Origin of the sequence: Parvibaculum sp. (assembly GCF_046297875.1) — a bacterium.
Taxonomy (GTDB): Bacteria; Pseudomonadota; Alphaproteobacteria; order Parvibaculales; family Parvibaculaceae; genus Parvibaculum.
The window spans coordinates 1,117,162-1,173,619 of record NZ_JBKBHD010000001.1; the positions used below are offsets into that span (position 1 = coordinate 1,117,162).

Consider the following 56,458-nt stretch of genomic DNA (forward strand, 5'->3'; position numbering starts at 1 on the left):
AGCGCAGCGCCAGCGCCGAGGCGTTGGAGAGAATTTTTGTCCGGTCGAGATAGCGGAAGAAGGAGCGCATGCTCGACAGCATCCGCGCAACGGAGCGGCTTTGCAGTCCTTCCTTGCGGCGCCGACTGACAAAGGCACGGAAGTCGCGCAGCGCCAGCCGCTCAAGATCGGCAAGCGTTGCCGCGCCACCCAGATGATCCACGAGAAACTCGAAGAAACGCGTGATGTCGCGGTGATAATTGACGAGCGTTGCCACGCTCATCCGCTTCTCGCTCATGAGATGGGCATACCAGTTGCGGATTTCACCCTGAACGTCCGCAGCGGCGGGCACCGCTCTTGCGGCGTCCTCCGGCGCGGGCGCGCCGCTCAGCGGGCGGGCGGCAGGTCGAGCCATTGGCGCACGCAGCGCTCGACGACATGGGCGAGGAATTCGAGCAGGTCCACCGCCTGGTCGGGATGGAACTGTTCCGGGTCGAAGCCGCCAAGCGCGAGCAGGCCGGGCGGCGAACCGGGCGATACGTCGAGCCGTACCAGCGCCTCGGAGTGCACGTCCTCGGCGAGATTGCCATAGAGGCCGCGGCTGCCGCGCACATTGGCGGCAAGGCGGCAGCGTTCTCCCATGCCGAGAATCCGGTCGACGCCGCCGGGCTCGAGCACGCGCACACCGCGAATGCCGATGCCGGAAACGCCGTTCGCCGTTTCGATGCAGATGGTCGCGGCGCGAATACCGAGCATGCGGGCAAGGCCGTCCGGCGCGGTGACGTATTCGATCAGATGTTCGAAGCTCTTTGCATCGAGGAGCTTCAGCGCCGCGGCATGGACCTGTTCGCGCGCGATGCTGTTCAGCGAGGTCGCCTCGATGAGATCCGACTGGATGTCGCGCAGCATGCGCACCTGGCTCTGCAACCGGCCGATCATGAATTGCTGCATGTCGAGTACATTGCGGCCGGTAGATTGCGAGGGGGGCACAAGCGAGGCGATGAGGTCCGCATCATTGGCGAGAAGTTCGGGATGCTGGCGCAGATAGGCCTTCACCTCGTCGGCGGCGATGGCCGACCCTGCCAATGCGATGCGCTGCGCGCCGGTGCTGTCGTTCTGCTGGCTCATGCCCTCAGCATCCCCTCAATACGTTTCTAAAGTATTTTCTGGCCGGTCTTTTTCCAATCCGAAAGGAACATTTCGAGTCCCTTGTCGGTAAGCGGATGGGTGGCTAGCCCCTTCAGCACTGCGGGCGGAACAGTGGCGACATCGGCGCCGGCAAGCGCCGACTCCTTCACGTGGTTCGCATTGCGAATCGAGGCGGCAAGAATCTCGGTCTGGAGTGCGGGATAGTTATCGTAAATTTCCCTGATCTCGCGGATGAGTTCCATGCCATCGAGATTGAGGTCGTCGAGGCGGCCGATGAAGGGCGAGACGAAGGTTGCGCCCGCCTTGGCGGCGAGCAGCGCCTGGTTCGCCGAGAAGCACAGCGTCACATTTACCATTGTGCCTTCGCTTGTCAGCGCCTTGCAGGCCTTGAGCCCGTCCCAGGTCAGCGGCACCTTCACGGCGATGTTCTTTGCGAGGCCCGCGAGCTTGCGGCCTTCGGCGATCATCGTTGCCGAATCGAGCGCCGTCACTTCTGCGCTGACCGGTCCTTCGACGACGGCACAGATTTCCTTAACGACTTCGAGGAAGTCGCGCCCCGTCTTGGCGATGAGCGAGGGATTGGTGGTCACGCCGTCCAGAAGGCCGGTCTCGGCCAGTTCACGGATTTCGGCGACATCGGCAGTATCGACAAAGAATTTCATGCAGACTTTTCTTTTCGGTCTCGTTCCGGCGCATGCGCCCCCTGGGGGCAGTCTAGTCGAGAGGCGCGCCAAAGGCTCGCTTCTTTTGACGGGCGTGAAGCCATTGCGCAAGGCACGATCGTGGCGCTTGCTTTACGAGGCGTTACGTTGTCGTTTCGGATTAACGCAATGCGGCGGGTGAGCCGCATGAAACGGCCCGGAATAGAATGGCTTCCGAAATATCCACAGCCCGGCCTGAAGATGACGCAGTCCTATCGGGGACTGTCAGCGTCCTGATCCCGCTCGCCCTGCCGAAACCCTATGACTACAAGGTGCCGCCGGGCGTGGCGGTCCATGCCGGTTCCTATGTGGTGGTGCCGCTCGGCACACAGGAAATCGTCGGCGTCGTCTGGGGGGAGGGCTCGGGCGAGGTCCGACATAACCGGCTGAAGGCGATCACCGAGGTCATCGATGCACCGCCCATGGCGGGTGTGCTGCGCCGCTTCATCGACTGGGTGGCGCAATATACGGTGTCGCCTGCAGGCTCCGTGCTGCGGCTTGCGATCCGGGCGCCCGGTGCGCTCGAGCCGCCGCGGATGCGCACTGCCTATCGGCTTGGCAGCACGCGGCCTTCACGCATGACACCGGCCCGCCAGCGGGTGATTAAAGTGGCGGGAGACGGCTTTGCCCGCACGGTGCGCGAACTTGCCGAAGAAGCAGGCGTCTCGGACGCTGTCGTGCGCGGGCTTGTCGAGGCGCAGGCGCTTGTCGCGGTCGATATACCGACCGAGGCGCCGTTTCCCGATCCGCTTGCCGAGATAAAGAGTGTTTCGCTGTCGGCGGAGCAGCAGGAAGCGGCCACGCATCTCGTGGCCGCCGTCGAGGCACAAAAGTTCTCGGCAACGCTGCTCGATGGTGTGACGGGCTCCGGCAAGACGGAAGTCTATTTCGAGGCGGTTGCTGCCGCGCTCGTGCAGGGCAGGCAGGTGCTGATCCTGCTGCCCGAGATTGCGCTCACAAGCCAGTTCATGGAGCGGTTCGAGCGCCGCTTCGGCTGCCGCCCGGCGGAGTGGCATTCCGATCTCCCCTCGCGCGCGCGCCGCCGCATCTGGCGCGGCGTGGCGGAGGGGCGCGCCCGCGTCGTTGCCGGTGCGCGTTCGGCGCTCTTTCTGCCCTTTTGCGATCTCGGTCTCATTGTCGTCGATGAAGAACATGATGCTGCCTTCAAGCAGGAAGATGGCGTCACCTATCATGCGCGCGACATGGGCGTCGTGCGGGCCTCGCTCGGCCAGTTCCCGATCGTGCTGAGTTCGGCAACGCCTTCGCTCGAAACATCGGTGAATGTGCAGCAGGGCAAATATGATGTGGTGCGGCTCGCGGCGCGGCATGGCGAGGCATTGCTGCCGCAGGTGACATCCATCGACATGCGCAGCGATCCGCCTGAGCGCGGACGCTGGCTCTCGCCTTTGCTTGTGAAGGAAATGATGAAGGCGCTCGAGGCGGGCGAGCAGGTCATGCTCTTTCTCAACCGCCGCGGCTATGCGCCGCTCACGCTCTGCCGCACCTGCGGGCATCGTATCGAATGTCCGCAATGTTCGGCCTGGCTCGTCGAACACAGGTTCCGGCGCGAGCTTGCCTGCCATCACTGCGGATATTCGGCGCCGGTGCCGAAGGCTTGTCCTTCCTGCGGCGCGGAAGATGCGCTCATCGCCTGCGGGCCGGGCGTCGAACGTATCGCGGAAGAAGTCGCCGAGATTTTCCCCGAAGCACGCACCGTCATCGTCTCGTCGGACAATCTGCGCGGCCCCGCGGCACATGAGGAAATCTTCGCCGCCATCGAGGCGCGCGAGGCCGATATCATCATCGGTACACAGATTGTTGCCAAGGGCCATCACTTTCCCTGGTTGACGCTGGTCGGCGTGGTCGATGCCGATCTCGGGCTCGAGAATGGCGATCTCAGGGCAGGCGAGCGGACCTATCAGCTCTTGCAGCAGGTGGCGGGGCGGGCGGGCCGGGCCGAGCGGCCGGGCCGCGTCTTTCTCCAGTCCTTCATGCCGGAGCATGGCGTGATGCGCGCGCTCGTCTCGGGCAGGCGCGATGAATTTCTTGCCCGCGAGGCGCAGGCGCGCGAAAGGGTGAGCCTGCCGCCCTTCGGGCGGTTGGCCGGGATCGTCGTTTCCTCGCCCGATGCGGGGCTAGCGCAGCGCGTTGCCCGGGACATGGCCCGCATTGCGCCCCGCGCCGAGGATGTGACGGTGCTTGGCCCCGCGCCCGCGCCGATGGCGCTGCTGCGCGGCCGCACCCGGATCCGCTTCCTTGTGAAGGCAGGGCGGCAGGTCAATATCCAGGCTTTCCTCCATGCCTGGCTCGACGATTTCAAGGTGCCGAACGCGGTCCGCATCTCGGTCGATGTGGACCCCTACAGCTTCATGTGAGCCAACGGGCCGCCGCCTGCTCGTTGACGCTGCGGCAAGGGCCTTTCCGGGCCTTGCGGCATGCCCAAAATGCCGCAGGCTTGCCCATTTTCCGGGCCAGCATGTTGCGCATGCGCGGACCATGTGTTACCTAACGCCCGGCCTTCAGGGGGCTCGATTTTTGCCCTTTCGGCGGCCAAAATTAGCTAATGAATTCAAATGGTTGGCGCGAGGCTTCTGGCCGCCGCGCCGATTTCCACGAAAAAGCACAGGCGAGCGCCGCACGTGTCATCAGATCATCCCGTCTCTGGCGTGGCCGGCCGTTATGCGACGGCCCTCTTCGAACTGGCGGAAGCGCAGGGCGCGCTCGATGCCGTGGCGGCCGATCTCGGGAAGATTTCGGCCATGCTTGCGGCGAGCGAAGACCTGACCCGTCTGGTTCGCAGCCCGCTTTTCAGCGCCGACGAGCAGGGCCGCGCCTTCGCCGCCGTGCTCGACAAAGCAGGCATTTCCGGGCTGGTGAAGAATTTCGCCGGTCTCGTCATCAAGAATCGCCGTCTCTTCGTGCTTCCGGCCATGATTTTGGCCTATGGTGCCATTCTCGCCCATAAGCGCGGCGAAGTGACGGCTCAGGTCACCTCTGCCCATGCGCTCGGCGATGCCCAGGTCGAAGGCCTCAAGGCTGCGCTGAAAACCGCTACCGGACGCGACGTCAAGATCGATACCAAGGTCGATGCCGGGCTCCTCGGCGGACTAATCGTGAAGGTCGGCAGCCGGATGATCGATTCATCCCTGCGGACCAAGCTCAATTCTCTCAAGATTGCCATGAAAGAGGCCTCCTGATGGACATTCAGGCTGCGGAAATTTCCGCCATCCTCAAGCAGCAGATCCAGGATTTCGGCGCGGAAGCGCAGGTTTCCGAAATCGGCCAGGTGCTTTCCGTCGGTGACGGTATCGCCCGCGTCTACGGCCTCGACAATGTCGAAGCCGGCGAAATGGTCGAGTTCCCGGGCGGCGTGCGCGGCATGGCGCTCAACCTCGAACAGGACAATGTCGGCGTCGTTATTTTCGGCTCCGACCAGAACATCAAGGAAGGCGACACGGTAAAGCGCACGGGCGCGATCGTGGACGTCCCCGTCGGCAAGGGCCTCCTTGGCCGCGTCGTCGATCCGCTCGGCAATCCGATCGACGGCAAGGGCCCGATCGTTTCGTCTGAACGCCGCCGCGTGGACGTGAAGGCGCCGGGCATCATTCCCCGGAAATCGGTGCATGAGCCGATGCAGACCGGCCTCAAGGCGATCGACGCACTGATCCCGATCGGCCGCGGCCAGCGCGAACTGATCATCGGCGACCGTCAGACCGGCAAGACCGCCATCGCCGTCGACGCGATCCTGAACCAGAAGCCGCTCAATCAGGGCAACGACGAAAACCAGAAGCTCTATTGCATCTATGTCGCCATCGGCCAGAAGCGCTCGACGGTTGCCCAGATCGTGAAGACGCTGGAAGAAAACGGTGCGCTCGAATATTCGATCATCGTCGCCGCCACCGCGTCGGACCCCGCGCCGCTGCAGTTCCTGGCGCCGTTCGCCGGCTGCACGATGGGCGAGTTCTTCCGCGACAACGGCATGCATGCACTCGTCGTCTATGACGATCTCTCCAAGCAGGCCGTCGCCTATCGCCAGATGTCGCTGCTGCTGCGCCGTCCGCCGGGACGCGAAGCCTATCCGGGCGACGTTTTCTATCTTCATTCGCGCCTGCTCGAGCGCGCCGCGAAGCTCAATGACGACAATGGCAACGGTTCGCTGACCGCGCTGCCCGTCATCGAGACGCAGGCAAACGACGTGTCGGCCTACATCCCGACCAACGTGATCTCGATCACCGACGGTCAGATCTTCCTCGAAACGGACCTCTTCTATCAGGGCATCCGTCCGGCGGTGAACGTCGGCCTATCGGTGTCGCGCGTGGGTTCGTCGGCGCAGATCAAGGCGATGAAGCAGGTTGCCGGCAAGATCAAGGGCGAGCTTGCGCAGTACCGCGAAATGGCGGCCTTCGCACAGTTCGGTTCGGACCTCGACGCCGCCACGCAGCGTCTGCTCAACCGCGGTGCGCGCCTGACGGAGCTCCTGAAGCAGGGCCAGTTCTCGCCGCTCAAGGTCGAAGAGCAGGTCGTCGTGATCTATGCCGGTGTGAACGGCTATCTCGACAAGCTGCCGGTTTCGGAAGTGGGCCGCTTCGAGCAGGAATTCCTGCGCAACATCCGTTCGAGCCATGCCGACATTCTCGATGCGATCCGCAACGAGAAGCAGATCTCGAACGACACGGAAGCGAAGCTCAAATCCGCCGTCGAAAGCTTCTCCAAGGCGTTCGCCTGATTTCAGGCTAAAGGGTAAGGGCGTATGGCCAGCCTCAAGGACCTAAGAAATCGCATCGCCAGCGTGAAGGCGACGCAGAAGATCACGAAGGCGATGCAGATGGTCGCCGCCGCGAAACTGCGCCGCGCGCAGGAAGCGGCGGAAGCCGCGCGTCCTTATGCCGAACGCATGGACCGCGTGATGGCCAATCTCGCAACCGGCATGGCCGGCCGCGACGATGCGCCGAAGCTGCTTGCGGGCACGGGCTCGGACAAGGTGCAGCTGGTGATCGTGGCAACCGCCGACCGCGGCCTTTGCGGCGGTTTCAACTCGTCGATCGCGCGTCTTGCCCGTCAGCACATCAACCGGCTGACCGGCGAAGGCAAGGAAGTGAAGATCCTTACCGTGGGCCGCAAGGGCCGCGATATCCTGAAACGTGATTTTGCGAACCGCATCGTGAAGTCCTACGAGTTCACGGGCGTCCGTCAGATCGGTTTCGCGCAGGCCGAAGACATTTCGAAGACCGTGCTCGACATGTTCGAAGCCGGCGAGTTCGATGTCGCGACGCTCTTCTATTCGAAGTTCGTGAACGTGGTCAGCCAGGTGCCGACCGCCCAGCAGATCATTCCGGCGAGCCTGCCGGAAGGTGCGGGGGGCGCCGATCTCGGCGGCGCGGTTTACGAGTATGAACCCGAAGAAACCGAAATCCTGAAAGACCTCCTGCCGCGCAATCTGTCGGTGCAGATTTTCCGCGCGCTGCTCGAGAATGTCGCGGGCGAGTTCGGTGCCAAGATGTCGGCGATGGACAACGCCACGCGCAATGCGGGCGACATGATCAAGAAGCTGAACATCACCTATAACCGTTCGCGCCAGGCGCAGATCACGAAAGAACTGATCGAAATCATCTCGGGCGCAGAAGCGCTCTAAGACGAAAGTCGAGAGGGACGATCAGGGGGAACGCCCCGGAAGAGACGAAGACCTGTTGGAGGCCATTCGGATCGGAAGGGACGGGGAAGATGGGTAAGGGCGATGGGCAGGGCTGGCAGAGCCGCCTGCTCGGCTATGTGAGACGGCTTCTTCATCGCGTCCTGCCGGGACGCGGCGCGGGGCCGAAGGCGCTTCCGGCGCCTTCTGCGGGCAAGGCTGTGCTGCTTGAAGGCAGGGCCGAGCCGGTGGAACCCGGAAACGAGATTTTGGAACCGCAGGGCGGGGCAGAGGCCACGCCGCAAACAGACAGATGGGAAGCGTCATTTCGCTTTCCGGCACGTGAAGCAGGGATAGACAGTATGAGCAAGGCAGTCGGAACGATCGCTCAGGTGATTGGCGCCGTTGTGGACGTGAAGTTCACGGGCGACCTCCCCGCCATTCTGAACGCGCTTGAGACGGACAATGGCGGCAACCGCCTCGTCCTCGAGGTCGCGCAGCATCTCGGCGAGAATACGGTGCGCACCATCGCGATGGACACGACCGAAGGCCTCGTTCGCGGTCAGGAAGTGCGCGACACGGGCGCGCCGATCTCGGTGCCGGTGGGCGAAGGTACGCTCGGCCGCATCATCAACGTCATCGGCGAGCCGATCGACGAAGCAGGCCCGGTGAAGTCCGAAGGCACCCGCCCGATCCACCAGGAAGCCCCCGCCTTTGTCGAGCAGTCGACGGAAGCGCAGATGCTCGTCACGGGCATCAAGGTCGTGGACCTGCTCGCGCCTTATGCGCGCGGCGGCAAGATCGGCCTGTTCGGCGGCGCCGGCGTCGGCAAGACGGTTCTCATTCAGGAACTCATCAACAACATCGCCAAGGCGCATGGCGGCTACTCGGTGTTCGCCGGTGTGGGCGAGCGTACGCGCGAAGGCAACGACCTCTATCATGAAATGATCGAGTCGGGCGTGAACAAGGACCCGCGCGAGAACAACGGCGATACGTCCGGTTCGAAATGCGCCCTCGTGTTCGGCCAGATGAACGAGCCGCCGGGAGCCCGCGCCCGCGTCGCGCTGACGGGTCTTTCCGTCGCCGAGCATTTCCGCGACAAGGGCCAGGACGTGCTGTTCTTCGTCGACAACATCTTCCGCTTCACGCAGGCGGGTTCGGAAGTGTCGGCGCTTCTCGGCCGTATTCCGAGCGCCGTGGGCTATCAGCCGACGCTCGCGACCGACATGGGCGCGCTGCAGGAGCGCATCACGACGACGACCAAGGGCTCGATCACGTCCGTGCAGGCCATTTACGTGCCCGCCGACGACTTGACCGATCCGGCGCCCGCGACCTCCTTCGCTCACCTTGACGCGACGACGGTTCTCAACCGCGCGATCTCGGAAAAGGGCATCTATCCGGCGGTGGACCCGCTCGACTCGACGAGCCGTATTCTCGAGCCGCGCGTTGTCGGCCAGGAGCATTACGACACGGCGCGCCGCGTGCAGGAAATCCTGCAGCGCTACAAGTCTCTCCAGGACATCATTGCCATTCTCGGCATGGACGAACTGTCGGAAGAAGACAAGCTCGTCGTCGCCCGCGCGCGCAAGATCGAGCGCTTCCTGTCGCAGCCTTTCTTCGTCGCCGAAGTGTTCACCGGCTCGCCGGGCGTGCTTGTCGACATCAAGGACACGATCAAGGGCTTCAAGGGCCTCTGCAATGGCGATTACGACCATCTGCCGGAAGCGGCCTTCTACATGGTAGGCACGATCGAGGATGCGATCGCGAAGGCCGAGCGTCTTGCGAAGGAAGCTGCGTAAGACATCGACCGGACCAAGGTGAAAGCGAATGGCTGAGAAGCTGAATTTCGATCTCGTGTCGCCCGAACGCCTTCTCCTCTCGGAGCAGGTGGACATGGTGACCGTGCCCGGCGCCGAGGGCGACATGGGCATCATGGGAGGCCATGCGCCTGTCATGTCGACGCTGCGTCCCGGCGTGATCGGTGTGCAGGTCGAAGGCCAGCCGGAGCGCCGCTATTTCGTGCGCGGCGGTTTTGCCGAAGTGACGCCGGCCGGTCTTACCGTGCTTGCTGAACATACGGTGCCGCTCGCTGAACTCGATGCCGCAGCGCTGGCCCGCGAGATCGCCAATGCCGAGGAAGACCTTGCGGACGCAAAGTCGGACGAGGCACGGCAACGGGCGCAGGAAAAGCTCGACCAGCTGAAATCGCTTCGCGAAGTGGCCTAGGCAAAGAGTCGACGGAAATTCAGGGGCGGCCTTCGGAAACGGAGTGCCGCCCCTTTGATTTCAGGCGATTTTCAGGGTGCCTTTCCGGCAACAGGCGGCGCGTCTGCGCCGAGGCGACGCTCTTAAACCCGCCCGATTTCGAATTATATTGCTATTGTGACGACGGTCGAGACGATCGGAAAAAGCCATGAGCCGCCACTGGACGCTTGAGGATATCAGATGGGAAGACTTCGATGCATCGAAGGTCGACCCCGATATTCTGCGCGCCGTAAAGGCGGCGGCGATGGTCGAGTTCAATGCGCCCGATTACGTTACCTATCTCTGCAATGTGTTTTCCGACCGCCCGGATGTGAAGGAAGCCATCCAGAAATGGGGCGCGGAGGAAGTGCAGCACGGTCAGGCGCTGGCGCGCTGGGCGGAGATTGCCGATCCCTCTTTCAGTTTCGATGAGGCCTTCAAGCGGTTCCGCGAGGGCTATTCCATTCCGGTCGACGCGATCGAGAGCGTGCGCGGCAGCCGCGGCGGCGAGCTCATCGCGCGCTGCGTGGTCGAAAGCGGCACCTCTTCCTATTACACCGCGATCAAGGATGCGACGGACGAGCCGGTGCTGAAGCAGATCGCAGCGAATATCGCGGCAGACGAGTTCCGCCACTACAAGCTCTTCTACGATCAGTTCAACGATCTCGGCGAGGCGCCGCCCTCGATCCTCGATCGGATTCGCGTGGCTGTGGGCCGCGTATCGGAAGCCGATGATGACGAGCTTGCCTGCGCCTATTACGCAGCGAACACGCCTGCCGATGGCAGTGTGCCTTACGAGCGTGTCCGTTTCGCCAAGGCCTATGAAAAGCGTGCGCTCGGCCTCTATCGCCGTCAGCATGTCGAGCGGCTGATTTCGATGGTCGGCAAGGCGGCGGGCCTGAAGCCGCATGGGGTGTTGATGCGCCTGGTCGGATCGATCGCCTGGCGCTACTGGCGCTTCCGCAACTGGCGGCTGTCGCGCGCGGCGGTCTGACGGTTCACGACGCCGGGGCGATCCCGCCGTCATTCATCAGAACAAGCAGGGATGGCGTCTCGCCCTCCGCTGCATCGGCAAGCGCAGGCGCCGTCTTTGCGGGCGCTGCGCCAAGCGTGTCACCCGCTGCAACTCTTGCTCCCCGCCTTGCGGTGATATTGCCGAGGCCGGCAATCGTCAGCCGCTCGCCCGTTTCCGTCTCGATGATGACGACGCCGAGATAGCCCTTGAACGCGTCGGCATAGAGGATGGTCCCTGCCGCGGGGCTTGCCGCACGGCAGCCGCCCGCGACGGGTGAAAGCCCGTTCGTGCGGGCAAGCAAACAGGAAGCGGCGCCGGGCGCGGGCTTGGCGGATGGCGGCGGCTTCACGCCGAGGCCAGCAAGATCGGTGCAATAGGCGGCATAGGCATCGTCGCCTTCGATGCTGCCCGTGCCGCGCAGGCAATCGCCAAGCGCGGCAAGCGCCAGATGCGGCGGCCGGGCGAGCGGCAGGGGCGCCGCAGAGCCCGCGACGTAGGCATAGGCCTTGCTGACCGCATGGCCGGTCAGGTCACGCCGCTCCTCATCGAACAGGAACAGGCCTGCGGCGGCGGCAAGGCCCATCATGAAAAGGCGGTCGATGAAGGACATGACATCCTCCCTCTTGCAGAAAACCACGGATTTAGGCCGTGGGTGCTGCCATGTACCCCGCAAGGGCGATTCAAATCACCAATCGGAGCGGCGCGCCATTAAAACCTGTTCACGTTGACAAACACGAACGAATCATCTCTTCCATAACCACCCTGATCGGCTATAGGATTTGGTGTGGTGCTGATCGGGGTACGGCAGGGACAGGTGCGTCATGCCGTTTTCAGCCAAGAGCGATGCGGAAAATTACTGGCGGACCCGTTACGGGCGGCCGCTTGCAACGAAAGTCAGGGCCCTGCCGGACGGGATGCCCGAGGCTTACGGCGTCTTGCCGCGCGACGAGACGCCGGGCATTTATGCCGGCGGCGGCGCGCCGCTTTCCGGCACATCACTGCGCGATGCCGTACCGCTCGAAAAATCGGCCCGCCGCAAGAACCGTCTCACAAAAAACAGCTTTCCCTCCGCCCGTCCGCGCCGGTTGCGATACTGGTTCGTCATTCCGTTCGGCGGGCTGACGGCCGTTGCCTTCATCACCTTGCCGCCTTCTAAAAGTGGTGTGCCGCCGGAGCGGCCGGAAATTTCCTCGACGGTGCAAGGCAGCATCGCAGGCAGTCCCGCGCCCGCGCTCCAGTTCGATGCGGCGCTGCGCCAGTTTCTCGACGCGCATGAGGCAAGCCTTGTTGCGCTGCGCGGCTTCCTGCTGACCGACGGCGAGGGCTTCCGCACCGAGTGGCTCGACGCGACACTCAGAATGCAGTCGGCAATGAATGTGCTCGATGCTCATTCGGCAAACTGGACGGACGGGCAACGCCTCGTTGAACTGGTGGAAGCAAAACGGATCGTCGCGCGGCTGCTGGCCGAAGAACGCGCGGTCGCCGCCATCGTCGGTACGCCGAACCGCTATCCGGGCCTGCAGATATTCAGGGCGGACATAAGGCCGGCGCTTGCCGAAGCGCAGGACATCGCAGCCGCCGTGATGAGCGCCATGCTTGCCGTTTCCTCACCCGACAGCGTCGGGCCGGTCGGTCCCTTTGCCGCTTTCCGCGGCGAGCTTGAGACGCTGCGCGAGGATCTCGCGCGATATGTGGCAGCGCCAGCGAATGCCGGCCCTCCCGCCTCGGCGCGGGCGGAGAAGTTTGAGGTGCATCGCGAAACGCTGACGGCAATTCGTGCGGAAGCGCCTGCCGATGTCCGGCCCCGGATCGACAGGCTGATTGCCCTGATTTCCTTCACGGAGGAAAAGCTCTCGCGCATTCTCGTCCTCGAAGAAGGCGAGCGATGGGACTATGCGTCCTTTGCTTTCCGAACGAGGGTGATGCCGCTTGCATCGCGCCTCGAAGAAATTGCGGCGCGGTGGAAGGCGCCCATGTGACGCAAAATCCAAGGAGACTTTCTATGCGCCGGGCTTTGCGAGGGGGCCGAGTTCCCGCACCAGTTCCTCGTACACGCTGCGCTTGAACGGTACGATCAGATTCACCAGTTCATCGACCGGCACCCATGCCCATTCGCTGAACTCCTGATGATCGTCGGCAGCAATGTCGATGTCGCTGTCTTCACCGGTAAAGCGCATCGCGAACCATTTCTGTTTCTGCCCGCGATACTTGCCCTTGAGTGCAACACCAACGAGATGGGGCGGAAGATCATAGGTGAGCCAGTCCTTCGTCTCGCCGATGATGCGCGCCTTGTCCGTGCCTACCTCTTCCTTCATCTCGCGGAAGGCGGCCTCGGTGGCGTCCTCGCCCTCGTCGATGCCGCCTTGCGGCATCTGCCAGGTGAGGCTGGCACCCGTCAGTTCCTGTGCGCCGCCTGCACCATTGATCCGGTTGCCGGCCCAGACGAGCCCGTCACGATTGATCAGCATGATGCCGACGCAGGGCCGGTAGGGCAGGGTCTCGGGATCGACGGGCCTGCCGTCCTTCAGATGTTCGGGCATCGCCTCACTCCGCAAGTGCCGTCACCGGCACCAGCACATAACCTTCGTCCTTCAGCTTCATCGCCCATTGCGCCAGCGCATCGACCGTGACGGGGAAACCGGAAGCGACGCCGATCGCGCTGCCGCTTTCGCCGGATACTTCCGCCAGAATGTCGAGGGCGGTTGCAATGACTTCAGGGTTCTGCACCGGATCGACGATGCGCGTCGCCTGAACGGCGGGCAGGCCCGCCTCGCGCGCGAGCGCCGGTGCCAGGCTGCGCGCGGAGGCGCCATTGTCGACATAGAGAAGGCCGCGTGCGCCGAGTGCGGCAAGCACCGGCTTCATCGCCGAGGATGACGCGGTGAAGCGCGCGCCCTGATAATTCATCACGCCAGCATAGCCGGTAAAACGGCTCATCAGCCATTCGAGGCGTGAAATATTTTCGGCCGTGTTGCCGCCTGTCAGCAGCGTGTGCGGGCCGGGGTCGTTCTGCGGATAGCCGAAGGGTTCCATCGGCAGCTCCAGCAGCACTTCGTGACCGGCGGCGCGCGCCTTGTCGATCCATTCCTGCAGGCGCGCACCATAGGGCGCAAAGGACAGCGTCACCTCCGGCGGCAGCGTCGCGATCGCATGGGCGGTGGCGCTTTCGCTGATACCCATGCCGCTGACGACAAGCGCGATGCGGCGGCCCGTCTGGGTGCCTGCGGGCACGGGCCTCGCATAGACCTGCCAGGGCTTGCGGCCGTCGCGCGCGATTTTAGGCAAGGGACCGTCCGCCGTCGTCTCGACAAGGGCGGGGTCGGGCGCGGGCACGAGGGAGACGATGGCGGGCGCCCGAGATGTTGGAGCGCCGCCGCCATCCAGTGTCTCGGCGCCGACGATGCGAACCTCGCCGGAGACGTCGTGCTCCGGCTCGACATCGAGGCTGCGTGCGGCGTCGAGAAGCGCCTGCTCATCCTCGCTCAGCCCGTCCGCAACGCTCTCGGCGGTCAGGGGATCGGCCGGCGCGTCGGGCACGTCCGCCACATCCATCGCGGTCTCGTCGCCGGTATTTGCAGCCGCGGGATCTTCGAGCGCCGCAAGCGCAAGATGGACCACGGGCTCGCCCGCGAACTTGTTGTCGGAGAGAAGAAGCCAGGCCAGTGTGCCGCCATAGATCAGCGCAACGGCAGCGGCTGCGGCTGCGAGAATGCGGCCGCCGCGGAGGCCGTTTGCGTCCTCCGGTTGTCCGTATTGACCGGGGCCGGAGCCGCTCGCCGCCATTCTCGCCACCATGTTCGACATTCGTCTCCGGCCGGTTCAGCGGAGCGCGTCAGTTCGCCATTGCGCTTGATGTGCGCCCGCCGAGGAAAGCCGCGTCCTGCCTGACGCCGTTCAGAAGGTCGATCGCATAAAGAAGCTGTTTGTCGTCGGCCTTGTCCTTCGGGACAAAATTGTCGGAGCCGGCCACTTCCTCGCCATCATCGGAAGACAGGTGTCCCGGCAGCGAGCTTTCGCCGATGGCAGCAGCCTTCTTCGCCTTGTCCGGATCGGTCTGGTTCACGACGATATCGGGGTCGATGCCCTTCGCCTGGATCGAACGGCCGGACGGTGTGTAGTAGCGCGCGGTCGTGAGGCGCAGCGCGCCGTCCGAGCCCAGCGGAATGATCGTCTGGACCGACCCCTTGCCGAAGGAGCGCGTGCCGAGAATGGTTGCCCGGCGATGATCCTGCAGCGCGCCGGCCACGATTTCAGAGGCGCTGGCCGAACCGCCGTTCAGGAGCACGATGATCGGCTTGCCCTTGGTCACGTCGCCGCGACGCGCATTGTAGCGCTGCGTGTCTTCGGCGTGGCGGCCGCGCGTCGAAACAATCTCGCCGCCATCCATGAACTCATCGCTGACGGAAATCGCCTGATCGAGAAGACCGCCCGGATTGTTCCGGAGGTCGATGATGAAGCCGCGCAGCTTCGCCGCGCCGATCTCTTTCGTAAGGCTGCTGATCGCATTGTCGAGCAGGTCGGAGGTCTGCTCGTTGAACGAGGTGACGCGGATATAGCCGATATCGCCCTCGCGGTTGAACCGGACGGATTTGATGGTGATGATCGCACGGGTGAGCTTCACCTCGAAGGGCTCCTCGATACCCTTGCGCATGACGGTCAGCGAGACGGCGGAATTGGCCGGCCCGCGCATCTTGTCGACGGCGTCGCTGAGCGTCATGCCGAGGATCTGGGTGCCGTCGATATGGGTGATGTAGTCGTTCGGGCGCAGTCCCGCGCGGCTTGCCGGTGTGTCGTCGATCGGCGTCACGACTTTCACGACGCCGTTTTCCATCGTCACTTCGATGCCGAGGCCGCCGAATTCGCCCCGCGTCTGCACCTGCATGTCGCGGAAGGTCTTGGGATTCATGTAGCTCGAATGGGGATCGAGCGAGGTCAGCATGCCGTTGATGGCGTTTTCGACGAGCTTGGCATCGTCGGTCGGCTCGACATAGGCCGCCCGGACACGTTCGAAAACATCGCCGAACAGGTTGAGCTGACGGTAGGTATTCGACTCATTCGCGAATGCCCGCCCGTCCGTCACACCATTATTCATGCCGGTGATAACGGCGAAGGAAAGCAGTGTGCCGACGGCAAAGCCAGCCAGGACGGATTTATTCATTTAACCACGTACCTTTTCGTCACTCATCAACAGCCACGGACGGGGATCGACCGGGTTGCCTTCCTTCCGGAATTCAATATAGAGCGCCGGACCCGTGCCGGCCTGCTCACCCGCGTTTCTTTCGGAGGACATGTCGCGACCGGCAGGCGCAGCGCCCATCTTGCCGATCGGTTCACCGGCAAGAACATTTTGGCCTACGTCGCAATCGATCCGGTTCATGCCTGCCAGAAGTATATGGTAGCCCTCTCCCACAGATATTATCAAGAGTTGGCCATATTGGCGGAAAGGTCCCGCATAGGAGATTCTCCCGTCAAATGGGGCAACAATTTGAGCATCAGGACGTGTCGAAAGAGTTATTCCCTGCGTCTTTCCGCCGCCGGGGGCTTCGCTGCCATAAGTTTTGATGATGGCGCCGGCGGCCGGCGGCCGGATTAACCCCTTTGCGTCGGAGAAAAGCCGCGAGGAGGGCATGGCGGGGGCCGCCGCCGGGGGGCGCAGCATGGCGTATTCCCGGGAGGCGGGTTCTTGCGCGACGGGCGTGGATATCGCGGGTTCCGGCGCCGGCAGGCGCGCCGGGTCGGGCCGGGCCGCAGGCAGCCGGCTCGCTGCGCCGGCCTCAAGCCGGGCGATGAGATCGGAAAGATCGGTCGCCTGGCGGGAAAGGGCCTCTGCGCGGGCCTGTTCCGACTGCGCTTGCCTGGTCAGCCTGTTCTGGATCTCGACCTGACGGTTCAGGAGCGCCTGCAGTTCATGCCGCTCGGCGTCGAGCGAGGCCTGGGTGGCGTCGAGTGTCACGCGTTCGTCAAGTATGCCTTGCCTCAGTGCTGCGAGCTGCTCCAGCCGCTCGCGAAGTTCCCTGGCATCGGCTTGAAGTTCGGGCACGATCGCACCAAGCAGCAGCGCCGAGCGCACGGAGGCCAGTGCATCGTCGGGCCGGACGGCAAGGGCAGGCGGCGGGTGCCGGTCGAGGCGCGACAGGGCGGCCAGAAGATCGGCCATTTCGCCGCGGCGTCTTTCAAGCTGGGCGGTCAGCACCGCTTCTGCGCCCGTCAGCCCCTGAAGTCTTGCCTCGGAGTCCGATACATCGGCTTCGAATGACTGGACGCGGGCGGCAGCGCCAATCAGCTTGCGGCGCAATTCCTCCGCTTCGGCACGGGCAGCAGCGGCCTGCGCCTCAAGCTCAAGCTGGCGCTCGCGCGTCGTGTCGATCTCGCGTTGCAGGGTGTCGAGATCGCCGGGTTCCATCGTTTCCGGCCAGGCGGGGAACGGGGCAACCGAAAGCAGCCCAGCAAGGGCAATCGCGGCGATATGCTTTCGCTCAGGCACCGACCGCATCGTGCAGATCGGCCGGCAGGAGAAGCGATTGCCCGTTCATCTGGGCCGGCGCCCCGATGCCGAAAAGGTCGAGCAGCGTCGGCGCGACATCGGCCAGCGTTCCACGGGCGAGCGCGGCATGTCTGTCGCCGCCGATCATCACGAACGGAACGGGTGCGGAGGTCGTGCGGCGGAGCGGCAACCCCGTGTCCGGATCGGTCATCCGTTCCGCCTTCCCGTAGGTGCCGCAAAGAACCAGCATGCCGCCCTTCTTGTCGATCTGCGCTGCGATCTTGCCGAGGTATTTGTCGATTGCCTCGACGGCGTTCACCGTCGCCTTCAGATTGCCAGTGCTGCCGAGGACCGCCGCATTCGGAAAGCCGACCGTTATCACGTCATGCTCGCCTTTCTTGAGGGCGGCGAGCAATTCATTTGTGAGTGTTGCGGCGGCAAGCTCGGGCTTGCGCTCGATCTGCGATGCGGGCGGCGTATCGGTCACGAGTATGGTCTCGCCCGGAAAGAGAGCGGGGGCGCCGCCGCGCAGGAAGTTCGACATGGCCGCTTCGGCAATGGTTTCCGCGAGCGTGAGGTGGCGCAGCCCTGCCTCCGCGAAATGGCCGGCAAGGCTCGGGCCGAAGGATATAGCCTCGAAAAGCGGTTGTGCTTCGACGGGCAGCGGATGTGCATGCCTGACGAGCGTGTAGACGCCGGCAAGCGCGGGCGCCGTGCCGGGAAGGCCCTGGGAGGCCGGGTCGGTCAGCGCCGAGACGAGCGCATGTCCGTGATCCGGCTGCAGGTTGACGAGAAGCACGGCGTCGTCCTGGCGAATGCCGCGATAGGCGCTGCCGAGCCGGGGCGGCACGCGGTCATCGTCCAGTCCCTTGCGGTAGCATTCGTCGAGATAGGCAGTCGGGTATTCCGTATACGGCGCATCTGCCTGCGATATCGCGCGCCATACGGCGGCGAGCGCCGAGGCTTCGCCGCCTTCGTCGAAGCCGTGGGCCCGGCCGAAGACGCTGCCAAGTTCCGCGTTCTCTGCGCCCGAAATATCGTCGAGAAATTCCTGCAGATGGAAGATGCCGCCTTGCGGATTTGTGTCCTGCCCGTCCATGACGGCATGAACCCAGACCTTGACGCCCTCATGGCTGAGAAGCGCCGCAAGCACGGCCATGTAGTGCTGGTAGCCGGCAATCCGGGACGGCGTGACCATGCCGATGAGATGGACCGCGCCGCCGAGCGGCCGCACGCACGATATGATTTCGCGCAGCACAGGGTGACTGGCGATGCTGTCTGCGCCGTCGCCGGAAAAGGCCCGGGCGATCCGTGACGCAGGCGTTTCGACCGCACGCCCCGCGCCGAGCGCCGCATAGGCAGCCTGCGCATGGCCGGGCTGGCCTGCGGGCAGTCCCAGGGCTTCGCCGGAGGCGGCAAGCTCTGTGCGCGGCCAAGTTGCGGCAAGGCGGTCATAAATCGGCGTGCGCGCGAGAGCGATGGCATTGCCCTCGCGTTCTCCGCGGATTCCCCAGCCGTCCAGCAGGGCAAGGACAAGGGGTCTGACGCCGGATTTTGTGCTCATGATTGAATTGAATGTCCGCCTGGCCTTTGGGCGCGCGAATCGCGGCGACCTCTATGCGCCACGCAAACTAGTGCAAGGCTCGAAAGGTGTCTACTTGATGACGAACCATAATCAGGGGCGATGATAGGGGTGTCCCGCAAGGATCGTGACGGCGCGGTAGAGCTGTTCTGCGAGCATCGTGCGGGCGAGCATGTGGGGCCAGGTCATTGCGCCGAAAGACACGATGTGGACGGCCTTCTCGCGGATCGCAGGCGCCAGCCCGTTTGCGCCGCCGATGACGAAGGCAAGATCGGAGGTCGCATTGTCGCGCCATTCGCCAAGGCGTCTTGCGAAAACTTCGCTTGTCTCGTTCTTGCCGCGTTCATCCAGCGCGACGATGGTGGCGCCCTTCGCGGCAGCCAGCAGAAGTTCCGCCTCGCGCGCCATGAGCTGTGGCGCATCGAGCTTGCGCTTCTCCTCGACCTCGATCACCGGCCCGGCGGAAATGCCGATGGGGCGGCCAGCCGCATCGAGGCGGGAAATGTAGTCGTCAATGAGGAGCTTTTCGGGACCGGCTTTCAGCCGTCCGACGGCGCAGATGTGAACGCGCATAAATGGCCTCTCCGGCGAGGCCGGACATTTTCAGCGGAGACGGGGAGAAGCCGCGGGCGCGCCTTGAGGGAGCTATAGCCTCAGACTGCCAGCTGGTCGGCCGGAATATCGGCAGACCACATCTTCTCCAGCTTGTAGAAGTCGCGCACTTCGGGGCGGAAGACATGGACCACCACGTCGCCACCATCGATGAGCACCCAGTCGCCCTGTTTCATTCCCTCGACCTGCGCATTGCCGAAACCCGCTTCCTTCAGGCGGCGCAGCAGGTGATCGGCCACGGCGCCGACATGGCGCTGCGACCGACCGCTTGCGACCACCATATGGTCGGCAATCGGCGTCTTTCCCGTGAGGTCAATGGAAACAACATCCTCGGCCTTGTCTTCTTCCAGGCTCTCGAGCACGAGAGCGAGCATCTCAGAAGACTTGCCGGTATCGGCCGCCTTGCCCTTGCGGGGGGCGGGGGCCTTTTTCACGGCGCCGTCGGCTTTCGCCGCGGGCCTGGTCTGGACCTTCCGGTCCGTCGATTGTCTGCTCAGGAATACGCTCCTTTTTGGCAAACCGTTACTTGGGTTGGCAGGTGTGGCGCTTGGCCGCCGCTACCGTTTGAAGGATAAGCGCCACAGGGCGTCAATTCAATGACGCTGTCCCGGCGCATTCCGGCATCAGGCGCGGCTCCAGTCCGATTTCTTGCGGATTTCCGTTGCCGAATGCGGGCTTTCGGGGCCCGAAAGAAATATCAGCGCAGGCGGCGCCATGAGGGGCAGGAGCGCCGCATCGGTGCTGTCGAGTATCGCGGGGGCAAGCGCCTGCGCCGCCGGGGACAACCGCGCTTTCAGTGTGTAGCCGGGGCGCGGATAAATGGCGATCGGCACCGTCATGGCGATTTCGCGCCAGTTCCGCCAGCGCGGGAACTGCAGCATGTTGTCGGCGCCCATCAGCCAGACGAAGCGGACATCGGGATGGCGCCCGGTGAGTTCGGCCAGCGTATCCGCCGTGAAGCGGGTGCCGAGTTTCGCCTCGATGCCGCTCACCACGATCCGCGGGTCGCGCGCCAGTGTTCGCGCCGAGGCGAGGCGCTTCGCGAAGGGAGCCATGCCCGTTTCGGGCTTCAGCGGATTGCCGGGCGAGACGAGCCACCAGATGCGGTCGAGCCCGAGCGCCTTCAGGCACATCAGCGAGATGTGGAGATGGCCCTCATGCGCGGGATTGAAGGAACCGCCGAGCAGCCCGACCTTCAGTCCCGGCGTCAGCAGTTCGCGGCGCATCTCAGGGACGGACCTGGCCGCTGCCGCGCACCAGATACTTGAAGCTTGTCAGCTGTTCGACGCCGACCGGACCGCGCGCATGGAACTTGCCGGTGGCGATACCGATTTCCGCGCCCATGCCGAATTCGCCGCCATCGGCAAATTGCGTCGAGGCATTGTGCAGCAGGATCGCGCTGTCGACTTCGGCGAAGAAGCGCTCCGCCGTCTTCTGGTTGCTGGTCACGATGGCTTCGGTGTGGCTCGAGCCATATTTGCGGATATGGGCGATGGCGGTGCCAACACCGTTCACCACGCGCACGGCGATGATCGCGTCGAGATATTCGGTGTACCAGTCCTCTTCCGTCGCGGGCTTCACGCGGGCATCCGCTCTCTGCGCCGCCTCGTCGCCGCGCACTTCGCAGCCCGCATCGAGAAGTGCCTTCACAAGCGGCGCCAGATGCGTTGCCGCGCAGGCTTCATCCACCAGCAGCGTTTCCGCCGAGCCGCAAATGCCGGTGCGGCGTAGCTTGGCGTTCAGCGCGATGTTCCTTGCCATCTCGAGATCGGCCTCGCCATCGACATAGACATGGCAGACGCCTTCCAGATGCGCAAACACGGGCACGCGCGCTTCTTCCTGCACGCGGGCAACGAGGCTCTTGCCGCCGCGCGGCACGATGACATCGAGATTGCCGCCAAGGCCCTTCAGCATTTCGCCGACCGCGACGCGATCCGTCACGGGTACGAGCTGGATCGAGGCTTCGGGAAGGTTCGATGCAATGATGCCTTCGACAAGCGAGGCATGGATGGCCTTGTTGGAGCGGGACGCTTCCGAGCCGCCGCGCAGCACGGCGGCATTCCCCGCCTTCAGGCAGAGCGCGCCCGCATCCGCCGTCACGTTGGGGCGGCTCTCATAGATGATGCCGATGACGCCCAAGGGCACGCGCACACGCTCGATATGAAGTCCGTTCGGGCGGTCCCATTCGGCGATCTTCGAGCCGACAGGATCGGCCAGCGCCGCGATCTCTTCCAGCGCTTTCGCAATCGCCTCGACGCGCTTCGTGTCGAGCGCGAGGCGGTCGATCATGGCGGGCGTGAGGCCGTTCTTCTTCGCGTCGGCGACATCGAGTTCATTCGCGGCCAGAATGTCGTCAACATTGGCGCGGATGCACATGGCGGCGGCGAGGAGGGCGGCATCCTTCTGCTTCGTGGGCGCGGTCGCAAGCACGGTTGCGGCATCGCGCGCCTTCGCGCCGATGCCCTGCATCAGGGCTGCTATGTCGGTATCGCCGGTGTTGAGTTTCACGATGCTCACGGGGCTCACCCAGTCCTTGTCCTGTCGGCCGCAAAAGTATTTCAGGCGGCGTCTCTTCTTACAACTTCGCTCATTCCCTCATATGGGGCTGCATGCGGGACGTTTCACGGCTTTTTCAGCACGAGGTCGTCGCGGTGGATCATTTCGGCGCGGCCCGAATAGCCGAGCAATTCCTCGATTTCGTGGCTCGAATGGCCCTTGATGATACGGGCATCGTCGCTTGCATAGGCCGTCAGGCCGCGCGCGACTTCATGGCCTTCTGCGTCGCGCACGGTCACGGCATCGCCGCGCCCGAACTCGCCTTCGACCGCGGTGACGCCGGCGGGCAGGAGGCTGCGGCCCTGGATGAGCGCCTTCACGGCGCCATCGTCGATGGTGATCGTTCCCGCGCTCTTCAGCGAACCCGAGATCCAGCGCTTGCGCGCGGCAAAGGGCGTCGAATGGGCGGCGAACCAGGTGACGCGCGCGCCATCCTCCACGGCCTGCAGCGGTCGGAGCGTGCGGCCATTCGCGATCGCCATGCGCGCGCCGCCTTCGGTGGCGATGCGGGCGGCGGCGATTTTCGTCTTCATGCCGCCGCGCGAATAGATGCTCGCAGCATCGCCCGCCATCGCCTCGATCTCCGGCGTGATCTCGGCGACTTCCGCAATATGTTTCGCGCCGGGCAGATGCGGTGGTGCCGTGTAGAGCCCGTCGACATCGGAGAGCAGCACGAGGCAATCGGCAGAGACCATGCTTGCGACGCGCGCAGCCAGCCGGTCATTGTCGCCATAGCGGATTTCCGTCGTCGCCACCGTGTCGTTCTCGTTGATGACGGGCACGGCACCCAGCTTCAGCAGCGTGTTGATGGTCGAGCGCGCATTGAGATAGCGGCGGCGCTCTTCGGTGTCTTCGAGTGTCAGCAGGATCTGCGCGCAGGAAAAACCATAAGCCGAGAGAATTTCCTGAAAGGCATGCGCAAGGCCGATCTGGCCGACGGCGGCGGCGGCCTGGCTTTCTTCCAGTTTCAGTTTTCCGGCAGGCAGTTTCAGCGCGCGGCGGCCGAGCGAGATCGCGCCCGACGATACGATCAGCATGTCCTGTCCGCGGGCGCGCATGCGGGCAATGTCTTCCACCATGGCCTGCAGCCAGGTGCGGTTGAGCTTGCCCGTGTCTGCGTCGGTCAGGAGTGCCGAGCCGATCTTCACGACGACGCGCTGCGCTTTTTCGAGATGGTTGCTCAAGGCTGCCAGCCCTCATCTTGGTCTGTTTCTTCGGCGCGTTCTTCTGCGCGCCTTGCGCCGATCTCGTCTGCCGCAAGCCGCAATACGCTCTGTATGCCTTCGCCCGAGACGCCGGAAATCGCGAAGACCCTGGCGCCGCTTTCGTCTTCGAGGATCGCGGCCTTCTCCTCGCGCTCTTCCTCTGTCAGCGCGTCCGCCTTGTTGAGGCAGAGAATTTCGGGCTTGGCTTCAAGTCCCGCGCCATAGGCCTCGATCTCGCCGCGGATCACGTGATAGGCGTCTGCCACATCGTCCGACGTGCCGTCGATCAGATGGATCAGGATGCGGCAGCGTTCGAGATGGCCGAGAAAGCGGTCGCCAAGCCCCGCGCCTTCATGCGCGCCTTCGATGAGGCCGGGAATATCGGCAAGCACGAATGTGCGCGTGTCGACGCTGACGACGCCGAGGCCGGGGGTGAGCGTCGTGAAGGGATAGTCGGCGATCTTGGGCTTTGCCGCGCTCACCGCCGCGAGGAAGGTCGACTTGCCTGCATTGGGCAGGCCCACAAGCCCGGCATCGGCAATGAGCTTCAGCCGCAGCACGATCGTCTTTTCCTCGCCTTCAAGGCCGGGGTTCGCGCGGCGCGGCGCCTGATTGGTCGAGGATTTGAAATAGGCATTGCCGAAGCCGCCATTGCCGCCCTTGGCGAGCACGATCTTCTGACCGACTTCCGTCATGTCGGCGATCAGCGTTTCCTCGTCTTCCTCGAAGATCTGCGTGCCGACGGGCACTTTCAGAATCATGTCGGCGCCGTTCGCGCCCGACCGGTTCTTGCCCATGCCGTGCATGCCGGTCTTCGCCTTGAAGTGCTGCTGGAAGCGATAGTCGATCAGCGTGTTCAGCCCTTCGACGCATTCGGCAATGACGTCGCCGCCCTTGCCGCCATCGCCGCCATCGGGGCCGCCGAACTCGATGAACTTCTCGCGGCGGAAGCTGACGCAGCCCGCTCCCCCGTTTCCTGAACGGATATGGATTTTCGCTTGGTCGAGAAACTTCATCTCACTTCATCCGTCCGCTCGTCTGTTCCATGGCCGCGCCATGAAAAAAGGGAGATGGCGGCCCATCTCCCTTTGAATTCCCGATGGCCGCCACCTTTTGCGAGGCGGCGTTCAGCCCCTCGTTCAGTCCGCCGCTTCCGGCAGGCTGGCGGTCACGACCGACACGAAGGCGCGTTCGTTCTTGCCCTTGTGGAAGGAGACCACGCCTTCGGCCTTCGCGAAGATCGTGTGATCCTTGCCGATGCCGACATTGGCGCCGGGGTGCCACTTGGTGCCGCGCTGGCGGATGATGATGTTGCCCGGAATGACGGCTTCGCCACCGAACTTCTTCACGCCGAGACGGCGGCCGGCGCTGTCGCGACCGTTGCGGGAGGAACCGCCTGCCTTTTTATGAGCCATGTTTCTACTCCTGCCTGCCGCTTAGCCGGCGATGTCGAGGATCTTGACGAGCATCAGATCCTGGCGATGGCCGTTCTTGCGGCGGAAATTCTGGCGGCGGCGCTTCTTGAAGATCGTGAGCTTCGGCCCGCGGGTGTGTTCGACGATCTCTGCGCTGACCTTGGCGCCTTCAACGAGAGGTGCGCCGACCTTGAGCGTACCGCCTTCGCCGCCCAGCATCAGGACTTCAAGATCGATCTTGTCGCCGGCGGCGCCACCATTGCGCTCAACCTCGAGAAGATCGTCTTTCGCGACCCTGTATTGCTTGCCGCCGGTCCGGATGACTGCGAACATTTTTGATACCACCATGTAACGAAAAAGGCCCTGCGGCCGCCGGTGACAGCGGCACGGGCCGAATTGGCGCGCAATATACAGGGGGAGGCCTCGCTGTCAAGCCGCGAAGGGCCCGGAAAACCCCGGAAAAAGCCCGGAAATGCAATTGAAATCGCGGCTTTCTCAGCGCGTCCCGGCGGTTTCCTCGCCGCGCCATGTGCGCCAGACGCAAAGCCCCAGAAAATAGAGCGAAGCCGCCAGAAACGCCCAGAAGGCCAGCGGCGCGGCCTCCAGCGGCGGGCGGCCCGGCCCGCTTGCCAGCACCAGCCAGAAGGTCGAGAGCGCCCAAAGGGCCGTGATCGTGAGGGTGAGGGGCCGCCACATGCGGACCCGGAAGGGGTGGATATATTTGAAGGGCACGAAGGTCAGCACGCCGAGTACGGCAATCGCCGCCAGGTTCGCCCAAGGGCCCGTCTCCAGCACATAGATATAGAGCACCACCACGTTCCAGACGGCCGGAAAGCCCGAGAAATAAAGGTCCCCGGTCTTCATCTCCCGGTTTCCGAAGCAATAGAGCGAGGTCAGCATGATGAAGGCGGCGGCGGGGATTTCGAGGCCCGCCGGCACCAGCCCGAAGCGATAGATGAGAAGGGCCGGGATCACCGTATATGTCAGATAGTCGATCACGAGGTCGAGGACTGCCCCGTCGAAGCGCGGCGCATAGCGGCTCACATCGACCTTGCGGGCCATGGGCCCGTCCAGCCCGTCTATGATGAGGGCGGCGCCCAGCCAGAGGAGCGCCAGCCGGAGATCCCCCGCAATCAGGGCCGCAATGGCAAGAAGCGCCGTCACCACGCCCGATGCCGTGAAGGCATGGACGGCCCAGGCCGCCGCCACGCGCGCCTTCGGCGCCGCTTCGGCCCCTCCCTCTCCCTTGGTCCCCATTCCGTTCATGGGACGGGAGTCTAGCAGGCGGACGCGGCTTCACCTATGGGTGAGAAAGAGGGCGAAAGGTGGCATCTCAAGTCTTGTGCCGCGCGCGCGCGGCGTCTACATTCCGCGCCGTTTCGACCATGCGGGCGGCCTTGACGGGCCGGACGTCCTCTGCGGAGAGGTGGCTGAGTGGTTGAAAGTACCGCACTCGAAATGCGGCGTACTCGCAAGGGTACCGTGGGTTCGAATCCCACCCTCTCCGCCAGTACGCAGAAGTTCGCGACGTTTCTCCGTCCTTCGCGAGAATTCGCTGGAGCCTTCCGCAGAGCTGCGCCCACCACAATTTCCGGTGCCGGCGGTCCTCCGGCCAAGATTGGAAACCCTCAGACTCCCATCACCATCAGGATTCCCGAGGCGGCCAGCAGGACCTCAACCGTACGGATGAAGGCGGGCGTATCGAGGCGCATGACGATCCGCTTTCCAAGCCAGGAACCCGCGATGAGGGCGAGCCCGATTACGAGGCCATAAGTGAGCGTTTCGAGATCGAGCGCGGCAAGCCGGCCATAGACGGCAGACTTGGTGAGATGGACGGCAGCGGCGCCAAGCGCTTCCGTCGCCAGATAGGCGCCCTTCACCAGCCCATAGGCCAGGAAGAAGGGCGCGTTGATCGGCCCGACCGTTCCCACCACACCCGACAGCAGCCCCATGACCGCGCCGAGCGGCAACAGGTGCCATCTCTGGATGGCCATGTCATGGCGTGCGGCCAAGCGCCGCGCGGGGATCATGAGCAGGATGAAAGCGCCGAGCAGCCGATGGATGAGTGCCGCGTCCAGCCCGACGAAAATGAATGCGCCGATCGCCGCGAACGGCACCGCCCCCAGGACATACATGCGCACAGCAGCCCAGTCGGTCTCGCGCCACGAAAAGGCAGCGCGGGACAGGTTCCCGATCAGCGCTGCGACAGTGAGGATCGGTACGGCCTGGGCCGCTCCGAAGGCATAGGCGCAGATCGGCAGGAGGATGACGGCGCTGCCAAACCCGACGACGCCGCCGATCGTTCCGGCGCCAAGCGCCACAACCAGCAGCGGCAGCCAAAGCAGCGGCTCGATCATCGCGATGCCTCGGAAGGTCCCGGAGATGGGAACCGTGGCACGAGCCAGAGGTAAGCGACCATCCCGAACAGCTCGACGAGCGACTGGAACACGATCACGACCGTCGCCGTCTGCCATTGCGGCGCGAGCGCCAGCGCCAGCGGCAGCACGACGAACGAATTGCGGGTGCCGAGGCTGAAGATGAGCGCGCTGCCGGACGCGGCCGGCAGGCTGAACATCCACTTCAAAAGCAGGCCGATCAGTGCTGCGACCACCAGAAAGGCCAGGAACACCCCGGTAACCTCGCCGAGCACCGGCAGCGCGCCGACCACCGCCTGAACCTGCGACGCCGCGATCAGGAAGACGACGATGGCGAGCAGCGGCACGGGGAGCCAGCCGATCTTCCCCACCAGCTTCTGTCCGTGCGGCCGCCGCTCGGCCCAACGCTCGGTTGCCCAGGCGGCAAGCAAGGGCAGCATGATCAGCGTGGCGAATACGAGCGCGATGCGATCGGCCGCCAGCAGTTCAAGGAAGGCATTGCCCATGAAGAGCCAGAGATAGACGGGCAGCAGGCATAGCTGGACCAGCAGATTCACCGGAGTGGCAGCGATAGCCCGCCGCGTGTCGCCGCCAGCAAGATGGGTGAAGGTGATGTACCAGTCTGTGCAGGGGACCAGCAGGACGAGCAACACACCGAGCCGGATGGCCGGGTCGTCGGGCAGAAAAATCAGAAGGCCCCATACCGCCAGCGGGATCAGGATGAAATTCCCGATAAGGACGGCACACATGAAACGGCGGTCACGGAAGGCTTCAGGCAGGTGCGTCAGCGGCACCTGCGTGAACGTGGTGTAGAGCAGCAGCCCAAGTACGGGCCAAAGCACGGCTTCAAACGGGCCCGACAGGCCCTGCGCATGGCTGCCAAGTGTAAGCCCTGCAAGGATTGCGGCGAGGTAGATCCAGACCTGATGTTGTTCCAACTGTTGTCGTTTCATGTGATCAAATTCGCCTATACATTTCCGAAAGCCAATCAGAATTCTCGTCACGCGCCCGCGATGCAGCAATTTCGTTTCAGCTGGATCGATGCGACGGTCGGCCAGTGAAATCTCAAGGGGCTGACGCCGCAATGAACCAAAAGACCTTGCCGCCCAATGCAATCTGGATGGCGCTTCTGACCGGCATCCCGGTGGGCCTGCTGGCGGGCCTGATCGGGCTGGGCGGTGGCGAGTTTCGGCTGCCCATCTTGGTTCTGCTGTTCGGTATCGTTGCGAAGGCGGCGGTCCCGCTCAATCTGGTCATCAGCCTGATCACACTCGCCGGCGCGCTGGCGATCCGCTCGGCCACCCTTTCGATTTCTCCGGTCATTGACTTCAGTCACGCGGTTCTCGGCTTGAGCATCGGAGGTCTCATCGGGGCGTTCCTCGCTCCTGGACTGCTGAAGCATCTTTCCGACGATCGGTTTGGGCAGGTCCTGGCGGGTCTGCTCATGCTGATTGGCGTGATCCTGCTGGTCGAGGCCTTCGTGCCGGTACTGCCGTTGGGGCTTCTGGACCCGCGCGGGCTCGAGGGGCTCCTCGCTGGCATGGCTTTGGGCCTGATGATCGGCGTCATCGCCGCGCTGCTGGGGGTTGCCGGCGGCGAGTTTCTGATACCAACCTTCATCATCGTCTATGGAACCAGCGCCGCAGATGCGGGCACCGCCAGCCTGGTGATCTCCATCGTTGCCGTGATCGCCGGCCTCATCCGTTACCGGCGCCTGCGCATGCTGCCCGGCAGGCCGGCGATGCGTGGTATCGGATGGCCGATGGGTCTGGGGTCAATCCTCGGCGCTGTGTTGGGCGGCATCCTCGTTCCCTACACATCGGAGCCAGTCCTGAAGTTGATACTGGGACTGGTTCTCGTCGCTGCCGCCTTGAAGACCTTGTACGATCACAGTGGCTGACGCTTGAACGCAGCTTCGGCCGGCGCAATTGCGCGCAATCGCTGCGGGTCCTAGGTGTCGTCGGCCGGGCGGAGAGAAACGTCGTCCGACCTGCCGTTCATGGCGGCATCCGTAAAATGAAAAACGCCGCTCCCGGACGATCCGGGAGCGGCGCGTGTTTGTGAGCCTCGGCGTGAGCGTCAGGCTGCGAGGTCGAAGCGGTCGGCGTTCATGACCTTCGTCCAGGCCGCCACGAAGTCTTTCACGAACTTCTCCTTCGCGTCGTCCTGTGCGTAGACTTCGGCATAGGCACGCAGGATCGAGTTCGAACCGAAGACGAGGTCGGCGCGCGTCGCCGTCCATTTCGTCGCGCCGGACTTGCGGTCTACGATGTCATAGAGGTTCTTGCCCTTCGGCACCCACTTGTATGCCATGTCCGTCAGGTTGACGAAGAAGTCCGTCGTTAGCGCGCCTTCGCGGTCGGTGAAGACGCCGTGCTTCGCGCCGCCGTGGTTGGTGCCGATCACACGCATGCCGCCGACAAGCACCGTCATTTCCGCGGCAGTGAGGCCGAGAAGCTGGGTGTGGTCGAGCATCAGCTCTTCCGCCGTCACCGCGTAGTCCTTCTTCAGGAAGTTGCGGTAGCCGTCGGCCGCCGGTTCCATCACGTCGAAGGATTCGGCATCCGTCTGCGCGTCGGTCGCGTCGCCGCGGCCGGGTGCGAAGGGCACCGTCACATTGACGCCGGCCGCCTTCGCCGCCTGTTCGACGCCGAGATTGCCGGCGAGAACGATCACGTCGGCAAGGCTAGCGCCCGTTTCCTTGGCGATCGGCTCGAGGGCGGCCAGCACCTTCTTGAGACGGGCAGGCTCGTTTGCCTCCCAGTCCTTCTGCGGTGCGAGGCGGATGCGTGCGCCGTTCGCGCCGCCGCGCATGTCGGAGCCGCGATAGGTGCGGGCGCTGTCCCATGCAGTGGCGACGAGTTCGCCGGTGGAAAGGCCGGCGGCTGCGATCTTCGCCTTCACGGCGGCGACATCGTAGTCCTTGCGGCCGGCGGGAATCGGGTCCTGCCAGACGAGATCTTCCTTCGGCACTTCCGGGCCGACATAGCGAACCTTCGGGCCCATGTCACGGTGGGTCAGCTTGAACCAGGCGCGGGCGAAGGTCTGTGCGAAATACTCAGGGTCCGCCATGAACTTCTGGCAGATCTGGTTGTAGATCGGGTCCATCTTCATCGCCATGTCCGCATCCGTCATGATCGGGTTGTGACGGATGGAGGGGTTTTCGGCGTCAACGGGCTTGTCTTCTTCCTTGATGCCGATCGGTTCCCACTGCTGGGCGCCTGCGGGAGACTTCTTCAGCTCCCACTCATAGCCGAAGAGCAGCTTGAAATAGCCCATGTCCCATTTGGTCGGATTGGTCGTCCAGGCGCCTTCGAGGCCGCTCGTCACCGACTGGTTGCCGACGCCGCGCGTCTTCTTGTTGAGCCAGCCGAAGCCCTGATCTTCAAGCTCGCCGCCTTCCGGTGCCGGGCCGAGGTTGGCCGCATCGCCATTGCCATGCGCCTTGCCGACGGTGTGGCCGCCGCAGGTCAGCGCCGCGGTTTCCTCGTCGTCCATCGCCATGCGCTTGAAGGTTTCGCGCACTTCCTGCGCGGTCTTCAGCGGATCAGGCTTGCCGCCCACGCCTTCCGGGTTCACATAGATGAGGCCCATCTGCACAGCAGCGAGCGGGTTTTCCAGCGAGGCAGGCTTGTTGTCGCTTTCATAGCGGCCGCGGCCGAGCCATTCCTTTTCCGAGCCCCAATAGGTGTCCTTTTCGGGGTGCCAGATGTCCTCGCGGCCAAAGCCGAAGCCATAGGTCTTGAGCCCCATGGATTCATAGGCGACGGTGCCGGCGAAGAGGATGAGGTCGGCCCAGCTGACCTTGTTGCCGTACTTCTTCTTCAGCGGCCAGAGCAGGCGGCGCGCCTTGTCGAGGTTGCCGTTATCCGGCCAGGAGTTGAGGGGCGCAAAGCGGATATTGCCCGCGCCGCCGCCGCCACGACCGTCAGCGAGGCGGTAGGAGCCGGCGGAGTGCCAGGCGAGACGGATCATCAACCCGCCGTAATGGCCCCAGTCGGCCGGCCACCAGTCCTGGCTGTCCGTCATCAGGGCGATCATGTCCTTCTTCAACGCGGCGAAGTCGAGCTTCTTCAGCTCCTCGCGGTAGTTGAAATCCGGCCCCAGGGGGTTGGTCTTCGTGTCGTGCTGGTGGAGAATGTCGAGATTGAGGGCATTGGGCCACCAGTCTTCATTCGTGGTGCCCTTGCTCACGGTCGTGGCGCCGCCATGCATGACCGGGCATTTACCTTCGGTGCTCATCTGCCTTGTTCCTCCTTGTGCCTTGAGGGGTCCGGTCCCTTGAAGGGATCAGTTTAGAATTATTCCAATTAAAAAATACACGGTTCCACGGCGATTGCAAGCCCATCCGCGGGCATGAAGGCGCCAAGAAAAAGCCCCCGGTTCGCGGGGGCTTCCTCGCGGCGGGCCGGCATGGCGCGGGCGTCAGATGTCCTTGCGCCGGAAGCCCATATTGAAGCTGATCGAGACGCGGAAATCGTTGCTCCGGTTCGGCTGCACGGAATGCTGCAGCCAGCCGGGGAATATGAGCAGCAGTCCTTCCTTGCCGCGGTATTCCATTGCCTGGGTGTTGATCCGCGTCCGCGCTTTTACCGGGAAGGTCGCCATCACGCGCTCGCGCACGGGATCGTAGAATTCGATGTTGCCGCTCCCTTCCGGCACTTTCGCGTAGTAGGCGCCTGAGAGGATCGAATTTGGGTGGACATGGGCCTTGTTGAAATCGCCGGGCCCGTTCTTGTTCAGCCACATTTCCTGAAAGAAGAGTTCGAAGCGGTCGAAGTCGAAGGCGAGGTAATTCGCGCAGCCCGCACAGGCATTGCCGATGATGCGGCGGATCTCTGCAAGATCGTTCGAGAGGTGGAGATTGGCCGCCGAGTGCCAGCCGCCGACATTGGACCGCGTGATGGCGCCGCCATTTCTCTCCAGTTCCTCCAGAACGGACAGAATATGTGCGTTGATGCGCTGATGGTCCGGCACCTGGCGCGACCAGACAGGCGAGGGAAACCAGGTTTCGGGCATGAAGCCCGGCCGCTTCGCCTGTGCGGGCGCCGGTGATTCCTGCGGCGCCGGCACTTCCGCCAGCGCGGGCTTTGCTTCCATCTTCGCCTTCTTCTTCGATGCCGTGCTCATGCGCAGCCCCCGGAAATACAAGCGGGAATGGAGATAGTTCGTGTCGAGAATCGTGTCGGGCCCATGATGCAATCGATCTCCGTTGTATGCGGTTGTGGCCGGATCGGCCCCGGTCATCGCCTCAGACGGGAATCCTAGCGAAGCCCTTCGCCGCGCGAGGCGCTATCGCATCCGAATGGAAGGAGATCGACCTCGCCATGACCGACAAGACAAAACCCGGGAAGAAGAAGTCCGGCGCGCCGAAAGCCGCGCCCGCCGCGAAGGCGGCGTCGCCCGCCGCCGGCACACCGCCGCAATCGGCCGTGCAAAAGAACGGCACGCAGATTTCCTGTTCGCGCGGCCTGCACAATTTCATGGAGAGCAACAGGCTCAGTTTCGGCTTCACTTCTTATCAGAGCGGACGGCTCTATCTCGTCGGGCGGATGCCGCGCGGGCGCGTCAGCTTCCACGAGCGTCACTTCATGCATGCGATGGGTGTCGCCGCCACGCCGCAGCGTCTCTATCTCGGCACGCAATACCAGGTCTGGCGGCTTGAGAATGTGCTCGCTCCGGGCCAGACGCTTGATGGCTTCGACCGAAATTATGTGCCACGCAATGCGCAGACGACCGGCGATGTCGATGTGCATGAGCTTGGCGTCGACCGCAACGGCCGCGTCATCTTCGTCAATACGAAATTCTCCTGCCTTGCGAGTTTCAGCCTGACGCACAGTTTCCGGCCCTTGTGGCAGCCGCCCTTCATTTCGCGGCTTGCGCCGGAAGACCGATGCCATCTGAACGGTCTGGCGATGGAGGACGGCGAGGCGCGCTATGTGACCGCCGTCTGCCGCAGCGACGTGGTGACGGGCTGGCGCGACAGGCGGGCGTCGGGCGGCCTCATCATGGATGTGCAGAGCGACCGGATGGTGACGGAAGACATGTCGATGCCGCATTCGCCGCGGCTACACGAGGGCGGGCTCTTCGTGCTCGATTCCGGCCGCGGAAAGCTTTGCCGCGTCGATGTACAGAGCGGGAAGCGCGAGGATATTGCCTTCCTTCCGGGCTTTGCGCGCGGGCTTGGCTTTCACGGGCCTTATGCCTTTGTCGGATTGTCGCTGCCGCGCGATGGTAGCTTCTCCGGGCTCGAACTCGATGGCGAACTCGAAAAGCGCGATGCCGATCCCTGGTGCGGTGTGCAGATCATTGATACGCGCAACGGCGATGTCGTGGAATGGATCAGGCTGAAGGGCGAGGTGCGCGAACTCTTCGACGTCTTCGTGCTGCCCGGCGTCACATGCCCCAAGGCGACGGGGCTTCTCGACGGCGCGATCCGCAATGAAATCTCGATCGAGACACCGCCGAAGACATCAGCGCGGCCCGAAATGCTGCCGGAATTGCGGGAAGCCGTCGCCTGACGCGCCGCGGGACGGTGATCGCGCACCTGTCATCGTCCCGTTTCGCATCCATTTCACGTGCCGAAATGAATCGATCTCAATCTTCCGGTAACGCGCGCAATGATGCGACTTCAAGGCTATCCGCGCATTTCCGCCGAAAATTCGCTTAATGTGCGATGCGTATTCGTTAAGCCGGACAGTCTCTCCGGAATGGAGGAAAAGCATCCACCTAATTGGCTGCAACTTGAGTGGAGTGGCCCCCGTCGCTCGCGCAGTCTCTCTGCCGAATTGACTCTTTTGGGGGCCTCCAATGACGAAGCGTATCCGCCGCAGCAACTCCGACAAGACACGGCGTATCGACGACAGGCTGATCGGCTCGGCCTATTCCTATTATGGCGGTGTCGTGCGGACGTCCGGCGAGGCGAAAACGCCCCACGGGCTCAAGCGCGTTTTCGCGGCAGCGCTTCTTTCCGGCGCGTCGGTTCTCGCGGTCGGCCTCGCCGGCACAGGCGCGGCAAAGGCAGGGTCGTGCAATACGATCGGCACCCAGGTGATCTGTACGGGCGCATTCGATGAGTCGGTGCAATATACCGGCGTCGAGGATCTGACCGTCACGCTCGGCGCCGGCTCGGTGATCGATACGACGGACGAAACATCCGAAAACGATTTCGACAATGCCGGCATTCTGGTGACGGGCGACGGCACTGTCGCCGTCGTCAATAACGGCTCCATCCTCACCGGCGACAATCTCTTCTACAACGAAGAGGTCTCGTACTTCGGCGGCTATCGCCATCACGGCATCGCCGCCTATTCCGACGACGGCAATGCCTCGGTCCAGAATTCCGCCCAGGGCACAATCGTCACGACATCGAACTATTCGCATGGTGCGGTCGCAGCTGCAGGCTTCGAAGGAATCTGGGGTGGCAATGCCTCGGCTGTGAACCACGGCCTCATCGGCACGGAAGGCAGCGAATCATTCGGTCTTGCCGCGATCGCGAAATACACCGCCTCGGCCACCAATTCCGAGACCGGCGCCATTTTCACCGATGGCGAGGGAAGCATCGGCATCTACGCCTATTCGAAATATGAATCGATCGTCGTGAATAATGGCAGCATCGAGACCTGGGGCGAATATGCCGATGGCATCGTTGCCGTTTCCGGTGGTTCGGTCACGGTCACGAACAGAGGCTCGATCGAAACTGCCGGCGAGAGCGCAAGCGGCATTGTTGCCGCTATCGACTGGGTGTTGGGGGAATATTCCGAAAGCAGCACGGTCACGGTTGCGAATAGCGGTTCCATCGACACGGAAGGCGATTACGCAGACGGCATCAGGGTACACGCCGCCGACGGCTCCGCGACCATCACCAATAGCGGCTCGATCACGACGGATGGCGATGAGGCCCATGGCATTTCGGCGGAGGGCTATTCGGTTTCAGTCGTCAATGATGCGGATGGCGTGATCGAGACATATGGCGACGATTCCCACGGTGTCGATCTCTGGGGGCATTCCGTGTCGCTCGACAATGCGGGCAATATCGTCACCTGGGGTGAGGATTCGCACGCCGTCGTCGCGCATTCGAATGGCGACCTGACGACCACGATCAGCAATTCGGGGTTCATTGGCGCCTATGGCGACGAAGCGGATGCAATCCGCGCCTCCGGCCCGACGGTGCGCATTCACAACAATTTCGTTGAAGGCGACGAGGGCGAAGACGATGTGACCGGGATCATCTTCTCGGAAGACGGGGCGGCCATTCGTATCGATGAATCGGACGATGCGCGCATCTACAACGCCGGAAACATCTACGGAAACATCACGGTCGACGCGGAGAAGTATGGCTACCTCCTCAATGACGGATTGATCGAATCGGACAGGAAGTGGAAAGCGGCCGTCTCCATCGATGTCGATGAGGGCGATGCCATCGTCGAGAATAACGGAACGATTCGCGCAGACAGGCGGAACGCCAAGGGCGTCGAGCTGGAGGGCGACTCTGTCAGCCTCACCAATACAGGCACGATCGAGACGTCGGGCGAGAACGGTCATGCCGTCGATCTCGAGGCCGAGGGTGAGTTCGGCGAGGTCACTCTGACCAATTCGGGCCTCATCGAGGCGTCGGGCGAAAGCGCCGATGCGATCCGCGCCGAAGGCCACAAGGTCACCATCACCAACCAGGCTTTCGTCATTCCGGGCGACGAGGAAGGCGATGAGGACGAGACGGTCCTTGGCATTATCCGTTCGAGCGAGCGGGCGGCAATCCGGGTGGATGAATCCGATTATGTCTATGTGGTCAATGACGGTCTCATCTATGGCTATGTGACCATCGACGCCGGAAAATATGCCTCGGTCGTCACCGGCGAGGGCTCCCTTATCCTGTCCGAACGCCGCAACGTCGCGGCTGTCGGCATCGAGGTCCATGAAGGCGATGCCTATGTCCTTAATGATGGTGCCATTGTCACGACGAGGTCGCGCGCCAGGGGCATCGAGGTCGATGTCTGGGAGGGCGATGCCTATGTACGCAACAATGGCTCGGTCACAACCGGCTCGCTCGATGAGGAAGGCAACCCCGACAAGGGCTGGCGCTCGCATGGCATCGACGTCTATGCCGAGAATGACGCGGCGGTGGTCAATACCGGCGATGTGACCGTCTATGGCGAGAAGGCGCGCGGTATCCGGGTGCAAAGCGATGAAGGCGACGCATTCGGCTTCAACAGTGGCAATATCGATGCCTGGGGCGAAAAAGGCACAGGCCTTTACGTGCGAAGCATCGAGGGCGGATCGAGCTATTCCTACGAATACGGATTCACCTATTACAGCGGCGATGCGCTCGCAGGAAACTCCGGCGATGTAACCACGCGCGGCGACTATGCTTTCGGCGTTGCCGCTGTCTCGGGATATGGCGATGCCGCAGCCTTCAACATTCTGGGCGGTACGATTGCCACGTCAGGCGACGGCGCAGTCGGTCTGGTCGCGGCGGCCGGATATGAAAGCCTGAATGACGGGCATGGAGGTGCCTATTCCAACGAATTCGGCGGCACCGCCATTGCGGTCAACGGCTTGCCGCCAAGCATCGGAGAATTCGGTTATTTCGGCATGTATGGCGGTTTCGAAGGCGCCTGGGAGGCCATCGCCGGTCTTCACGATGTCGAGGAAATGGAGCGGGAGGACTTCCGCTCCACCATCGTCACCACCGGCGATTTCGCGCATGGCGTTGCCGCCATGTCCGCGCATGGCCAGGCGATGGCGGCCAACTTCTACGGCACGGTAACGACCGGCAGCCTCGATGAGGAAGGCGATCCTGCATCGGGCTATGGCGCGCTGGGCGTGGCGGCATGGTCGGGCGAGGGCGGCGATGCCTGGGCCATGAACAAGTATGACGGCCACATCACCACCTATGGCCACAATGCGCCGGCACTGGTCGCACATGGCGATGAAGATGCCTGGGCGATGAACATGCTTCGTTCGACCATCGTCACGCATGGCGACCATTCGTCGGGCATTCGCGCAAGCGCCGGATCGGGAGGCGCCATTGCCTCCAACAAATATGAATCGAGCATCGTTACCCATGGCGACTATTCGCACGGCATGGCTGCTCATGCCGAGGGCGGCTACTACTACGATGGCCAGGACTGGGTGTGGTACGGGGGAGATGCCGTCGCCATCAATGCCGGTTCGACTATCGTTACGCATGGCGTCTATTCGGACGGTATTTCGTCCATGTCAGGCCGGGGCGACGCCCGGGCCTATAATGTGAACTGGACGAATGAGGAAGACGAAATTGTCTCCGGCTCTGTCATCACACATGGCGACGGCGCCGCGGGCATCTATGTCCGCGCGTGGGAAGGCACGGCTACCGCTGTCAATGCCGGATCGGTCTCGACGCACGGCAAATATGCAGGCGGCATCGTGGCTGTCGGCGAAAGCGTCCATGTCGAGAATGCCGGGACGATTGCGACGGAAGGCAAGTATTCGCATGGCGTCGAGGCGTCGTCGAACAGCATCGCCACAACCACGGTCGTCAACAGCGGCACGATAGAGGTCACGGGCGACGGTGCCGACGGCATCCGCGCCAGCGGTCCGACGGTGAACATCACCAATACGGAAGATGGCAGCATCTCCTCGGCCAGTGGCGATGCGATCCATGTCTACGACTCGAAATATGTCTCGATCGTCAACCATGGCGATATTTACGGCGATGTGGTCGTGGCGGGCTTCACCTATCATGCGGAATACGCGCCCGAGGTCCATGTTCTTCATACCGGCTATATCGACGGCAATATCATCACCGTGGAGGCCGGCAGCGACGATACGATCATTGTCGATGGCGGCCGGATCACGGGTGCGATCTTCACCGGCAACGGCACCGACGAAGTGACCGTCCAGGGCGAAGGTGTCGAACTCGGCAAGGGCATCCATGCCGGTGGCGAGGGCACGGCGCATCTCGCCTTCGCGCATGACGACGAAATCCTGCTCGATGACGGTATCGAGGGATGGGCGATCTCCGGCTTCGATCTGGTCGACTTCGACAGCGGTCGTGTGGAGCTTGACGGTTTCGGCATTCATACCGCCGGCGAGGACGGCACAGTCAATGTCGCGGAAGGCGCGGTACTGGCGACGACGGGCGAGGGCGCCCATGTCGCGGCAGCGGAAGTCAATATCGGCGGCACGCTCGATATTGGTCTCGGCGGCTTCTTCGATGTGACGGGCGAAGTCTCCTTCGGTGGCGACAGCCTCTTCTTCACCCGCATCCAGAACACGACGGCGGGCGTCGTCAGCGGCAACACGGTGACTTTCGCCGAAGGTGCCACCATCTTTGCGGATGTGACCGGCGGCCTCGACGCAGTGGTTGGCGAGGATATCCTGATCGCCTCCGCGGCTCAGGAGAACGGCGTCACCGATCATGGCGCGGTGGTGGAGGACAATATCTTCCTCTTCTACTTCGCCAAGGTGATGAATGGCGACATCATCGACACGGGCTCGGCGGATCAGCTCTTCCTGCGCGTCCAGATCGAGGAAACGGCCTTCGACACGGCAGACGATGCCAACTACACGAAGAACCAGCTTTCGATAGCGGATGCGCTCGACGTCTATCTCAGGACACAGCCGCTTTCGAGCCCGCTTGTTCAGTGGCTGGCGCAGTTCGAGACGGAAGAGGAGCAGCGTGCGGAGCTTCTCAAGGTCATCAAGGACACGCTGCCGGAAGAGAGCAACGGCTCCGGCACGGCGACCATCGTCTCGACGGATCTCATCTATGACATGATCATGGACAGGTTGTCGGGCGGCGGCTTCACCGTGGCGCAAGCCGGCGAGACAGGCATGTCCGCAGGCGACGCCGTGCTTGGCGGTGACGGCAAATGGGCCATATGGGGCCGGGCCGGTGCCTCGCGGGCGAAGTTCACGCCCGGTAGCGTCAACGGCTTCGATGCCGATAGCTGGGGCATCACGGTCGGCATCGACGGCGAGGTTGCGGCGAATACGAGGATCGGTTTCGGCGGCTTCTACATCGCCTCCGATGTGGAGGAGAACGGCGCGGGCGCCAATGCCACGAACGACATCACCGGCTATGGCGTTACGGCCTATCTCAGCTACCGGCCCGGCGCCTGGTATGTGAACGGTGCGCTCGGCTTCGGCACCAACGAGTATGACAGCCGCCGCCTGTCGCTGGGCGGCGTGAATGTGGCGAGCTATGAGGGCACGCAGTTCGTGGCGCGCGCCGAGGTTGGTCACATGTTCACCTTCGGCCAGTGGGACATCACGCCCAATGCCGGCCTGCGCTACAACCGGGTCGATATCGATGCCTACACGGAAACGGGTCCGCTTCCGATCAGCGTTGACAGCCAGACGGTCGAGTCACTTCGCGCGGTCGCCGGTGTCAATCTGCGCTACAGCATGCCGCTTGAAAATGGCGGCAAGCTGATCCCCGAACTCGGCGTGAAGGTGCTTGGCGAACTTGCCGACCCGGATCAGGCGATCACGGGCAGTGTGGTTGGCGGCGGCGCCTTCTCGGTCCAGAGCGTGGCGCGGGACGATGTCTCGTTCGGGCTCGGCGCCGGCATCACCTGGGAAGTCTCGGACCGCTTCAGCCTCCGCGTCACCTATGATGGCGAGCTGCAGAGCGACTACAAGGAACATGCCCTTGCAGCAGCGGTCCGCTTCGCCTTCTGATCGCGACGAGCGGGCAAGGAAGAAGGCGCCTCGGATTTCTCCGGGGCGCCCTTTTCATTGGAGAGGACGTCAGCGGCCGATATCGCCGAAGGCGACGACGGCGCCATCCGCCAGATTGACACAGGCGCCCGGTGCCTGCTGCCTCGCCCGGCAGAGATAGAGCGTGCCGCTCCGTTCCACCCAGATGCCGCCCTGCGGATTGGCGATGAGGCGCGGGCTCTTGCCGGGGCCGAGCAGGGCCGTCACGACGATGGCGATGGAGACGAGCGTTGCGGCGGCGACGACCGCATAGGCGAAGTTGAGATCGGGGCGCGGCGCGCGCGGCTGTGTGGCGTTGTTCATACGCGGTATTCCTTCTTGGTGAGAATGCGCCCTCAAAAGAGGGGCAGGTGGTTGAACCAGGCAATGCGGAGCTGGTGGCCTTCCGGCGTGAAGCCGGCAAGCGTCAGGCCGGATTTGCCGACGGGATAGCGGCCGAGCTTGGGAGACTGATAGACGGCGGCCATGCCGAAAAGCTGTTCCTCAGGATTGGCGATGGACCATTCCTCGAGAATCCGGCGGCCTTCCACGGCGAGGCCGATGGCAATCTCCTGCTGTTCGAATTCCGGTGCCGTGAACACGCGCAGGAAGCCGAAGCGCTTGTTGAGAAGTGGACGATAGGGCTGGATGTCGACAGTCGATATGCCGGCCAGCCTGTTGCCGTCATAAGCGAGGCAGCAGATTTCGCGCGCGCGGCTTTCAGGGGTCACGCCGGCGGGCAGAACGCCATGCTCCTTCCAGAGCGCGATGGCATCCCGCTCCAGCTTTCCATCGCGCTTTCGCCAGCCGGAAACATATTTGATCTTGCCCATTGCCCGCCTCCCGGTTGCGGCCGGCGCCGGAGGGTCCGGTACCGGCCGTTGCAGCGGGTTGCATTATCGAGTTGGGCGGGTGGGCTCTGCGAGCGGAGATCGAACCTCTTTGGAGGAATCAGCTTCGGTCTGACGGCTTCAGAGCTCCGAGAAAATCGACCGGCAGCGGGAAGACGATGGTGTTCGTCTTATCGCCGGCGATGTCGTGCAGCGCCGCGAAATAGCGAAGCTGCATGGCGCGCGAGTCGCCCGCAAGAATCTTGCCGGCTTCCACCAGCTTTTCGGCGGCCTGCTGCTCGCCCTCCGCATTGATGATCTTGGCGCGGCGCAGGCGCTCGGCCTCTGCTTGTTTGGCAATGGCGCGGATCATGCTCTCATCGATATCGACATGCTTGATCTCGACATTCGCCACCTTGATGCCCCAGGCATCGGTCTGCTCATCGAGAATGGTCTGAATATCGGCATTCAGCTTGTCGCGCTCGGTCAGCATTTCGTCGAGTTCATGCTTGCCGAGAACGGAACGGAGCGTAGTCTGCGCAAGCTGGCTTGTCGCCTCTATGTAATTCTCAACATTGAGGATCGCCTTTTGCGGATCGACGATGCGGAAATAGAGCACCGCGTTCACCTTCACTGACACATTGTCGCGGGAGATCACATCCTGTGTCGGGACGTCATCGACAAAGGTGCGCAGATCCACCCGCACCATCTGCTGGATGAAGGGGATGATGATGATGAAGCCGGGTCCCGCCACGCGGGTAAAGCGGCCGAGCGTGAATACAACGCCCCTCTCATATTCGCGTAGGATGTTGATTGCGGAAATGAGGAACGCGACGGTGAGAACCGCCAGAAAAATATAGAGTGCAAAGCCGCCCATTGGAGCCTTCCTTCCTGATGATGCGTGGTCTGCCGGTGGCGGCTTACCTTACGACGAGGGTCAAGCCATCCAGTTTTTCAATTCGAACGGTCGAATGCGGCGCAAGTTCGGCGGGTCCGCGCGCGTGCCAGCGCTCGCCATGGATATGGACATAGCCCTCGCCATGGGACCATTCGAGGACGCGGGCTTCGGCACCCGTCATTTCTTCCGCACCGGTCGCGACGGGCCTTCGCATCGCGCGCAGCGTGTAGCCGAGAAGCAGGATCAGCACGGCGGCGCTTGCGACGGCGGTGCCCATGATCGTCCACCAGGAAATCTGGAAGTCCGGGTTGTCGCTGTCGACAAGCATGGCCGCGCCGAAGATGAAGGCGACAAGCCCGCCAAAGCCTGCCACGCCGAAGGTGGGTGTGAAGGCTTCCACCGCCATCAGCGTGAGCCCCAGTACGATGAGCGCAATGCCTGTATAGTCGAGCGGCAGCTGGTTGAGCGCATAGAGCCCGAGCAGCAGGCAGATCGCACCGAGAATGCCGGGACCGAACGTGCCGGGGTTAGACAGTTCGAAGATGATGCCATAGACGCCGATCATCATCAGCAGGAAGGCGACATTCGGATTGCTGATGAGCGCGAGGAGTTCGACCATGAAGCCGGGCTCGACATGCTCGACTTCGGCGCCTGCCGTTTGAAGAGTCTTCTTGCCTGAAGCGGTCACAACCTCGCGGCCATCCATCTGCGCGAGCAGGCTGTCGATGTCGCTTGCGACGATTTCCACCACGCCCTGTTCCAGCGCCTCGCGGGCAGAAAGGCTTGCGCCTTCGCGCACCGCTTCCTCCGCCCATTCGGCGTTGCGGCCATGCGTCTCGGCAAGCGACTTGATGAGCGCGGCGGCGTCGTTCGTCGCCTTCTTCGAAAGGGCTTCCTCGTTCGAGGGCGTGCTGCGTTCGGCTTCGGTTTCGCCCGGCCGTGCGGGCGGCTGTTTCGGTGTGCCGGGCATGCCGCCACCGCCCATCATCACGGGCGTTGCCGCGCCGATATTTGTGCCGGGCGCCATCGCGGCAATGCCCGTCGAATAGATGATGAAGGTACCGGCACTTGCCGCATGGCCGCCCGACGGCCAGACATAGCCGGCAATGGGCACGTCGGACGCCAGGATCGCACTCACAATGTCGCGGGTCGAGGTGACAAGGCCGCCCGGCGTGTCGATGCGCAGCACCAGCGCCTCGGCGTTCCGCTCTTCCGCCTTCGCGATTGCATCCTCGATCTGCTTCGATGTGGCAGGCCCGATCGCGCCCTTGATGGTCGAGACGAGGACGAGGCCCGGCTCGCGCTCTTCCTCCTCCGCCAGCAGCCCGGCAAGCGGCATGAGCGCGCCCATGAGGGCGAGACCCATGAAGAAGAGAAGACGCGATGGAAATGTCATTGAAGCTTTCCTCCGGCGCTTTTCCCCATTCTGCCAAACATCGGCGTACATAGCCATGTTTTCCGGCCGCGCAGGACGGGAAGGGCTGATTCACTTCGCCTGCAGCAGATCCGTCACCATGCGCGTCGTCAGGGAGAGTTCGGTTTCTTCGTCGCATTCGGTTTCGGGCGCGAGCAGCAGCCTCGCGGCCACAAAGCCGAGATTGAGGGAGATGATCGCGCGCGCCGCCGTTTCGGGGGGCAGGTCGTCGCGCACCAGGCCACGCGCCTGAAAACCGGCGACAGCGGCAACCGCGCTTTCCCAAACCCGGCCGCGCCAGTTGTCGACGAACCAGCGGCGTACCGCATCGTCGGTCAGGATCGTCACCAGCAGCATCTTGACCTCGGGTGCCGTGGCGCGGGTCTTCTCGAACCGGGTGCGCAGCAGCCCGTCCTGCCACTCCGCGAAGGAGGGTGTGCCTTGCGCAAAGAGCGCCTCGGTCTCGCTGAAACCTGCCTCGATCGTGACATTCATGAGCGCCGGCAGCATCGCGCGGCCAAAAAGTTCGGCCTTGCTCGGGAAATATTTGAAGAGCGTCCGCTCGGTGGTGCGGGCGGCACGGGCGATATCCGCCGTGCGGGCGGCATGAAATCCCCTGGCGCCGAAAATACGGGCGGCGGCGGCAAGGATCGCGGCCTCGCGCTCGCTGGCCTCGGCGGTTCGGTGCCGCGCCGCCGATTTGACGGTCTTGAGATCGATGCGCTTGCCGGCCATGCCGCCCCCTTTTTGTATAGTCACCACTATACAAGGCTGGAGCTCTGATGTATAGGAAGTATAGTCACGACTATACAAGGGAGCGCCGTCATGGCCCGGCTTGCGAAAAGGCTTAATCCACCCCATGAATTCGGCTGGTCGCTGCGGCAGCCTGAAAGCGCCGACGTCGTCCAGACGCAGCTCGGCGACGGGCGCCGCGAAATCCGCATCGATCATGCCCCGCTTCCCGGCATCACAACCGAAATGCTCGGCTGGTGGTTCCAGCATTTCGACGGTGTCGCCGGGTATCGCGGCAAGAAGCTGCCGGCCTACCACCTGTGGCACCTGCGCGATCATCTTTCCGTCAGTCCATCGCGCAATCGTGAGGGCCGCATCGCGCCGGGCTCGCGCCTGCATATCCGTGAAGTCTTCAATCGCGATCCGCGCTTCGAAACCGACGCCCATGTCGTCATTCACCGCTGGGACAATCGCGGCATCGGCTTTCACAAGCATGTGCTCGGCCATCGCGTGTTCGAGCTGGACCACGTCTTTACCGACGATGCGGCGGGGCTCATCTATCGCAGTTGCCTTCGCGTCGGCGCCGCCTCCGGTCCCCTGGCCGGTCTCATCAATCGCCGTATCGTGCCGCGTCATTTTGGCGGCGCGACGGCGGAAGCATGGATCAGGCACAATGTCGAAGAGGTCGGCTGCTTCCCCGAATTCCTGCCCGAGCTCTTTGCCGCCAAGGCCATCGCTCCCCGCTAGGGTTGGCGTGCCGCATTTGCTAGTCTCCCCGCCAACAAACAATTCCAGGGGAGGGAGAGAGAATGGAACCGGTCGTGAAACTCAGCCGTTCGATAGCGGGCAAGGTGGCGCTCGTCACCGGCGCGGCAAGCGGCATGGGCCGCGCCACCGCGCATGTCTTTGCGGGAGAGGGCGCCAAGGTCGCCGTCATCGATCTGAAGCAGGAGCGGGTCGATGCTGTCGTCGCCGAAATCAAGGCGGAAGGCGGCGAGGCGCATGGCTGGGCGCTTAATGTGGCGGATGGGGAAGGCATCATCCGCGTGGTGAAAGAAGTCGAGGCGCGTTTCGGCGGGCTCGACATTCTTGTCAACAATGCAGGACTCGCGACCTTTCATGGCATCGGCGATGAGGGTTACGAGAAAACCTGGACGCTGGCGCTCGATGTCATGCTGACGGCGCATATGCGCTTCGTGCGCGCGGCGCTTCCCTCGCTCAGGAAATCGGGCGAGGGCCGCATCGTCAATATCGCCTCGACGGAAGGATTCGGCGCAACGCCGGGGAACTCGCCCTATGTCGCCGCAAAGCATGGCGTGATCGGTCTCACGCGCGCGCTCGCCGTCGAGCTTGGCCGCGAGGGTATCACTGTGAACTGCATCTGCCCCGGTCCTATTCGCACCGGCATCACGTCGGACATACCCGACGAGCACAAGGAAATCTTCGCCAAGCGCCGCGTGCCGCTCCGCCGCTATGGTTTCCCGGAGGAAGTCGCGCATGTGACCTTGAGCGTTGCGCTCCCCGCCTCGTCCTACCTCAATGGCGTCGCCATTCCGGTCGATGGCGGCATGCTCGTCAAGAACGCGTGAGATAGCGTACCGCACCGTCGCCGGCGGCGCGGCCTGTGGCGAGGCAGGCGGTCAGCAGATAACCGCCTGTCGGCGCTTCCCAGTCGAGCATTTCGCCTGCTGCGAAAGTGCCGGGCAATTTTCTCAGCATGAAGTCCACTTCGAGTTCGTTGAGCGCAATGCCACCTGCGCTGCTGATCGCCTCCGCGATCGGCCGCGGGCGGAGAAGCCTCAGTTCCAGATGCTTGACTGCATGGGCGAGCGCAGCCGGATCGGCGAAAACGTCGGGCGATGCACACTCGCGCAGCAGCGCCGCTTTCACGCCGTCGATGCCCGCCTTCTTTCGCAGATGGTTTGCGAGCGATGCCTTGCCGCGCGGGATTGAAATCTCGCGGGCAAGCCGTTCCTCGCTGCGGTCCGGCGCGAGGTCAAGCGTCAGCCGCGCCTCGCCTTGCATTTCAATCTCGTCGCGCAGGCTCGCCGACAGCGCATATATGGCGCTGCCCTCGACGCCGCTTTCCGTCACCACGAAATCGCCTTTCACGCTGTCGCCGCCATGCGTCAGCGCGACGGACTTTACCGGCGCGCCGGCGAAGCGTTCCTTCATCAGCGCGCTCCAGCCGGCGTCGAAGCCGCAATTCGCCGCGCGGAGCGGCGTAATCTCGATGCCGCGCGCTTCAAGCAATGGCACCCAGCCGCCATCTGAACCAAGCCGCGGCCAGCTCGCGCCGCCAAGGGCGAGGATCGTTGCCGCCGCCTCAATTCTCCGTTCGCCGTCGGGCGTGTCGAACCAGAGCGCGCCGCCTTCCGTCCAGCCGGTCCAATTGTGGCGCGGATGAAAAACAACGCCGCCTCCCCGCAGCCTTGCGAGCCAAGCGCGCAACAAGGGCGATGCCTTCATCGCGCGGGGGAAGATGCGGCCGGAGCTTCCCTCGAATGTCTCGATGCCGAGTTCCGCCGCCCATTGGCGGATCGCCTCCGGCGTAAAGCCTCGCAGCGTGGGTTCCAGCCGCGCCCGCGCCGCGCCGAAGCGCGTCAGGAATGTCTCAATGGCTTCGCCATGCGTGATGTTGAGGCCGCTTTTTCCCGCCAGCAGGAATTTCCGGCCAAGCGAGGGCATGGCGTCGAAGACATGAACTTCCGCCACGGTGCAAAGCCGCTCCGCCGCCGCAAGGCCTGCCGGGCCGCCGCCGATGATGGCGGCGATGGGCCGCGCTGCCGATTTTTCCGAAGCGATGTTCACGCCGCGAAGCTATCATCGCGGCCGTGCGAAAGCAGCAAACGAGTCGAAAAACCCGATGACCGAAATCTATGTCGATGCCGACGCCTGCCCCGTGAAGGAGGAGGCGATCCGTGTTGCCGAGCGGCATCAGCTCGTCATTCACATCGTCAGCAATGGGGGGCTCCGCCCGTCCCGCCATCCGCTTGTCCGCATGGTCACGGTTGCCGAAGGGGCGGATGCGGCGGATGACTGGATTGCGGAACGCGCCGGTGCGGGCGACATCGTCATCACGGGCGACATTCCGCTCGCCTCGCGCGTGCTGCCGAACGGCGCTGCCGCGCTCGGTCACGATGGGCGGCCCTTCACGAAAGACAGTATCGGCATGGCGCTTGCCATGCGCGACCTGATGCGGGAACTGCGCGAGACGGGTCAGTCAAAGGGCGGCGGGCCTGCCTTCTCCAAGGCGGATCGCTCGCGTTTCCTCAGCGCGCTCGAGGCGGCGGTGCAGGCCGCGCTCAGGCTGGACCGTGAGCCTTGAAGGTCAACGCCACGCCATTCATGCAGTAGCGCAGGCCCGTCGGTGGCGGACCATCCTCGAAGACGTGCCCGAGATGCCCGCCGCAGCGCCGGCAATGAACTTCCGTGCGGACCATGAAGAAGTTGCGGTCCTCGCGCGTGCCGACCGTGTCTGGAATGACGTCCCAGAAACTCGGCCAGCCGGTGCGGCTGTCGTATTTCATATGCGAGGTGAAAAGCGGCAGGTCGCAGCCCGCACAGTGATACATGCCCATGCGCTTTTCGCGGTCGAGCGGGCTGGAGCGTGGCCGCTCCGTGCCGTGCTGGCGCAGCACATAATATTGCTCGGGCGTGAGCAATGCTTTCCATTCGGCATCGCTTTTCACGATCTCGAAGGCATCCTCCGCCGCGTCCGCCTTGCCGCCGCGCAGCGTCAGGCCCGCCGAAGCAAGAAGTCCCGCAAGTGCAGCACTACCCAGAAATCTCCGCCGTGACATCATGTGGTCCTCCTCAGAGCCCGCCTGCCTCGTCGCCCCAGATCTGCTTGAGCCGCGCATCCCGGCCGCAGCTCCAGCGGTAATAGGCATAGCGGTTCGGGTTCTTCAGATAATAGTCCTGATGATATTCCTCCGCCGCATAGAAGGGCGCGGCGTCGAGAATTTCGGTCACGATCGGCCTCGTGAAGCGGCCCGTTGCCTCCAGATCGGCCTTCGATTTTTCCGCCGCCTGGCGCTGCGCCTCGTCCTGCGGAAAGATGGCGCTGCGATATTGCGCGCCCTCGTCGCAGAACTGCGCGTTCCTGCGGATCGGGTCGATGTTCCGCCAGAAGACGTAGAGCAGCTTCTCGTAGGAAACCTTTTCCGGATCATAGACGATCTTTACGGCCTCGATATGGCCGGTCGTTCCCGCCGAAACGTCCTTGTAGCTCGGGTTCGGCACATGCCCGCCCGTATAGCCCGAGGTGGTGCTGATCACGCCTTCGGTCTTGTCATAGGGCGGTTCCATGCACCAGAAGCAGCCGCCCGCAAAAATCGCAACGGCTTCGTCCGCTCGCGCCGGTGCCGCGGCGAGGATTGCCGAAAGTGTCATGCCGATCATGGCGGCGAGGATGGTCTGCTTCACGTTGCTGCTCCCTGACTATTCCACCTCCTAATCTAGGGCGGCGCGTTCCCGATTTCCCATCACTTCGCCTTCACGGTTCCGAGACCGGACGGTTGCCATTCCCACATGGACGTCATGGTCTTTGAGGTCTAGCATCGTGCTGCATGGCGGGCTCTGGGAGGAGCGGGTATGAGCGTATCGGCGGAAAACGGCGAAGCGGACGGCAGGGCGCAGGGCATGCCGGTGATCCGCAAGATCAGGGCGGACCAGCCCTGGCGGTGGCTCGAGGCGGGCTGGGCGGATTTCCGCCGTATCCCTGCAATCAGCCTCACCTATGGCATTGCCTTTCTGGCCGCCTCGCTCGCACTTGCCGCCGTTCTCTTCCTGACGGGTTTCAGCGCGCTGCTGCCGGTTTTCGGCGCGGGCTTCCTGCTGGTCGGGCCGCTGCTCGCGGTCGGTCTCTACGAAGCGAGCCGGCGGCTCGAAGCCGGGCTCCCGGTTCACCTCAAGGATGTGGTTTTCGTTTCGAGCCGCAATCTCTCGCAGCTCGCGCTGGTCGGCGGGATGCTCGCAGGTGCCTTCATCATCTGGCTCAGGCTTGCGGGCTGGATTTCGGCGGCGTTTTTCGGCCCGGTCGGCATTCCACCGCTCTCCGAATTCGTGCCGACGCTGCTGCTCACGCCGCGCGGCCTCGCCATGCTCGCCATCGGTACGGCGGTCGGTGGCGTCATCGCCTTTGCGGTCTTTGCGATTTCGGCGATTTCGGTGCCGCTTCTTCTTGCCCGCGATATCGACGCGGTAACGGCCGTCATCGCCAGTGTGCGTGCCGTGCGGGAAAATTTCTGGGCCATGCTGCTCTGGGGCTGGATCGTCGCGCTGCTCACCGCGCTTGGCATCGCAACCTGGTTTCTGGGCCTTGCGGTCATCTTCCCGCTGCTCGGCCATGCGACATGGCATGCGCAGCGCGCGCTGGTGGGCGACGCCTAGTCTTATGTGCGGTCCGGCGCGCTATCCGGCGTATCGCTTTCCGGCTTCTCGTCATCATAGAGAATGCGCTCTGCCGCACCTTCGAGGTCGTCATACTGGCCGCTCCGGAGCGACCACATGAAAGCGGCGAGCCCAAGCCCGCCAAGCAAAAGCGCTGCGGGCACGAGATAGACGAGGATGCTCATTGCGCCTCCTTTGCCTTCCGGTTGAGCCGCAGGGAATTCACGATCACGATGATCGACGATGACGACATGGCAATGGCGGCAACAAGCGGCGTCACATAGCCCGCCACGGCAAGCGGCACCGCGAACATGTTGTAGCCGATGGCAAGCGCGAAATTCTGGAACACGAGGCGCTGCGACTGGCGCGCCACATCCACCGTCTCGACCACCGGATCGAGTTTCGCCCCCTGGAAAATGAAATCGGCCGCCGTCTGGCTCACATCCGCCGCATCCGCCGGCGAGATCGAGACATGCGCCGCGCGAAGCGCCGGGGCATCGTTCAGCCCGTCGCCGATCATCACGACCTTGCGGCCTTTTGCCGCCAGTTCTTCGAGCCGCGCAATCTTCGCGTCGGGCCGCGCTGCTGCGCGCCATTCATCGAGGCCAAGTTCGCCTGCGAGTTTCCGCACTGCGGGTTCGCGGTCGCCGGAGAGAAGTTCGACGGCAAAGCCCCGCGCCTTCAGGGCCGCAATCGCACCCCGCGCGCCGGGCCTGACCGTGTCCTCGAAGCGGAAGCAGACAGGCGCCGCGCCGCCGCGCCTCAGCCAGAGTTCCGAGCCGCCATGCGCTGCACTTGCCTCCGCATCGGCAAAGCCTGCATTGCCGAGGCGCACTGGCTCGCCTTCGAGCATGGCCTCCATGCCCATGCCCGGCACTTCCCGAATGTCGTCCAGCTTCGGCAGTGCATGGCCCTTGCCCTTCGCCGCGAGTGCCAGCGCCAGCGGGTGGCGGCTCGCCGCGGCGAGTGCTGCGCCCAGGCCCATATCGGCGCCTGCAATCTCATCACCGTTCACCAGATGCGGGCGGCCAAGTGTCAGCGTGCCCGTCTTGTCGAAGACGATGGTGTCGGCCTGGGCGAGCCTTTCAAGTCCGTCCGCTGCCTTCACGAGCACGCCCTGCCGCGTCAGGCGCCCTGTGGCGACGACCTGCACCACAGGCACGGCAAGGCCGAGCGCGCAGGGGCAGGTGATGATGAGAACGGCAATGGCGTTGGTCAGCGCCGTTTCCCAATGGGCGCCAAGCGCAAACCAGAGCGCGAGCGTCGCCGCCGCCATGACATGAACGGCAGGCGAATAGAAGCGCGCCGCGCGGTCGGCGATGCGGACATAGCGCGCGCGGCCCTGTTCGGCTGCTTCCATCAGACGGACGATTTCCGAGAGCAGCGATTCATCGTCGCGCTTCGTCACGCGCACGGTCAGCGGTGCGCCGATATTGAGCGTGCCGGCAAAGACGTTCATCCCCGGTTCCACGCGCTCGGGCGTACTTTCGCCGGTGACGAGGCTCGTGTCGATGTCGCTCAGGCCGGACATGACTTCGCCGTCGGCCGGCACGCGGGCCCCCGCCGCCACCAGCACTTTCATGCCGGGCTCGAGGCTTTCCACCGCGACGGAGCGTTGTGTGCCATCCGGTGCGATCAGCGTTGCCGCCGTCGCGCGCAGCCCGAGCAGGTTTTCCGCCGCCGAACAGGCTTTCGCGCGCGCCTGCACGTCGAGATAACGGCCGATCAGCAGGAAGAAGAGCAGCGTCACGCTGGCATCGAAATAGACATGCCGCGCATTCACGATCGTCTGCACAAGGCTCATCGTGGTGGCGAGGATGACCGCAAGTGCGATCGGCACATCCATGTTCATCTGCTTGGAGCGAAGTGCCTTCAGCGCCGAGCGGAAGAAGGGCTGGCCGGCATAGGCGACGGCGGGCAGCGCGATCAGCGCCGACACCCAATGGAAAAAGGCGCGCGTCGTCTCGTCCATATCGGTGACGAGGCCCCACCAGACCGACACCGAGACGAGCATGACATTGGCGGCGGCAAATCCCGCGACGCCGAGCGAGCGCAAGAGAAAGCGGGTTTCGTTCTCGTCGAAAGTGCCGACGAGTTTCGGATCGAAGGGAACGGCTGTGAAGCCGGTGTCGGCGAGCACGCGTACAACGCGCGCAGCGCGCAGCCGCGCCGGGTCCCAGCGAACAGCAACGCGCTTCGTGGAGAGGTTCGCGCGGGCATGGGTCACGCCTTCGAGTTTGTTCAGTGCCCCTTCGACCTTGCGGAGGCAGCCCGCGCAATGCATGCCAGCGACCACAAGGTCGAGCCGCGCTTCGCCGCTTGCCGTCTTGCGCACGAAAAGGTCGGGGTCTATGCCTGCGCGTTCCTGCAAGCCTGCCGCAAGCTCGGTCATGGTGCCTCAGTCGCGCAAGACGATGCGCTGTTCCTGCACGAAAGTTTCGCCGTTCGCGCCTTCGGCGGCAATGCGAACGAGCCAGTTGCCGGGATGGGCAAGGTCGAAATCGGCTTCATAGATGCCGGGAGACACTTCACGCAGCATCGCGTCCTGATCGGCGCCCGCCGCGACGGGCCGCCAGAAAGTGCCATGCACGGAAAGGTCCTGAACGGGCTTGCCGTCCGCATCGCGGAAGTCGATGGCGAGCCTTGTGCGGTGGCCTTCGCCCGGCAGCGCCGTGGTGGAGAGCGCCGTTCGCCAGCCAAGCTCGCGCTGCTCGTCCATGCGCTCAAGCAGATGGTTGTAGGCGCGGCCCTTCTGATAGGCGCCTTCGGTCTCGATGCCGTCGAAGGTCGAGAGCGCGCCATAAACCATATAGCCGTTCACGGCAAAGACGATGCCGAAGAACAGCACGAAACCTGCCAGCACATGCCGTCCCGTGATCGGCCCGAAGCGAGTGGACGGGCGGAAGTCGCTATTGTTGGCGGTCATTGCACGGGCCCCCTGAAGTTTGTCTGTCGGGCGGCAGTCTTGCCGCTGGCGATGTCCGTCACGATGAAGGCGAAATCCGCTTCGCCGGCGTCCAGCCTGTCGAGACGGTTCGCAGGCAAGCTCACGAAAAGGCGGACATTGGCGAGCGAATCCGCTTCGACATGAACGATCGTTTCATCTTCTCCCGCATGGCCGGAGCGCGTCAGCGTGGCACCTTCGAGGCCGGAAATCGAGACGCGATAGTCATGCGCCTGATGTTCCTTGTTGAGGATCTTCAGCTGATAGCCATTGCGGATGCCGCCATCGGACAGTACGACGAAAAGCGGGTTGCGGTCGGCAAGTACGCTCACATCGAGCGTCGAACGGGTGCTGAGCCCGAACAGCATGATCGCCGAGACGAGAACGAGCAGCACCGAATAGAGAATGGTGCGCGGGCGCCAGATGCTCAGACGCGGCGTCTCGCCCGCCTTGCGGCGCTCCTGGTTGCGGAACGTATCATAGGTGATGAGGCCGCGAGGGCGTTCCACCTTGTCCATGATGTCGTCGCAGGCGTCGATGCAGAGCGCGCACTGGATACATTCGAGCTGCATCCCGTCGCGAATGTCGATGCCCATGGGGCAGGCCGCCACGCATTGTCCGCAATCGATGCAGTCGCCGCGGCCTTCCCAGCTTGTCCCCTTCTTGTGGGGGCCGCGCTGCTCGCCCCGGTCCTCGCGATAGGAGACGAGGAGCGATTCCTCGTCGAACATCGCGCCCTGAATGCGCGGCCAGGGGCACATATAGATGCAGACCTGTTCGCGGGCGATGGCGCCCAGCGTATAGGTCGTCATCGTGAAGATTGCGATGAAAAGATAGGCGATGGGCGGCGCCTCGAAACTCAGAAGCTGACGGCCAAGCGTCGGCGCGTCGGCAAAATAGAAGACCCAGGCGCCGCCCGTCGCCAGCGCGATCAGCAGCCAGACAATATGCTTGCCGGTCTTGCGTGCGATCTTCGTCCCGCTCAGTGGCGATTTGTCGAGACGGATGCGTGCGGCGCGATCGCCCTCGAAGAAGCGTTCGACATGGATGAAGAGATCGGTCCAGACCGTTTGCGGGCAGGCATAGCCGCACCAGACGCGGCCTGCCACGCTCGTTACCAGAAAGAGGCCGAACGAGGCGAGAATGAGCAGGCCGGTGACGTAATAGAATTCCTGCGGCCAGATTTCGAGAAAGAAGAAATAGAAGCGCCGCGCCGGAAAATCGAGCAGCACCGCCTGATCCGGCAGACCCGGCCCCCGGTCCCAGCGCAGCCAAGGCGTGATGTAGTAGATCGCCAGCGTCACCACCATCACGAGCCATTTCAGGCGGCGGAAATTGCCATGCACGAGTTTCGGATAGACCTTCACCCGGCTTGCATAAAGCGGCCGGTTCTTTTCCGAATTGACGGCGGTGTAGCGTTCGCCCTCCACCCCGTGCGGGTTCGCGCCCGCAGCTGCCGCAGCTTCGGCGGCGAGGCGTTCAAGGGACATGGCAGTCTCGGTCATCGGCGTACTCGAGGATTGCTCCCCGGCGGTGCCGGACGGTTTACCGTCTGGCCGTGACGGGCGGGCGAAATCTCGTTATTCGCCGCCGCCGAGGGAGTGCACAAAAAGCGTGAGCGACTTGATAGTTGCCTCGTCGAGACGTCCGCCCCAAGCGGGCATAGTGCCTCTGCGTCCGTTTGACACGGATTCGATGATGCTCGCACGGTCGCCGCCATAGAGCCAGACGGCGGTGTTGAGCGCGGGTGCGCCAAGCTCGCGGCTGCCCACGCCGCCTTCGCCGTGGCAGGCGACGCACTGGCTTGCGAAAACCTCCTCGCCGCGGGCTGCCGCTTCGGCATTTTCGGCGCGGTCGGTCAGCGACAGCACATACTCCGCCACATCGGCAATCTCGGCCCGTGTCAGCAAGCCGTCGCGGCCATAGGCCATCATGATGTTGTTGCGCGTGTCGGCATCGGCTTCCCAGCGGATGCCGTGGACCAGCGTGTAGTGAATATCGTCGAGCGTGCCGCCCCAGATCCAGTTGTCGTCATTGAGATTGGGGAACCCCTTGGAGCCCTGTGCGCCGGAGCCGTGGCAGGGGGCGCAATTGTCGCCGAAGGCGGCCTTGCCCGCGCCCAGTGCCAGTTCCATCAGTGCCGGATCGGCTGCGACTTCCGTCAGCGGCAGTTCGGCAATCTGCTGCATGGCGCCGGCGCGGCTTTCATTGACGGCGGCAAGTTCGCGCATCACGACATTGCGCTGTTCATAGCCGATCACGCCTTTCGTGTAGGTCCAGCCTTCGGTGGTGAGATAGGGCCAGGCCGGCATCACCACCCAATAGGCGAAACACCAGACGATGGTCGCATAGAAGGTGTAGATCCACCATTTCGGTAGCGGGTTGTTGAGCTCGCGGATGCCGTCCCATTCATGGCCGGTCGTCTCGACGCCGGTGACATCGTCCTTGTGCTTCTCGCTCATGCTCCGCTCTCCGTGTCCTTCTTGCCGTTCTTCGGCTTGCCGGCCTCTCCGGGCTCTCCTTCCTCCAGGGGAAGGGCGGCCAGATGGTCGAATTTCTGCTTGTTCGAGGGGCGGAGCGCATAGACGAGCACAATGGCGAACAGCACCACCATGAGTATCAGTCCGCCCGTGCCGAACCAGGTTCTCGCAAGGTCATATGTCGTTGCGCTATCCACCACGTACTCCTACTGCCGGAAGTCGGCATTCTCGTAGGCGTTGAAGTCCACGAGCGTCCCAAGCATCTGCATGTAGGCGATCAGCGCGTCGAGCTCGGAAATCATTTTCGGATTGCCGTCGAAGTCCCGTGCCTGCGCCTTTGGATAGCGCTGCATCAGCCCGTCGATATCGGCGTCGGGCGTTGCCTGCGCCTCGAGGTCCGCGCGCGCATTCTCGATATGCTCGTCCGTATAGGGCACGCCCGCACGGGCAAGTGCGCGCAAGCCGTTCTCGATATTGCGGTAGTCGAGCGGGCGGCGTTCGAGAAAGGGATAGCCCGGCATCACCGATTCCGGCACCACGGCGCGGGGATCGGCCATGTGCAGGCGGTGCCACTCGTCGGAATATTTGCCGCCGACACGGGCGAGATCCGGCCCCGTGCGCTTCGAGCCCCACTGGAAGGGATGATCGTACTTGCTCTCGGCGGCCAGCGAATAATGGCCGTAGCGTTCCACTTCCGAGCGGAGCGAGCGGATCATCTGGCTGTGGCAGTTGTAACAGCCCTCGCGGATATAGATGTTGCGGCCGGCAAGTTCGAGCGGGCTGTAGGGACGAACGCCCTTCACATCCTCGATCGTGCTCTTGATGAGGAATGTCGGCACGATTTCGACAAGCCCGCCGATTGCAACCGTAATCAGCGTGAGAACGAGGAGGAGAATCGAGTTCTTCTCGATCTTTTCATGCGAGAATTTCTTGAACATGACCTTGCTCCTCACTCGGCGGGTTGCGCTGTTGCGCGCGCGGGCGCCGGAACGGACAGGGGCTCGCCTTCGCGTACGCGGCCCTTGATGGTCATCCAGCAATTGTAGACCATGATCAGTGCACCGGCGAGGAACAGCACGCCGCCCAGCGCACGGATGACATAGAAGGGATGCATGGCGGCGACGGTTTCCGCGAAGGAATATTCGAGGAAGCCCTGCGCATCATAGGCGCGCCACATCAGGCCCTGCAGGATGCCCGACACCCACATAGCGGTGATGTAGAGAACGATGCCGATGGTGGCGATCCAGAAGTGCCAGCTCACCAGGGCGAGCGAGTAAAGGCGCTCGCGTTTCCACAGCCAGGGAATGAGGCAGTAGATGGCGCCGAAGGAAATGAAGCCGACCCAGCCGAGCGCGCCGGAGTGAACATGGCCGATGGTCCAGTCGGTGTAATGCGAGAGCGAGTTCACCGCCTTGATCGACATGACCGGGCCTTCGAAGGTCGACATGCCGTAGAAGGCGACGGAGACGACGAGCATGCGGATCACGGGGTCCGTGCGCAGCTTGTCCCAGGCGCCCGACAGCGTCATGAGGCCGTTGATCATGCCGCCCCATGACGGCATCCACAGCATGATCGAGAAGGTCATGCCGAGCGTCTGCGCCCAGTCCGGCAGCGCCGTAAAGTGCAGATGGTGCGGGCCCGCCCAGATATAGATGAAGATCAGCGACCAGAAGTGGACGATGGAAAGCCGGTAGGAATAGACCGGCCGCTCGGCGCGCTTCGGCACGAAGTAGTACATCATGCCGAGGAAGCCGGCGGTCAGGAAGAAGCCCACCGCATTGTGCCCGTACCACCACTGGATGAGCGCATCCTGCACGCCGGGGAAGAGCGCATAGCTCTTGGACGAGGTCAGCGTCTCTGGGATCGCGAGATTGTTGCCGATATGCAGCATCGCGATCGTCACGATGAAGGCGAGGTAGAACCAGTTGGCGACATAGATGTGCGGTTCCTTGCGCTTTGCGAGCGTGGCAAGGAAGACCAGCAGATAGACGACCCAGACGATGGTGAGCCAGATATCGGCATACCATTCGGGCTCGGCATATTCCTTGGACTGGGTGACGCCCATCAGATAGCCGGTGGCGGCGATCACGATGAAGAGCTGATAGCCCCAGAAGACGAACCAGGGCGCGATGTCGCCCG

53 protein-coding genes and 1 tRNA gene (2 of these 54 running past the window's edge) are annotated in these 56,458 nt (G+C 63.5%); 16 read left to right on the forward strand and 38 right to left on the reverse strand.

The window, feature by feature from the left end; translation table 11 throughout:
- The 3 genes in view from ACK4FH_RS05550 to fsa are tightly spaced (at most 26 nt apart) and all read right to left on the reverse strand, a layout consistent with a single transcriptional unit that may run on beyond the window.
- Positions 1-394, reverse strand: partial view of a tyrosine recombinase XerC gene (locus tag ACK4FH_RS05550; protein ID WP_409811679.1) — the beginning only. It extends 605 nt beyond the left edge of the window; only the first 394 of its 999 coding nucleotides appear in the window; the start codon lies at positions 392-394; the stop codon falls past the left edge of the window.
- On the reverse strand, positions 367-1,107 hold the full coding sequence (locus tag ACK4FH_RS05555) for a DUF484 family protein (protein WP_409811681.1): 741 nt from the start codon (positions 1,105-1,107) through the stop codon (positions 367-369). The genes ACK4FH_RS05550 and ACK4FH_RS05555 overlap by 28 nt, the downstream gene beginning before the upstream one ends.
- A 26-nt stretch (positions 1,108-1,133) precedes the next feature.
- Positions 1,134-1,790 (reverse strand): fructose-6-phosphate aldolase, encoded by a 657-nt coding sequence (gene fsa / locus ACK4FH_RS05560; RefSeq protein ID WP_409811683.1) that lies wholly within the window; start codon positions 1,788-1,790, stop codon positions 1,134-1,136.
- A 206-nt stretch (positions 1,791-1,996) separates the two neighbouring features.
- On the opposite strand from fsa, the gene ACK4FH_RS05565 reads away from it, so the two are divergent.
- From ACK4FH_RS05565 to ACK4FH_RS05595, 7 genes are all read left to right on the forward strand, one after another.
- Positions 1,997-4,204 carry a primosomal protein N' gene (locus tag ACK4FH_RS05565; protein ID WP_409811685.1) on the forward strand — a complete coding sequence of 736 codons (2,208 nt, stop codon included), beginning with the start codon at positions 1,997-1,999 and terminating at the stop codon, positions 4,202-4,204.
- A gap of 198 nt (positions 4,205-4,402) precedes the next feature.
- Positions 4,403-5,026: a F0F1 ATP synthase subunit delta gene (locus tag ACK4FH_RS05570; protein WP_409811687.1), complete on the forward strand. Its 624-nt coding sequence runs from the start codon at positions 4,403-4,405 to the stop codon at positions 5,024-5,026.
- A complete protein-coding gene (atpA, locus tag ACK4FH_RS05575) occupies positions 5,026-6,555 on the forward strand; it encodes a F0F1 ATP synthase subunit alpha (protein WP_409811689.1) in 1,530 nt (509 codons plus the stop codon). Before ACK4FH_RS05570 ends, atpA begins: the two co-directional genes overlap by 1 nt.
- A gap of 24 nt (positions 6,556-6,579) precedes the next feature.
- On the forward strand, positions 6,580-7,461 hold the full coding sequence (locus tag ACK4FH_RS05580) for a F0F1 ATP synthase subunit gamma (protein ID WP_409811691.1): 882 nt from the start codon (positions 6,580-6,582) through the stop codon (positions 7,459-7,461).
- A gap of 359 nt (positions 7,462-7,820) precedes the next feature.
- On the forward strand, positions 7,821-9,257 hold the full coding sequence (atpD, locus tag ACK4FH_RS05585; RefSeq protein ID WP_409815173.1) for a F0F1 ATP synthase subunit beta: 1,437 nt from the start codon (positions 7,821-7,823) through the stop codon (positions 9,255-9,257).
- Positions 9,258-9,285: 28 nt separating this feature from the next.
- Entirely contained in the window at positions 9,286-9,684 is a 399-nt protein-coding gene (locus ACK4FH_RS05590) for a F0F1 ATP synthase subunit epsilon (RefSeq protein ID WP_409811692.1), read from the forward strand.
- Between the two features lie 187 nt (positions 9,685-9,871).
- Complete coding sequence (locus tag ACK4FH_RS05595; RefSeq protein WP_409811694.1) at positions 9,872-10,696, forward strand: ferritin-like domain-containing protein; 825 nt, start codon at positions 9,872-9,874, stop codon at positions 10,694-10,696.
- A 4-nt stretch (positions 10,697-10,700) separates the two neighbouring features.
- Here the strand turns inward: ACK4FH_RS05595 and ACK4FH_RS05600 are convergent, their stop codons facing one another.
- A complete protein-coding gene (locus ACK4FH_RS05600; RefSeq protein WP_409811695.1) occupies positions 10,701-11,327 on the reverse strand; it encodes a hypothetical protein in 627 nt (208 codons plus the stop codon).
- Between the two features lie 211 nt (positions 11,328-11,538).
- Here ACK4FH_RS05600 and ACK4FH_RS05605 point away from each other — a divergent pair, with 211 nt between their 5' ends.
- Positions 11,539-12,696: a hypothetical protein gene (locus tag ACK4FH_RS05605; RefSeq protein ID WP_409811697.1), complete on the forward strand. Its 1,158-nt coding sequence runs from the start codon at positions 11,539-11,541 to the stop codon at positions 12,694-12,696.
- A gap of 21 nt (positions 12,697-12,717) precedes the next feature.
- On the opposite strand, the gene ACK4FH_RS05610 is transcribed toward ACK4FH_RS05605, so the two are convergent.
- The 14 genes from ACK4FH_RS05610 to ACK4FH_RS05675 form a co-directional block, all read right to left on the reverse strand.
- Entirely contained in the window at positions 12,718-13,257 is a 540-nt protein-coding gene (locus tag ACK4FH_RS05610; protein WP_409811699.1) for an RNA pyrophosphohydrolase, read from the reverse strand.
- Positions 13,258-13,261: 4 nt separating this feature from the next.
- Positions 13,262-14,521, reverse strand: coding sequence for a divergent polysaccharide deacetylase family protein (locus tag ACK4FH_RS05615; protein WP_409811701.1), 1,260 nt, complete (start codon positions 14,519-14,521; stop codon positions 13,262-13,264).
- A gap of 28 nt (positions 14,522-14,549) precedes the next feature.
- The gene (locus ACK4FH_RS05620) at positions 14,550-15,875 is read right to left on the reverse strand and encodes a S41 family peptidase (protein WP_409811703.1); all 1,326 of its coding nucleotides are present in this window, start codon (positions 15,873-15,875) and stop codon (positions 14,550-14,552) included.
- Positions 15,876-17,201 (reverse strand): murein hydrolase activator EnvC family protein, encoded by a 1,326-nt coding sequence (locus tag ACK4FH_RS05625; protein WP_409811705.1) that lies wholly within the window; start codon positions 17,199-17,201, stop codon positions 15,876-15,878.
- On the reverse strand, positions 17,194-18,765 hold the full coding sequence (locus tag ACK4FH_RS05630) for a hypothetical protein (protein ID WP_409811707.1): 1,572 nt from the start codon (positions 18,763-18,765) through the stop codon (positions 17,194-17,196). Before ACK4FH_RS05630 ends, ACK4FH_RS05625 begins: the two co-directional genes overlap by 8 nt.
- Before the next feature lie 111 nt (positions 18,766-18,876).
- Positions 18,877-19,356 carry a 23S rRNA (pseudouridine(1915)-N(3))-methyltransferase RlmH gene (rlmH, locus tag ACK4FH_RS05635; RefSeq protein ID WP_409811709.1) on the reverse strand — a complete coding sequence of 160 codons (480 nt, stop codon included), beginning with the start codon at positions 19,354-19,356 and terminating at the stop codon, positions 18,877-18,879.
- Positions 19,357-19,436: 80 nt separating this feature from the next.
- On the reverse strand, positions 19,437-19,829 hold the full coding sequence (gene rsfS / locus ACK4FH_RS05640) for a ribosome silencing factor (RefSeq protein WP_409811710.1): 393 nt from the start codon (positions 19,827-19,829) through the stop codon (positions 19,437-19,439).
- A gap of 189 nt (positions 19,830-20,018) precedes the next feature.
- The gene (locus ACK4FH_RS05645) at positions 20,019-20,621 is read right to left on the reverse strand and encodes a nicotinate-nucleotide adenylyltransferase (protein WP_409811712.1); all 603 of its coding nucleotides are present in this window, start codon (positions 20,619-20,621) and stop codon (positions 20,019-20,021) included.
- 1 nt (position 20,622) lies between these two features.
- Entirely contained in the window at positions 20,623-21,864 is a 1,242-nt protein-coding gene (locus ACK4FH_RS05650; RefSeq protein WP_409815176.1) for a glutamate-5-semialdehyde dehydrogenase, read from the reverse strand.
- A gap of 152 nt (positions 21,865-22,016) precedes the next feature.
- A complete protein-coding gene (gene proB / locus ACK4FH_RS05655) occupies positions 22,017-23,144 on the reverse strand; it encodes a glutamate 5-kinase (protein ID WP_409815179.1) in 1,128 nt (375 codons plus the stop codon).
- Positions 23,132-24,172, reverse strand: coding sequence for a GTPase ObgE (gene obgE / locus ACK4FH_RS05660; protein ID WP_409811714.1), 1,041 nt, complete (start codon positions 24,170-24,172; stop codon positions 23,132-23,134). The genes proB and obgE overlap by 13 nt, the downstream gene beginning before the upstream one ends.
- A 123-nt stretch (positions 24,173-24,295) precedes the next feature.
- Positions 24,296-24,571, reverse strand: coding sequence for a 50S ribosomal protein L27 (gene rpmA / locus ACK4FH_RS05665; protein WP_409811716.1), 276 nt, complete (start codon positions 24,569-24,571; stop codon positions 24,296-24,298).
- A gap of 21 nt (positions 24,572-24,592) precedes the next feature.
- Positions 24,593-24,904 carry a 50S ribosomal protein L21 gene (gene rplU, locus ACK4FH_RS05670; protein WP_409811718.1) on the reverse strand — a complete coding sequence of 104 codons (312 nt, stop codon included), beginning with the start codon at positions 24,902-24,904 and terminating at the stop codon, positions 24,593-24,595.
- A gap of 162 nt (positions 24,905-25,066) precedes the next feature.
- Complete coding sequence (locus ACK4FH_RS05675; RefSeq protein ID WP_409811720.1) at positions 25,067-25,828, reverse strand: CDP-alcohol phosphatidyltransferase family protein; 762 nt, start codon at positions 25,826-25,828, stop codon at positions 25,067-25,069.
- Positions 25,829-25,991: 163 nt separating this feature from the next.
- Between ACK4FH_RS05675 and ACK4FH_RS05680 the strand changes: the two genes are divergently transcribed.
- Positions 25,992-26,081: transfer RNA gene (locus ACK4FH_RS05680), tRNA-Ser, on the forward strand.
- Positions 26,082-26,199: 118 nt separating this feature from the next.
- Here the strand turns inward: ACK4FH_RS05680 and ACK4FH_RS05685 are convergent.
- Entirely contained in the window at positions 26,200-26,928 is a 729-nt protein-coding gene (locus tag ACK4FH_RS05685) for a sulfite exporter TauE/SafE family protein (protein ID WP_409811722.1), read from the reverse strand.
- Positions 26,925-27,899: an arsenic resistance protein gene (locus ACK4FH_RS05690; protein WP_409811724.1), complete on the reverse strand. Its 975-nt coding sequence runs from the start codon at positions 27,897-27,899 to the stop codon at positions 26,925-26,927. The genes ACK4FH_RS05685 and ACK4FH_RS05690 overlap by 4 nt, the downstream gene beginning before the upstream one ends.
- Positions 27,900-28,030: 131 nt before the next feature.
- Here ACK4FH_RS05690 and ACK4FH_RS05695 point away from each other — a divergent pair, with 131 nt between their 5' ends.
- Positions 28,031-28,846, forward strand: a complete 816-nt coding sequence (locus tag ACK4FH_RS05695) for a sulfite exporter TauE/SafE family protein (RefSeq protein ID WP_409811726.1) — start codon at positions 28,031-28,033, stop codon at positions 28,844-28,846.
- Positions 28,847-29,025: 179 nt separating this feature from the next.
- On the opposite strand, the gene katG is transcribed toward ACK4FH_RS05695, so the two are convergent.
- A complete protein-coding gene (gene katG / locus ACK4FH_RS05700; RefSeq protein WP_409811728.1) occupies positions 29,026-31,188 on the reverse strand; it encodes a catalase/peroxidase HPI in 2,163 nt (720 codons plus the stop codon).
- 183 nt (positions 31,189-31,371) lie between these two features.
- Positions 31,372-32,076, reverse strand: a complete 705-nt coding sequence (locus tag ACK4FH_RS05705; protein WP_409811730.1) for a 2OG-Fe(II) oxygenase family protein — start codon at positions 32,074-32,076, stop codon at positions 31,372-31,374.
- Between the two features lie 197 nt (positions 32,077-32,273).
- Between ACK4FH_RS05705 and ACK4FH_RS05710 the strand changes: the two genes are divergently transcribed.
- Together ACK4FH_RS05710 and ACK4FH_RS05715 are read left to right on the forward strand one after the other, a co-directional pair.
- Positions 32,274-33,467, forward strand: coding sequence for a TIGR03032 family protein (locus tag ACK4FH_RS05710; RefSeq protein WP_409811732.1), 1,194 nt, complete (start codon positions 32,274-32,276; stop codon positions 33,465-33,467).
- Between the two features lie 289 nt (positions 33,468-33,756).
- Complete coding sequence (locus tag ACK4FH_RS05715) at positions 33,757-39,609, forward strand: autotransporter domain-containing protein (RefSeq protein WP_409811734.1); 5,853 nt, start codon at positions 33,757-33,759, stop codon at positions 39,607-39,609.
- A 69-nt stretch (positions 39,610-39,678) separates the two neighbouring features.
- Here ACK4FH_RS05715 and ACK4FH_RS05720 read toward each other — a convergent pair whose 3' ends face one another.
- From ACK4FH_RS05720 to ACK4FH_RS05740, 5 genes are all read right to left on the reverse strand, one after another.
- Positions 39,679-39,951, reverse strand: coding sequence for a hypothetical protein (locus tag ACK4FH_RS05720; RefSeq protein ID WP_409811736.1), 273 nt, complete (start codon positions 39,949-39,951; stop codon positions 39,679-39,681).
- A 32-nt stretch (positions 39,952-39,983) separates the two neighbouring features.
- Positions 39,984-40,460 carry a hypothetical protein gene (locus ACK4FH_RS05725; RefSeq protein ID WP_409811738.1) on the reverse strand — a complete coding sequence of 159 codons (477 nt, stop codon included), beginning with the start codon at positions 40,458-40,460 and terminating at the stop codon, positions 39,984-39,986.
- A gap of 118 nt (positions 40,461-40,578) precedes the next feature.
- Entirely contained in the window at positions 40,579-41,334 is a 756-nt protein-coding gene (locus ACK4FH_RS05730; RefSeq protein WP_409811740.1) for a slipin family protein, read from the reverse strand.
- A 43-nt stretch (positions 41,335-41,377) separates the two neighbouring features.
- Positions 41,378-42,751, reverse strand: a complete 1,374-nt coding sequence (locus tag ACK4FH_RS05735; protein WP_409811742.1) for an NfeD family protein — start codon at positions 42,749-42,751, stop codon at positions 41,378-41,380.
- A gap of 90 nt (positions 42,752-42,841) precedes the next feature.
- Positions 42,842-43,504, reverse strand: a complete 663-nt coding sequence (locus ACK4FH_RS05740; protein WP_409811744.1) for a TetR/AcrR family transcriptional regulator — start codon at positions 43,502-43,504, stop codon at positions 42,842-42,844.
- 90 nt (positions 43,505-43,594) lie between these two features.
- Here ACK4FH_RS05740 and ACK4FH_RS05745 point away from each other — a divergent pair, with 90 nt between their 5' ends.
- Positions 43,595-44,248: a hypothetical protein gene (locus tag ACK4FH_RS05745; protein ID WP_409811745.1), complete on the forward strand. Its 654-nt coding sequence runs from the start codon at positions 43,595-43,597 to the stop codon at positions 44,246-44,248.
- A gap of 62 nt (positions 44,249-44,310) precedes the next feature.
- On the forward strand, positions 44,311-45,090 hold the full coding sequence (locus ACK4FH_RS05750; protein WP_409811747.1) for an SDR family NAD(P)-dependent oxidoreductase: 780 nt from the start codon (positions 44,311-44,313) through the stop codon (positions 45,088-45,090).
- On the opposite strand, the gene ACK4FH_RS05755 is transcribed toward ACK4FH_RS05750, so the two are convergent.
- A complete protein-coding gene (locus ACK4FH_RS05755; protein ID WP_409811749.1) occupies positions 45,077-46,312 on the reverse strand; it encodes a TIGR03862 family flavoprotein in 1,236 nt (411 codons plus the stop codon). The genes ACK4FH_RS05750 and ACK4FH_RS05755 overlap by 14 nt on opposite strands.
- A gap of 55 nt (positions 46,313-46,367) precedes the next feature.
- On the opposite strand from ACK4FH_RS05755, the gene ACK4FH_RS05760 reads away from it, so the two are divergent.
- Entirely contained in the window at positions 46,368-46,829 is a 462-nt protein-coding gene (locus ACK4FH_RS05760) for a YaiI/YqxD family protein (RefSeq protein WP_409815182.1), read from the forward strand.
- On the opposite strand, the gene msrB is transcribed toward ACK4FH_RS05760, so the two are convergent.
- Together msrB and msrA are read right to left on the reverse strand one after the other, a co-directional pair.
- The gene (gene msrB, locus ACK4FH_RS05765) at positions 46,807-47,304 is read right to left on the reverse strand and encodes a peptide-methionine (R)-S-oxide reductase MsrB (protein ID WP_409815183.1); all 498 of its coding nucleotides are present in this window, start codon (positions 47,302-47,304) and stop codon (positions 46,807-46,809) included. The two genes, ACK4FH_RS05760 and msrB, sit on opposite strands and share 23 nt — an antisense overlap.
- A 13-nt stretch (positions 47,305-47,317) precedes the next feature.
- Entirely contained in the window at positions 47,318-47,929 is a 612-nt protein-coding gene (msrA, locus tag ACK4FH_RS05770; RefSeq protein ID WP_409811751.1) for a peptide-methionine (S)-S-oxide reductase MsrA, read from the reverse strand.
- Between the two features lie 168 nt (positions 47,930-48,097).
- On the opposite strand from msrA, the gene ACK4FH_RS05775 reads away from it, so the two are divergent.
- On the forward strand, positions 48,098-48,895 hold the full coding sequence (locus ACK4FH_RS05775; protein ID WP_409811753.1) for a DUF2189 domain-containing protein: 798 nt from the start codon (positions 48,098-48,100) through the stop codon (positions 48,893-48,895).
- Positions 48,896-48,897: 2 nt separating this feature from the next.
- On the opposite strand, the gene ccoS is transcribed toward ACK4FH_RS05775, so the two are convergent.
- From ccoS to ccoN, 8 genes are all read right to left on the reverse strand, one after another.
- Positions 48,898-49,080 (reverse strand): cbb3-type cytochrome oxidase assembly protein CcoS, encoded by a 183-nt coding sequence (gene ccoS, locus ACK4FH_RS05780; RefSeq protein ID WP_409811755.1) that lies wholly within the window; start codon positions 49,078-49,080, stop codon positions 48,898-48,900.
- Positions 49,077-51,287, reverse strand: coding sequence for a heavy metal translocating P-type ATPase (locus ACK4FH_RS05785; protein WP_409811757.1), 2,211 nt, complete (start codon positions 51,285-51,287; stop codon positions 49,077-49,079). The genes ccoS and ACK4FH_RS05785 overlap by 4 nt, the downstream gene beginning before the upstream one ends.
- 6 nt (positions 51,288-51,293) lie before the next feature.
- Entirely contained in the window at positions 51,294-51,821 is a 528-nt protein-coding gene (locus tag ACK4FH_RS05790) for a FixH family protein (RefSeq protein ID WP_409811759.1), read from the reverse strand.
- Positions 51,818-53,329, reverse strand: a complete 1,512-nt coding sequence (gene ccoG / locus ACK4FH_RS05795) for a cytochrome c oxidase accessory protein CcoG (RefSeq protein ID WP_409811760.1) — start codon at positions 53,327-53,329, stop codon at positions 51,818-51,820. The genes ACK4FH_RS05790 and ccoG overlap by 4 nt, the downstream gene beginning before the upstream one ends.
- Before the next feature lie 90 nt (positions 53,330-53,419).
- A complete protein-coding gene (ccoP, locus tag ACK4FH_RS05800) occupies positions 53,420-54,301 on the reverse strand; it encodes a cytochrome-c oxidase, cbb3-type subunit III (RefSeq protein WP_409811762.1) in 882 nt (293 codons plus the stop codon).
- On the reverse strand, positions 54,298-54,516 hold the full coding sequence (locus ACK4FH_RS05805; RefSeq protein ID WP_409811763.1) for a cbb3-type cytochrome c oxidase subunit 3: 219 nt from the start codon (positions 54,514-54,516) through the stop codon (positions 54,298-54,300). Before ACK4FH_RS05805 ends, ccoP begins: the two co-directional genes overlap by 4 nt.
- A 9-nt stretch (positions 54,517-54,525) precedes the next feature.
- Positions 54,526-55,257 (reverse strand): cytochrome-c oxidase, cbb3-type subunit II, encoded by a 732-nt coding sequence (gene ccoO, locus ACK4FH_RS05810; protein WP_409811765.1) that lies wholly within the window; start codon positions 55,255-55,257, stop codon positions 54,526-54,528.
- An 11-nt stretch (positions 55,258-55,268) separates the two neighbouring features.
- Positions 55,269-56,458, reverse strand: partial view of a cytochrome-c oxidase, cbb3-type subunit I gene (ccoN, locus tag ACK4FH_RS05815; RefSeq protein WP_409811767.1) — the 3' portion only. 490 nt of this gene lie beyond the right edge of the window; 1,190 of the gene's 1,680 nt are visible here — the last part of the coding sequence; the start codon falls outside the window, past its right edge — the gene reads right to left on this strand; the stop codon is at positions 55,269-55,271.

Coding starts and splice junctions, on each gene's coding strand:
- fsa (WP_409811683.1), bottom strand. CDS start 1,790: ATGAAATTCTTTGTCGATACTGCCGATGTCGCCGAAATCCGTGAACTG.
- ACK4FH_RS05630 (WP_409811707.1), bottom strand. CDS start 18,765: ATGAGCACAAAATCCGGCGTCAGACCCCTTGTCCTTGCCCTGCTGGAC.
- ACK4FH_RS05675 (WP_409811720.1), bottom strand. CDS start 25,828: ATGGGGACCAAGGGAGAGGGAGGGGCCGAAGCGGCGCCGAAGGCGCGC.
- obgE (WP_409811714.1), bottom strand. CDS start 24,172: ATGAAGTTTCTCGACCAAGCGAAAATCCATATCCGTTCAGGAAACGGG.
- ACK4FH_RS05650 (WP_409815176.1), bottom strand. CDS start 21,864: ATGCAGGGCATCGGCGCGAAGGCGCGCGATGCCGCAACCGTGCTTGCG.
- ACK4FH_RS05720 (WP_409811736.1), bottom strand. CDS start 39,951: ATGAACAACGCCACACAGCCGCGCGCGCCGCGCCCCGATCTCAACTTC.
- ACK4FH_RS05725 (WP_409811738.1), bottom strand. CDS start 40,460: ATGGGCAAGATCAAATATGTTTCCGGCTGGCGAAAGCGCGATGGAAAG.
- ccoG (WP_409811760.1), bottom strand. CDS start 53,329: ATGTCCCTTGAACGCCTCGCCGCCGAAGCTGCGGCAGCTGCGGGCGCG.
- ACK4FH_RS05715 (WP_409811734.1), top strand. CDS start 33,757: ATGACGAAGCGTATCCGCCGCAGCAACTCCGACAAGACACGGCGTATC.
- ACK4FH_RS05615 (WP_409811701.1), bottom strand. CDS start 14,521: ATGTCGAACATGGTGGCGAGAATGGCGGCGAGCGGCTCCGGCCCCGGT.
- ACK4FH_RS05690 (WP_409811724.1), bottom strand. CDS start 27,899: ATGAAACGACAACAGTTGGAACAACATCAGGTCTGGATCTACCTCGCC.
- ACK4FH_RS05775 (WP_409811753.1), top strand. CDS start 48,098: ATGAGCGTATCGGCGGAAAACGGCGAAGCGGACGGCAGGGCGCAGGGC.
- ACK4FH_RS05695 (WP_409811726.1), top strand. CDS start 28,031: ATGAACCAAAAGACCTTGCCGCCCAATGCAATCTGGATGGCGCTTCTG.
- atpA (WP_409811689.1), top strand. CDS start 5,026: ATGGACATTCAGGCTGCGGAAATTTCCGCCATCCTCAAGCAGCAGATC.
- ACK4FH_RS05745 (WP_409811745.1), top strand. CDS start 43,595: ATGGCCCGGCTTGCGAAAAGGCTTAATCCACCCCATGAATTCGGCTGG.
- ACK4FH_RS05705 (WP_409811730.1), bottom strand. CDS start 32,076: ATGAGCACGGCATCGAAGAAGAAGGCGAAGATGGAAGCAAAGCCCGCG.
- ACK4FH_RS05620 (WP_409811703.1), bottom strand. CDS start 15,875: ATGAATAAATCCGTCCTGGCTGGCTTTGCCGTCGGCACACTGCTTTCC.
- ACK4FH_RS05600 (WP_409811695.1), bottom strand. CDS start 11,327: ATGTCCTTCATCGACCGCCTTTTCATGATGGGCCTTGCCGCCGCCGCA.
- rlmH (WP_409811709.1), bottom strand. CDS start 19,356: ATGCGCGTTCACATCTGCGCCGTCGGACGGCTGAAAGCCGGTCCCGAA.
- ACK4FH_RS05685 (WP_409811722.1), bottom strand. CDS start 26,928: ATGATCGAGCCGCTGCTTTGGCTGCCGCTGCTGGTTGTGGCGCTTGGC.
- ACK4FH_RS05710 (WP_409811732.1), top strand. CDS start 32,274: ATGACCGACAAGACAAAACCCGGGAAGAAGAAGTCCGGCGCGCCGAAA.
- atpD (WP_409815173.1), top strand. CDS start 7,821: ATGAGCAAGGCAGTCGGAACGATCGCTCAGGTGATTGGCGCCGTTGTG.
- ACK4FH_RS05740 (WP_409811744.1), bottom strand. CDS start 43,504: ATGGCCGGCAAGCGCATCGATCTCAAGACCGTCAAATCGGCGGCGCGG.
- ACK4FH_RS05610 (WP_409811699.1), bottom strand. CDS start 13,257: ATGCCCGAACATCTGAAGGACGGCAGGCCCGTCGATCCCGAGACCCTG.
- ACK4FH_RS05735 (WP_409811742.1), bottom strand. CDS start 42,751: ATGACATTTCCATCGCGTCTTCTCTTCTTCATGGGTCTCGCCCTCATG.
- ACK4FH_RS05785 (WP_409811757.1), bottom strand. CDS start 51,287: ATGACCGAGCTTGCGGCAGGCTTGCAGGAACGCGCAGGCATAGACCCC.
- ACK4FH_RS05750 (WP_409811747.1), top strand. CDS start 44,311: ATGGAACCGGTCGTGAAACTCAGCCGTTCGATAGCGGGCAAGGTGGCG.
- ACK4FH_RS05555 (WP_409811681.1), bottom strand. CDS start 1,107: ATGAGCCAGCAGAACGACAGCACCGGCGCGCAGCGCATCGCATTGGCA.
- ACK4FH_RS05760 (WP_409815182.1), top strand. CDS start 46,368: ATGACCGAAATCTATGTCGATGCCGACGCCTGCCCCGTGAAGGAGGAG.
- ccoO (WP_409811765.1), bottom strand. CDS start 55,257: ATGTTCAAGAAATTCTCGCATGAAAAGATCGAGAAGAACTCGATTCTC.
- ACK4FH_RS05570 (WP_409811687.1), top strand. CDS start 4,403: ATGGTTGGCGCGAGGCTTCTGGCCGCCGCGCCGATTTCCACGAAAAAG.
- rpmA (WP_409811716.1), bottom strand. CDS start 24,571: ATGGCTCATAAAAAGGCAGGCGGTTCCTCCCGCAACGGTCGCGACAGC.
- ACK4FH_RS05595 (WP_409811694.1), top strand. CDS start 9,872: ATGAGCCGCCACTGGACGCTTGAGGATATCAGATGGGAAGACTTCGAT.
- ACK4FH_RS05605 (WP_409811697.1), top strand. CDS start 11,539: ATGCCGTTTTCAGCCAAGAGCGATGCGGAAAATTACTGGCGGACCCGT.
- ACK4FH_RS05790 (WP_409811759.1), bottom strand. CDS start 51,821: ATGACCGCCAACAATAGCGACTTCCGCCCGTCCACTCGCTTCGGGCCG.
- rplU (WP_409811718.1), bottom strand. CDS start 24,904: ATGTTCGCAGTCATCCGGACCGGCGGCAAGCAATACAGGGTCGCGAAA.
- ccoP (WP_409811762.1), bottom strand. CDS start 54,301: ATGAGCGAGAAGCACAAGGACGATGTCACCGGCGTCGAGACGACCGGC.
- ACK4FH_RS05645 (WP_409811712.1), bottom strand. CDS start 20,621: ATGCGCCGCGAACTGCTGACGCCGGGACTGAAGGTCGGGCTGCTCGGC.
- msrB (WP_409815183.1), bottom strand. CDS start 47,304: ATGTCACGGCGGAGATTTCTGGGTAGTGCTGCACTTGCGGGACTTCTT.
- katG (WP_409811728.1), bottom strand. CDS start 31,188: ATGAGCACCGAAGGTAAATGCCCGGTCATGCATGGCGGCGCCACGACC.
- ACK4FH_RS05590 (WP_409811692.1), top strand. CDS start 9,286: ATGGCTGAGAAGCTGAATTTCGATCTCGTGTCGCCCGAACGCCTTCTC.
- ACK4FH_RS05730 (WP_409811740.1), bottom strand. CDS start 41,334: ATGGGCGGCTTTGCACTCTATATTTTTCTGGCGGTTCTCACCGTCGCG.
- ACK4FH_RS05565 (WP_409811685.1), top strand. CDS start 1,997: ATGGCTTCCGAAATATCCACAGCCCGGCCTGAAGATGACGCAGTCCTA.
- ccoS (WP_409811755.1), bottom strand. CDS start 49,080: ATGAGCATCCTCGTCTATCTCGTGCCCGCAGCGCTTTTGCTTGGCGGG.
- ACK4FH_RS05580 (WP_409811691.1), top strand. CDS start 6,580: ATGGCCAGCCTCAAGGACCTAAGAAATCGCATCGCCAGCGTGAAGGCG.